Source organism: Vibrio galatheae, assembly GCF_000967545.1.
Classification (GTDB): Bacteria; Pseudomonadota; Gammaproteobacteria; order Enterobacterales; family Vibrionaceae; genus Vibrio; species Vibrio galatheae.
On sequence record NZ_JXXV01000015.1, the window covers coordinates 1 to 57,671 of the forward strand.

Annotated in this window: 53 protein-coding genes and 1 riboswitch (1 of these 54 running past the window's edge); of the genes, 34 read left to right on the plus strand and 19 right to left on the minus strand. The window is 45.7% G+C overall.

Annotated elements, in window-relative coordinates; genetic code table 11:
* Nucleotides 1-56 precede the first annotated feature (56 nt).
* Nucleotides 57-3,020, minus strand: coding sequence for a ribonuclease E (rne, locus tag TW81_RS08105; RefSeq protein WP_045955211.1), 2,964 nt, complete (start codon nt 3,018-3,020; stop codon nt 57-59).
* Between the two features lie 572 nt (nt 3,021-3,592).
* On the opposite strand from rne, the gene rluC reads away from it, so the two are divergent.
* Nucleotides 3,593-4,537: a 23S rRNA pseudouridine(955/2504/2580) synthase RluC gene (rluC, locus tag TW81_RS08110; protein WP_045955212.1), complete on the plus strand. Its 945-nt coding sequence runs from the start codon at nt 3,593-3,595 to the stop codon at nt 4,535-4,537.
* Between the two features lie 159 nt (nt 4,538-4,696).
* On the opposite strand, the gene TW81_RS08115 is transcribed toward rluC, so the two are convergent.
* A complete protein-coding gene (locus TW81_RS08115) occupies nt 4,697-5,278 on the minus strand; it encodes a Maf family protein (RefSeq protein ID WP_045955213.1) in 582 nt (193 codons plus the stop codon).
* A gap of 147 nt (nt 5,279-5,425) precedes the next feature.
* On the opposite strand from TW81_RS08115, the gene yceD reads away from it, so the two are divergent.
* From yceD to TW81_RS08190, 15 genes are all read left to right on the plus strand, one after another.
* Nucleotides 5,426-5,953, plus strand: a complete 528-nt coding sequence (gene yceD / locus TW81_RS08120) for a 23S rRNA accumulation protein YceD (RefSeq protein WP_045955214.1) — start codon at nt 5,426-5,428, stop codon at nt 5,951-5,953.
* 30 nt (nt 5,954-5,983) lie between these two features.
* Nucleotides 5,984-6,154 carry a 50S ribosomal protein L32 gene (rpmF, locus tag TW81_RS08125; RefSeq protein WP_004414666.1) on the plus strand — a complete coding sequence of 57 codons (171 nt, stop codon included), beginning with the start codon at nt 5,984-5,986 and terminating at the stop codon, nt 6,152-6,154.
* Between the two features lie 9 nt (nt 6,155-6,163).
* Complete coding sequence (plsX, locus tag TW81_RS08130; RefSeq protein ID WP_045955215.1) at nt 6,164-7,189, plus strand: phosphate acyltransferase PlsX; 1,026 nt, start codon at nt 6,164-6,166, stop codon at nt 7,187-7,189.
* 5 nt (nt 7,190-7,194) lie between these two features.
* Nucleotides 7,195-8,175 (plus strand): beta-ketoacyl-ACP synthase III, encoded by a 981-nt coding sequence (locus TW81_RS08135; protein WP_045955216.1) that lies wholly within the window; start codon nt 7,195-7,197, stop codon nt 8,173-8,175.
* 84 nt (nt 8,176-8,259) lie between these two features.
* Entirely contained in the window at nt 8,260-9,183 is a 924-nt protein-coding gene (fabD, locus tag TW81_RS08140) for an ACP S-malonyltransferase (RefSeq protein WP_045955217.1), read from the plus strand.
* Nucleotides 9,184-9,210: 27 nt separating this feature from the next.
* Nucleotides 9,211-9,945, plus strand: a complete 735-nt coding sequence (fabG, locus tag TW81_RS08145; RefSeq protein WP_045955287.1) for a 3-oxoacyl-ACP reductase FabG — start codon at nt 9,211-9,213, stop codon at nt 9,943-9,945.
* 306 nt (nt 9,946-10,251) lie between these two features.
* Nucleotides 10,252-10,485: an acyl carrier protein gene (acpP, locus tag TW81_RS08150; protein ID WP_004406112.1), complete on the plus strand. Its 234-nt coding sequence runs from the start codon at nt 10,252-10,254 to the stop codon at nt 10,483-10,485.
* A gap of 90 nt (nt 10,486-10,575) precedes the next feature.
* The gene (fabF, locus tag TW81_RS08155; RefSeq protein ID WP_045955218.1) at nt 10,576-11,817 is read left to right on the plus strand and encodes a beta-ketoacyl-ACP synthase II; all 1,242 of its coding nucleotides are present in this window, start codon (nt 10,576-10,578) and stop codon (nt 11,815-11,817) included.
* A 111-nt stretch (nt 11,818-11,928) separates the two neighbouring features.
* Nucleotides 11,929-12,732 carry an aminodeoxychorismate lyase gene (gene pabC, locus TW81_RS08160; RefSeq protein WP_045955219.1) on the plus strand — a complete coding sequence of 268 codons (804 nt, stop codon included), beginning with the start codon at nt 11,929-11,931 and terminating at the stop codon, nt 12,730-12,732.
* Complete coding sequence (mltG, locus tag TW81_RS08165; RefSeq protein ID WP_045955220.1) at nt 12,729-13,745, plus strand: endolytic transglycosylase MltG; 1,017 nt, start codon at nt 12,729-12,731, stop codon at nt 13,743-13,745. Before pabC ends, mltG begins: the two co-directional genes overlap by 4 nt.
* On the plus strand, nt 13,742-14,371 hold the full coding sequence (tmk, locus tag TW81_RS08170; protein ID WP_045955221.1) for a dTMP kinase: 630 nt from the start codon (nt 13,742-13,744) through the stop codon (nt 14,369-14,371). Before mltG ends, tmk begins: the two co-directional genes overlap by 4 nt.
* A 2-nt stretch (nt 14,372-14,373) precedes the next feature.
* Entirely contained in the window at nt 14,374-15,336 is a 963-nt protein-coding gene (locus TW81_RS08175; RefSeq protein WP_045955222.1) for a DNA polymerase III subunit delta', read from the plus strand.
* Complete coding sequence (locus TW81_RS08180) at nt 15,327-16,094, plus strand: TatD family hydrolase (RefSeq protein WP_045955223.1); 768 nt, start codon at nt 15,327-15,329, stop codon at nt 16,092-16,094. Before TW81_RS08175 ends, TW81_RS08180 begins: the two co-directional genes overlap by 10 nt.
* A gap of 443 nt (nt 16,095-16,537) precedes the next feature.
* Nucleotides 16,538-17,968, plus strand: a complete 1,431-nt coding sequence (gene ptsG / locus TW81_RS08185) for a PTS glucose transporter subunit IIBC (protein ID WP_045955224.1) — start codon at nt 16,538-16,540, stop codon at nt 17,966-17,968.
* A 170-nt stretch (nt 17,969-18,138) separates the two neighbouring features.
* Nucleotides 18,139-18,561, plus strand: coding sequence for a hypothetical protein (locus tag TW81_RS08190; RefSeq protein WP_045955288.1), 423 nt, complete (start codon nt 18,139-18,141; stop codon nt 18,559-18,561).
* Nucleotides 18,562-18,606: 45 nt separating this feature from the next.
* Here the strand turns inward: TW81_RS08190 and TW81_RS08195 are convergent, their stop codons facing one another.
* On the minus strand, nt 18,607-19,200 hold the full coding sequence (locus TW81_RS08195; protein ID WP_045955225.1) for an outer membrane beta-barrel protein: 594 nt from the start codon (nt 19,198-19,200) through the stop codon (nt 18,607-18,609).
* A 129-nt stretch (nt 19,201-19,329) separates the two neighbouring features.
* On the opposite strand from TW81_RS08195, the gene cydH reads away from it, so the two are divergent.
* On the plus strand, nt 19,330-19,422 hold the full coding sequence (gene cydH, locus TW81_RS19660) for a cytochrome bd-I oxidase subunit CydH (RefSeq protein WP_156980930.1): 93 nt from the start codon (nt 19,330-19,332) through the stop codon (nt 19,420-19,422).
* A gap of 8 nt (nt 19,423-19,430) precedes the next feature.
* Nucleotides 19,431-20,588, plus strand: a complete 1,158-nt coding sequence (locus TW81_RS08200) for a patatin-like phospholipase family protein (protein ID WP_045955226.1) — start codon at nt 19,431-19,433, stop codon at nt 20,586-20,588.
* A 35-nt stretch (nt 20,589-20,623) separates the two neighbouring features.
* Here the strand turns inward: TW81_RS08200 and pyk are convergent, their stop codons facing one another.
* A complete protein-coding gene (pyk, locus tag TW81_RS08205) occupies nt 20,624-22,066 on the minus strand; it encodes a pyruvate kinase (RefSeq protein WP_045955227.1) in 1,443 nt (480 codons plus the stop codon).
* Between the two features lie 345 nt (nt 22,067-22,411).
* On the opposite strand from pyk, the gene mlc reads away from it, so the two are divergent.
* Both mlc and TW81_RS08215 read left to right on the plus strand, forming a co-directional pair.
* On the plus strand, nt 22,412-23,629 hold the full coding sequence (mlc, locus tag TW81_RS08210) for a sugar metabolism global transcriptional regulator Mlc (protein WP_045955228.1): 1,218 nt from the start codon (nt 22,412-22,414) through the stop codon (nt 23,627-23,629).
* A 131-nt stretch (nt 23,630-23,760) separates the two neighbouring features.
* A complete protein-coding gene (locus tag TW81_RS08215; RefSeq protein ID WP_045955229.1) occupies nt 23,761-24,708 on the plus strand; it encodes a chemotaxis protein CheV in 948 nt (315 codons plus the stop codon).
* Between the two features lie 62 nt (nt 24,709-24,770).
* On the opposite strand, the gene TW81_RS08220 is transcribed toward TW81_RS08215, so the two are convergent.
* The 4 genes from TW81_RS08220 to TW81_RS08235 form a co-directional block, all read right to left on the minus strand.
* Nucleotides 24,771-27,842, minus strand: coding sequence for an error-prone DNA polymerase (locus tag TW81_RS08220; protein ID WP_045955230.1), 3,072 nt, complete (start codon nt 27,840-27,842; stop codon nt 24,771-24,773).
* A gap of 13 nt (nt 27,843-27,855) precedes the next feature.
* The gene (locus TW81_RS08225) at nt 27,856-29,256 is read right to left on the minus strand and encodes a Y-family DNA polymerase (protein ID WP_045955231.1); all 1,401 of its coding nucleotides are present in this window, start codon (nt 29,254-29,256) and stop codon (nt 27,856-27,858) included.
* 2 nt (nt 29,257-29,258) lie between these two features.
* Nucleotides 29,259-29,936, minus strand: a complete 678-nt coding sequence (gene imuA, locus TW81_RS08230; RefSeq protein ID WP_045955232.1) for a translesion DNA synthesis-associated protein ImuA — start codon at nt 29,934-29,936, stop codon at nt 29,259-29,261.
* A gap of 140 nt (nt 29,937-30,076) precedes the next feature.
* On the minus strand, nt 30,077-30,820 hold the full coding sequence (locus tag TW81_RS08235) for a YciK family oxidoreductase (RefSeq protein ID WP_045955233.1): 744 nt from the start codon (nt 30,818-30,820) through the stop codon (nt 30,077-30,079).
* An 89-nt stretch (nt 30,821-30,909) separates the two neighbouring features.
* Here TW81_RS08235 and sohB point away from each other — a divergent pair, with 89 nt between their 5' ends.
* Entirely contained in the window at nt 30,910-31,971 is a 1,062-nt protein-coding gene (gene sohB / locus TW81_RS08240; protein ID WP_045955234.1) for a protease SohB, read from the plus strand.
* A 109-nt stretch (nt 31,972-32,080) separates the two neighbouring features.
* Here the strand turns inward: sohB and TW81_RS08245 are convergent, their stop codons facing one another.
* Together TW81_RS08245 and rrtA are read right to left on the minus strand one after the other, a co-directional pair.
* Entirely contained in the window at nt 32,081-33,529 is a 1,449-nt protein-coding gene (locus tag TW81_RS08245) for a DEAD/DEAH box helicase (protein ID WP_045955235.1), read from the minus strand.
* Between the two features lie 106 nt (nt 33,530-33,635).
* Entirely contained in the window at nt 33,636-34,202 is a 567-nt protein-coding gene (gene rrtA / locus TW81_RS08250) for a rhombosortase (RefSeq protein ID WP_045955236.1), read from the minus strand.
* A 3-nt stretch (nt 34,203-34,205) separates the two neighbouring features.
* On the opposite strand from rrtA, the gene TW81_RS08255 reads away from it, so the two are divergent.
* From TW81_RS08255 to TW81_RS08265, 3 genes are all read left to right on the plus strand, one after another.
* A complete protein-coding gene (locus TW81_RS08255; RefSeq protein WP_045955237.1) occupies nt 34,206-34,814 on the plus strand; it encodes a tRNA-uridine aminocarboxypropyltransferase in 609 nt (202 codons plus the stop codon).
* Between the two features lie 92 nt (nt 34,815-34,906).
* Nucleotides 34,907-35,006: riboswitch (purine riboswitch) on the plus strand.
* A gap of 102 nt (nt 35,007-35,108) precedes the next feature.
* Entirely contained in the window at nt 35,109-36,131 is a 1,023-nt protein-coding gene (locus TW81_RS08260) for an adenosine deaminase (protein WP_045955238.1), read from the plus strand.
* Nucleotides 36,132-36,217: 86 nt separating this feature from the next.
* Nucleotides 36,218-37,594 carry an HD-GYP domain-containing protein gene (locus TW81_RS08265; protein WP_045955239.1) on the plus strand — a complete coding sequence of 459 codons (1,377 nt, stop codon included), beginning with the start codon at nt 36,218-36,220 and terminating at the stop codon, nt 37,592-37,594.
* Here the strand turns inward: TW81_RS08265 and TW81_RS08270 are convergent.
* The 3 genes from TW81_RS08270 to TW81_RS08280 are packed head-to-tail and all read right to left on the minus strand — an operon-like array spanning nt 37,591 to nt 41,575.
* Nucleotides 37,591-38,907, minus strand: coding sequence for an anti-phage deoxyguanosine triphosphatase (locus TW81_RS08270; protein WP_045955240.1), 1,317 nt, complete (start codon nt 38,905-38,907; stop codon nt 37,591-37,593). The genes TW81_RS08265 and TW81_RS08270 overlap by 4 nt on opposite strands.
* A 56-nt stretch (nt 38,908-38,963) precedes the next feature.
* A complete protein-coding gene (locus tag TW81_RS08275; protein ID WP_045955289.1) occupies nt 38,964-40,514 on the minus strand; it encodes a DHA2 family efflux MFS transporter permease subunit in 1,551 nt (516 codons plus the stop codon).
* A gap of 2 nt (nt 40,515-40,516) precedes the next feature.
* A complete protein-coding gene (locus TW81_RS08280) occupies nt 40,517-41,575 on the minus strand; it encodes an HlyD family secretion protein (protein WP_045955241.1) in 1,059 nt (352 codons plus the stop codon).
* Nucleotides 41,576-41,696: 121 nt separating this feature from the next.
* Between TW81_RS08280 and TW81_RS08285 the strand changes: the two genes are divergently transcribed.
* A complete protein-coding gene (locus tag TW81_RS08285) occupies nt 41,697-42,602 on the plus strand; it encodes a LysR family transcriptional regulator (protein WP_045955242.1) in 906 nt (301 codons plus the stop codon).
* On the opposite strand, the gene yfbR is transcribed toward TW81_RS08285, so the two are convergent.
* Together yfbR and TW81_RS08295 are read right to left on the minus strand one after the other, a co-directional pair.
* Nucleotides 42,599-43,198 carry a 5'-deoxynucleotidase gene (yfbR, locus tag TW81_RS08290; protein ID WP_045955243.1) on the minus strand — a complete coding sequence of 200 codons (600 nt, stop codon included), beginning with the start codon at nt 43,196-43,198 and terminating at the stop codon, nt 42,599-42,601. The genes TW81_RS08285 and yfbR overlap by 4 nt on opposite strands.
* A 77-nt stretch (nt 43,199-43,275) precedes the next feature.
* The gene (locus TW81_RS08295; protein WP_045955244.1) at nt 43,276-44,490 is read right to left on the minus strand and encodes a pyridoxal phosphate-dependent aminotransferase; all 1,215 of its coding nucleotides are present in this window, start codon (nt 44,488-44,490) and stop codon (nt 43,276-43,278) included.
* Nucleotides 44,491-44,710: 220 nt separating this feature from the next.
* Between TW81_RS08295 and TW81_RS08300 the strand changes: the two genes are divergently transcribed.
* The 7 genes from TW81_RS08300 to TW81_RS19420 all read left to right on the plus strand — a co-directional run bounded on the left by TW81_RS08300 (nt 44,711) and on the right by TW81_RS19420 (nt 52,201).
* Nucleotides 44,711-46,018: an isochorismate synthase gene (locus TW81_RS08300; RefSeq protein ID WP_045955245.1), complete on the plus strand. Its 1,308-nt coding sequence runs from the start codon at nt 44,711-44,713 to the stop codon at nt 46,016-46,018.
* Between the two features lie 20 nt (nt 46,019-46,038).
* Nucleotides 46,039-47,748, plus strand: a complete 1,710-nt coding sequence (menD, locus tag TW81_RS08305; RefSeq protein ID WP_045955290.1) for a 2-succinyl-5-enolpyruvyl-6-hydroxy-3-cyclohexene-1-carboxylic-acid synthase — start codon at nt 46,039-46,041, stop codon at nt 47,746-47,748.
* Entirely contained in the window at nt 47,738-48,514 is a 777-nt protein-coding gene (gene menH / locus TW81_RS08310) for a 2-succinyl-6-hydroxy-2,4-cyclohexadiene-1-carboxylate synthase (RefSeq protein WP_045955246.1), read from the plus strand. The genes menD and menH overlap by 11 nt, the downstream gene beginning before the upstream one ends.
* A 41-nt stretch (nt 48,515-48,555) precedes the next feature.
* Nucleotides 48,556-49,422, plus strand: a complete 867-nt coding sequence (gene menB, locus TW81_RS08315; protein WP_045955247.1) for a 1,4-dihydroxy-2-naphthoyl-CoA synthase — start codon at nt 48,556-48,558, stop codon at nt 49,420-49,422.
* Nucleotides 49,423-49,577: 155 nt separating this feature from the next.
* A complete protein-coding gene (menC, locus tag TW81_RS08320) occupies nt 49,578-50,567 on the plus strand; it encodes an o-succinylbenzoate synthase (RefSeq protein WP_045955248.1) in 990 nt (329 codons plus the stop codon).
* Nucleotides 50,564-51,937 (plus strand): o-succinylbenzoate--CoA ligase, encoded by a 1,374-nt coding sequence (gene menE, locus TW81_RS08325; protein ID WP_045955249.1) that lies wholly within the window; start codon nt 50,564-50,566, stop codon nt 51,935-51,937. Before menC ends, menE begins: the two co-directional genes overlap by 4 nt.
* A gap of 93 nt (nt 51,938-52,030) precedes the next feature.
* On the plus strand, nt 52,031-52,201 hold the full coding sequence (locus TW81_RS19420; RefSeq protein WP_204243993.1) for a hypothetical protein: 171 nt from the start codon (nt 52,031-52,033) through the stop codon (nt 52,199-52,201).
* Here TW81_RS19420 and TW81_RS08330 read toward each other — a convergent pair.
* From TW81_RS08330 to TW81_RS08340, 3 genes are all read right to left on the minus strand, one after another.
* A complete protein-coding gene (locus TW81_RS08330; RefSeq protein WP_045955250.1) occupies nt 52,198-53,121 on the minus strand; it encodes a YeiH family protein in 924 nt (307 codons plus the stop codon). The genes TW81_RS19420 and TW81_RS08330 overlap by 4 nt on opposite strands.
* A 127-nt stretch (nt 53,122-53,248) precedes the next feature.
* A complete protein-coding gene (locus TW81_RS08335; RefSeq protein WP_045955251.1) occupies nt 53,249-55,120 on the minus strand; it encodes an MFS transporter in 1,872 nt (623 codons plus the stop codon).
* Between the two features lie 6 nt (nt 55,121-55,126).
* A complete protein-coding gene (locus TW81_RS08340; RefSeq protein ID WP_045955252.1) occupies nt 55,127-55,717 on the minus strand; it encodes a TetR/AcrR family transcriptional regulator in 591 nt (196 codons plus the stop codon).
* Between the two features lie 194 nt (nt 55,718-55,911).
* On the opposite strand from TW81_RS08340, the gene TW81_RS08345 reads away from it, so the two are divergent.
* Together TW81_RS08345 and TW81_RS08350 are read left to right on the plus strand one after the other, a co-directional pair.
* Nucleotides 55,912-56,793 (plus strand): Tim44 domain-containing protein, encoded by an 882-nt coding sequence (locus tag TW81_RS08345; RefSeq protein ID WP_045955253.1) that lies wholly within the window; start codon nt 55,912-55,914, stop codon nt 56,791-56,793.
* 110 nt (nt 56,794-56,903) lie between these two features.
* Nucleotides 56,904-57,224 carry a DUF1244 domain-containing protein gene (locus tag TW81_RS08350; RefSeq protein ID WP_045955254.1) on the plus strand — a complete coding sequence of 107 codons (321 nt, stop codon included), beginning with the start codon at nt 56,904-56,906 and terminating at the stop codon, nt 57,222-57,224.
* Nucleotides 57,225-57,289: 65 nt separating this feature from the next.
* Here the strand turns inward: TW81_RS08350 and TW81_RS08355 are convergent, their stop codons facing one another.
* Nucleotides 57,290-57,671, minus strand: partial view of a PLP-dependent cysteine synthase family protein gene (locus tag TW81_RS08355; protein WP_045955255.1) — the final stretch only. 686 nt of this gene lie beyond the right edge of the window; 382 of the gene's 1,068 nt are visible here — the last part of the coding sequence; the start codon falls outside the window, past its right edge — the gene reads right to left on this strand; the stop codon is at nt 57,290-57,292.

Below are 57,671 nucleotides of genomic sequence, written 5' to 3' on the forward strand. Positions count from 1 at the left end.
TAACTGATCGGCATTACTCGCTAAGAGGCTGTTTTTAACTCAACATATATGACTAATTACTGAGGTTTAGTCATTGCCGCGCCTGCTTGGTTGCGAGCAACTTGGCTACCAGCGCCACGGGATTGGTAACGCTGTTCTTTAAATGGTGCAGCAATCACAGTGATTTCTTTCATCTCTGTGCAACCTGGTGCTTTAGCCATAGGTGCAAAAGCATGACCTTTAAAGTTTTGTGGAACAACAATATCTGAAGTGTCTGCTTGCGCGTCTGCTTCTGGTTGTTGAACTTCAGCAACAACCGCTTCGGCTTCTATTTGAACTGGCTGTTCAATCACCTCGGCTACCGTTTCGATAACTTCAGGTGTTTGTTCAACTTCTGGCTCAACTGATACCACTGTCTGTTCGACTTCCACTTGTGCTTCAACAGCAGGTTGTTCGCGGCGGATAATTACTTTACCCATTGCCATTTCTGGACAAGCGAAGCCGCCTAAAGTAGCAACCGTTGTCTCTACAACAGGAGTCTCAACTTTATCTGCTTTTTTCTGCTTAGGTTCTGGTTTGGTAATACCGTAGCTTGGCATTACTTTACCCATTGCCATCTCTGGAGAAGCAACCCCACCTTTGCGTAGGCGGAATGGGTTAGGGCGACGATCACGACCACGGCGACGACGTTGACCGCTAGCACGCAGGTGACGTGGCGAGCGACGATTGCGACGTTGCTTTGGCTGCTCTTCCGCATTGTCAGCTTCGGTCTCAAGTACTTTGTCTTCAACCGTTTCCGCCTTCGCTTCTACCGCAACTTGTTTGGCTTCTTCGTTGGCTTTTGCCTGTGCAGCTTGGTCTTTGACTCGCACTTGCTTAGAAAGTTTACGACGTTGGCGGCGCTCTTTCACGTTAGCGGTTTTCTCTTCCGCACGTTCTTTACGCATATCAGGTTTGTCACCTTGCTGCGCGTCAGCGGCTAGTTTTAAACCTTCTTCAGCAACTTTGCTTGCCTTAGTCTCATCGCGTTTGTTACGACGATCCTGTTTCGGCTTACGATTTTGCTGTTTACGCTCGTTTGACTTCGCTTCTGTTGTCGCTTCGTCACGTGTGTTTTTACGCTTGTTATCGCGTTTATCATCGCGGTTGTCACGGTTCTCACCACGACCTTCAGCACGATTGTCACGATTACTACGACGACGATTGTCGTTACGGCCACGACGGTTGTTGTTGCGGTTATTACGATTGCTTTCTTTACGTTCCTGAGGTTTTTGCTCTTCTTGATTCTCTTCTTTCGCTGAACCAAAGAGGAAGCTACCTAAGGCTTTAAAGAAACGACTTACAAGGCCCGGCTGAGAATCTTGTGTTTCTTCCACTTTCTTCTCTGGCGCTTTAGGCGTTGGTTTTGTCGGCGCTGGAGCAGATTGGCTTGGCGCTGCAAAGCCTTTTAGTGCAGGCTCTTCAATCTTTCTTGGCTTAGCTTCGGCTTCAACCGCGGTTTCTTTTCCTTCTGCTTCCTTCATGGCTTCTAGCTTGCTAGGTAGCAGGTAAGACAGCAGATCAAACTCTTCACCTTCACGGACACGGATAACATCGAAATGAGGTGTTTCCATATCTGAGTTAGGCACAACAGTAATCTTAACTTCTTGAATACGTTCAATGTGGTTAATTGAACGGCGCTTTTCGTTAAGTAGGTACGAAGCAATTGGCACAGGGACTACGGCCAATACTTGCGCAGTGTTGTCTTTTAGCGCTTCTTCTTCGATCAGACGAAGAACAGAAAGTGCGAGAGATTCGTTGTCACGAACAACACCAGTACCGCTACAGCGAGGACAGATGTGGTGACTCGCTTCTGCCAACGATGGACTTAGACGCTGACGAGACATTTCTAATAGGCCAAAACGAGAAATTCGACCAATTTGTACTCGAGCGCGATCCATACGAACAGAATCACGAAGACGGTTTTCAACTTCACGTTGATGACGAACAGGCGTCATATCGATGAAATCGATAACCACAAGACCACCTAGATCACGCAAGCGAAGTTGACGAGCAATCTCTTCAGCGGCTTCTAGGTTGGTATTTAAGGCGGTTTCTTCAATATCGCCACCCTTTGTCGCACGGGCAGAGTTGATATCGATAGAAGTTAGCGCTTCGGTTGGATCAATAACGATAGAACCACCAGAAGGTAGACGAACTTCGCGCTGGAACGCAGATTCAATCTGACTCTCGATCTGGTAGTGGCTAAATAGTGGAACTTCACCGTCGTATTTCTTAACACGATTGACGAAATCAGGGCGAACTAGACGGATATGCTCTAGAGCGCGTTCGTAAATTGTGTTGCTGTCGATAAGGATTTCACCAATATCACGGCGTAGATAGTCACGAATCGCGCGAACGATGACGTTACTTTCTTGGTGGATGAGGAAAGGTGCCGCATTTGAATCAGAAGCTTGTTTAATGGCTCCCCAATGATTCAGCAGTACGTTTAAATCCCACTCAAGCTCTTCTGCACTTTTACCTACACCCGCAGTACGTACGATTAGACCCATACCTTGTGGCAGTTCTAATGTGCTTAGCGCTGCTTTCAGTTGAGTGCGTTCGTCACCTTCGATACGGCGAGAAATACCGCCAGCTCGAGGGTTGTTTGGCATAAGAACAAGATAGCTACCCGCTAGAGAGATAAACGTAGTAAGAGCAGCGCCCTTGCTACCGCGTTCTTCTTTCTCTACTTGTACGATGACTTCTTGGCCTTCAGTCAGCACTTCTTTAATGCTTGGACGACCTTGGTAAGTGTAACCTTCGGGGAAGTATTCGCGGGCAATTTCTTTAAGAGGGAGGAAACCGTGTCTTTCTGCACCGTAGTCAACGAAAGCCGCTTCTAGGCTTGGTTCGATGCGAGTGATACGTCCTTTGTAGATATTTGCTTTTTTAGATTCATGTCCAGGGCTTTCGATATCCAAATCATATAAGCGCTGACCATCAACCAAAGCAACACGCAACTCTTCTTTTTGAGTTGCGTTAATTAACATTCTTTTCATTGATAAATCTCGTTGTCATTCTTTTGTTGTTCTTGTCACTGTGATCGCTTTTTCATGGCGCCAGATCCCATGGCTTAATCGGTGCAGCCTCCCGGCTGGAGGGATGCTCTGGGGCGCTTCAGTCTCACAAACTTTTCTCGTTCAGCTTGTGCGCCGCATCGGCGGCGATAAACACTCAACATGATGAGCGACGAGTAGGGTGACAAGTTTGTTAATTCCAAAAATGTCTTACGCCGTGTGCTGCACTTTGGTAAATTAACGGGCTACTCAATGTATTGCTCAAATATGAGTTGGTTTGTGTAAAATGCAACCAAATCATAAATTGCAGGTGTGAACTATAGCAGTACCCACTAAACTCAGCAATCTGCTTTATAATAAAACGCTAAAAAAGCTGATTTTATTTATCGTAAGTTTCTGTTTTGTAAGTTTTATTAAGAGTGTTTTTGAAAATTGCCATAAAACTGATGGATTTTTATTCGTAGCGGATTTTGAATCCACTCTTGTCCGGCAATTTTCCATATTGTTGCGAAGAAAATGTGAATCTGCGCAACTTAGAGTGTTAGAATAAGTCCATGAGTGAAATTAGAACAAAAGTCCAATTTGTCGATATTGACGACGATATGGCGGGGCAGCGTGTTGATAACTTCTTGCGCAACCAACTGAAAAGTATCCCTAAAAGCATGGTTTATCGTATTTTGCGTAAAGGTGAGGTGCGGGTAAACAAAAAGCGTGTCAAAGCAGAATACAAACTTCAAGCCGGTGATTTAGTCCGTATTCCTCCTGTGACTATTGAAGATAAGCCTGAAGAAGTGGCGCCAAGTACTAAGCTAAATAAAGTGGCTGAGCTAGAAAGCATGATTATCTATGAAGATGATCACATGCTCATTCTCAACAAGCCATCCGGCACAGCGGTTCACGGTGGTAGCGGACTGAAGTTTGGTGCAATAGAGGCTTTGCGCGCGCTGCGACCAGACGCTAGGTTCTTGGAGTTAGTCCATCGTATAGACCGAGACACTTCAGGCATTTTGCTTGTCGCGAAGAAGCGTTCAGCACTGCGTCACCTTCAAGCACAATTTCGAGAGAAAACGGTGCAGAAGTATTATTTTGCTTTGGTGATGGGCGAGTGGAAAGCAAGTTGCAAGAAGGTCAATGCTCCTTTACTGAAAAACGAAGTGAATAGCATAGTACGCGTCAATCCAAATGGTAAAGCGTCTGAGACACGTTTTAAGATCATCGAAAAATTTGCCAACGCAACACTTATTCAGGCCAGCCCGATTACGGGGCGAACCCATCAAATTCGTGTTCACACGCAATATACGGGCCACCCAATTGCATGGGATGACCGTTATGGTGACCGACGTTTTGATGCTTATACAGGTAAAGTCGGTTTAGACCGTTTGTTCCTTCACGCGGCTAACATCAAGTTTCAACATCCGGCTAATGATGAGTGGATGGAGATTAATGCGCCAATGGAGCCTAAGTTAGAAAAGACTTTGGCTGGATTGCGTAAGCTTTAAGCACTCCGTAATTTCAATGCTATTTTGTAGCGCCTACGAGAAGGAAATCTATCGAGATTTCCTACTCGCTAAGCGGAGTTTAAGCTCATAAGCCTCTCTAGTTTGAAGGGGCATTGATTGTTAAAGTTATCAGTCACGCTTATTGCACTTTTTATTTGCTTACAATACGTCGATGCCTTGCGTTGCCAGCATATCAATCAAATCTATTAAAGGTAGACCAACTAAGGTGTTGGGATCTTTACCTTCTAAGCGCTCAAACAGAGCAATACCTAATCCTTCGCTTTTAAAACTCCCTGCACAGTAAAAAGGCTGCTCTTTATCAACATAGTGTTCGATCTGTTTACTTGTCAGGTTTCTAAAGTGAACAGTAAAGGTATCCACTTTACTATCTGTGCTACCTGTTTGCGTATTGTGCAGCGCTAAACCAGTAAAAAACTGGATCGATCGACCGCTTTGTTTAGTGAGCTGCGCTATGGCGTTTTCACGCGTGTGGGGTTTGCCTATGATTTCGCCATTAATGACACATACCTGATCGCTGCCAATGACTAAGCTAGTTTGCGATACTTGGCAGGATTCTGCTTTACCTATTGCCAACCTTTTAACTAACGCTTGTGGCGACTCGTTTTCCAACGGTGTTTCGTCAAAATTAGGAGAGGCGGTTTTAAACTCAATCGCTAGTTTATTGAGCAGCTGTTTACGATATGGCGAAGTTGAGGCTAAAACTAGTTGGTAATCTGGCATTTTTCTTTACAATCAAAACATGAGTGGTGAGAGCTTAATTTATATTATGTGTTTGATCCTAGCTCTATTACTGATAAGGAAAAAAAGTACAACTTTTTACCCTTTTTCTTTGACTCAAAACGATTTGGAAGATAGAATTCGCGCCCTATGCAAAAGGTAAAAATACCGCGTACGATTGATCCATCACGCGCTGCCCAGAAGCGACTAGATGTTGAAGGTATTATTCAAATCAGTCTCTTTAAGCGCTTAGAGGAATCAGTCGAAGGCGTTAAACGCGACGCCCAAGTGTCACTGTCATTTGACTTAGATGAGCAGCGACTCGTTGTTATCTCTGGTAAAGCTAACATCGTAGTCGACTTAGAGTGTCAGCGCTGTAATGAGGTTTTCGCACATGAGTGCGATGTCCAATTCACTTACACACCGTATTACGGTGAGAAGACTGAAGAGGAAGCACCGGAAGAGTACGATTTGGTAGATCTGAACGAGTACGGTGAATTAGACCTAATACAGTTAGTTGAAGACGAGTTCATTCTAAACTTGCCTCAAATAGCAATGCACGAAGAAGCGGATTGTAGCGTTGATTCAGATAATATGGTGTTTGGTGAGATTCCAGAAGAAATTGTGGAAGAAAAGAAACCGAATCCATTTGACGTTTTAAAAAGCTTAAAGAAGTAATTCTTTAATACTTACATAGGAGTAGGGTCAATGGCCGTACAAAAGAGCAAGAAATCACGTTCAATGCGTGGCATGCGTCGTTCACACGATGCCCTAACTACAGCAGCACTTTCTGTAGACGCAACTTCAGGTGAAACTCACCTACGCCACAACGTAACTGCTGAAGGTTACTACCGTGGCAAAAAGGTTATCAACAAGTAAGGTTGACCTTTGCAAAATATAACCGTTGCACTTGATGCAATGGGCGGGGATTTCGGTCCTCGCGTCACAGTGCCTGCCGCCGTGCAGGCACTGTCGCATTTCCCAGAGCTAAAAGTGATCCTAATCGGTGATCAAAACGCGATCACAACTCAATTATCATTACTTGGTTATCAGCCGAATGCTCGTCTGAGTATTCAACATGCAGACCGAGTGATCTCCAACACAGAAAAACCTTCTCTCGCATTACGCAATCATCAAGGTACCTCTATGGGTACGGCGCTTGATCTTGTTGCCGACCAACAAGCAGATGCCTGTGTCAGTGGTGGAAATACTGGCGCGCTGATGGCTTTATCTCGCTTTAAGTTGAAATTGTTGCCTGGGATTGAACGTCCGGCATTGATTTCTGCTTTGCCTACTGCAGCGGGCAACAGAACTTGGATGTTGGATCTTGGCGCGAATGTTTCTAGTGACGCCGATTCTTTATTTCAGTTTGCCGTCATGGGCAGTGCACTGGTTGAGCAGTACTTGCCCAGCCCACCTCGAGTGGCGATTCTTAACATCGGTGCTGAAGAGATAAAAGGCAACGACCTCGTTAAGCGCTGCGCAGAAATGCTAGAAAATACCCGTTCAGTCAACTTTGTTGGCTATATTGAAGGTAATCAATTACTCCATGATGCCGCAGATGTAGTTGTCTGTGACGGTTTTGTGGGCAATGTTTGTTTGAAGACCTGTGAAGGCACTGCGCAACTTTTTATTGATAAACTGAAATCCAGTATGATGTCTTCATCGATAAAGGATTGGATTGCAAGAAAATTGTTTTCCGGACTATTTAATGAGCTAAAAACATTGAACCCCGACCAGTATAACGGCGCAAGTTTGCTAGGATTGCGCGGCATTGTCATAAAAAGCCACGGAAATGCTGACGTGGATGCCATCATCAATGCAGTTGGTGAGGCGCTACACGAGGTCAAAAGGCAGGTCCCAAGCCGTATTAGCGATCGTTTGGAAGCGGTATTACTCGAGAGGCATTATTAGTCTTCATGTATAGCAAAATTTTAGGTACTGGCAGCTACTTGCCATCTCAGGTGCGTTCAAACGCAGATCTAGAGAAAATGGTAGATACAAGTGATGAGTGGATTGTAACTCGTACTGGTATTAAAGAGCGTCGCATTGCAGCTGAAAATGAAACGGTTGCAGACATGGGATACCAAGCGGCAAAAAATGCTATCGAAATGGCAGGTATCGATAAAAACGATATTGATATGATTCTGGTAGCGACCACTAGTGGTTCTCACGCATTCCCTTCGGCGGCATGTCAGGTACAAGCATTACTAGGTATTAAGCATTGTCCTGCTTTCGATATGGCAGCGGCGTGTTCTGGTTTTGTTTACGCGTTATCGGTTGCTGATCAGTACATCAAAACAGGGCACTGTAAGAACATCCTCGTCATTGGTGCGGATGCGCTGTCTAAAACCTGTGATCCTAATGACCGTTCGACGATCATTCTATTTGGTGATGCTGCTGGCGCAGTGGTTGTTGGTGCCAGTGAAGAGCCAGGCATTCTATCGACTACCATCAACGCAGATGGCCGTTTCGGTGATCTACTAAGCCTTAAATTCCCTAACCGCCGCGATGAGTTGCCGGGTAGTTTTGAACACAGCGATGATATCAATAGCTGGTTGCACATGGCGGGTAATGAAGTATTTAAAGTTGCAGTGACTCAGTTGTCGCGCCTTGTTAAAGAGACGCTAAAAGAAAATGGTATGGACAAGTCTGAACTCGACTGGCTGGTTCCTCACCAAGCGAATTTACGTATTATTTCTGCGACAGCGAAGAAGCTTGCTATGTCTATGGACCAAGTGGTTGTTACACTTGACCGCCATGGCAATACATCGGCAGCAACGGTACCAACAGCACTGGACGAAGCGGTTCGCGATGGGCGTATTCAGCGTGGTCAAACGCTACTACTTGAAGCATTTGGTGGCGGTTTCACTTGGGGCTCAGCTCTGGTGAAGTTCTAATCAACAGAATTCAAAATTAAGATGCCATATATGGCATCTTTTCTTTCTTCTTTTATTTAAAGAAACGGTTTTAAGGAAAAGAAAATGAGCAAGTTTGCTATCGTATTTCCCGGTCAAGGTTCGCAAGCAGTTGGTATGCTGGCAGAACTTGGTGAACAGTATGACGTAGTTAAACAAACATTTGCTGAAGCGTCTGACGCTCTGGGCTACGACCTATGGGCACTAGTTCAAAACGGTCCTGCTGAAGATCTCAATCAAACGCATCGTACTCAGCCTGCATTGCTAGCATCTTCAGTTGCAATCTGGCGTGTATGGCAAGAGCTTGGCCTCGAGCAACCAGCTAACCTAGCAGGTCACAGTCTGGGTGAATATTCAGCACTAGTATGTGCTGGCGTTATTGATTTTAAACAAGCGATCAAACTTGTTCAGCTTCGTGGCCAACTGATGCAAGAGGCGGTACCAGCAGGCACAGGCGCAATGTACGCCATCATCGGTCTGGATGATGATGCGATTGCTAAAGCATGTGAAGAAGCGGCTCAAGGTGAAGTGGTATCACCAGTTAACTTTAACTCACCAGGTCAAGTTGTTATTGCTGGTAGCAAAGATGCGGTAGAACGTGCTGGTGCACTATGTAAAGAAGCGGGCGCTAAGCGTGCACTTCCTCTACCGGTATCAGTGCCTTCTCATTGTGCACTCATGAAGCCAGCAGCAGATAAGCTAGCGGTTGCTCTGGAAGAGATCGAATTCAACGCACCTCAGTTCCCTGTAATCAACAACGTTGATGTTGCAGCGGAAACGGATCCAGCGAAAATCAAAGATGCGCTTGTACGTCAGTTATACAGCCCAGTTCGTTGGACTGAGAGCGTGCAACTGATGAGCGAGCAAGGCGTTGAGAAATTACTAGAGCTTGGCCCTGGTAAAGTATTGACTGGCCTGACTAAACGTATTGTTAAGACGCTAAGCGGCGCTGCAGTCAATGATACTGCATCTTTAGACGCTGCTAAGTAATTAAGAACTTAAGGAATAACGAAGATGATGAACCTAGAAGGCAAGATTGCTCTAGTAACTGGTGCAAGCCGCGGTATTGGACGCGCGATCGCTGAACTTCTTGTTGAGCGCGGTGCAACAGTAATCGGTACTGCAACGTCTGAAGGTGGCGCTGCTGCTATCAGTGAGTACCTTGGTGAAAATGGTAAAGGTCTGGCACTGAATGTAACTGACGTTGAGTCTATCGAAGCAACACTTAAGACTATTAACGATGAGTTCGGTGTGATCGACATTCTAGTTAATAACGCTGGTATCACGCGCGATAACCTATTAATGCGTATGAAAGACTCAGAGTGGGATGACATCATCGACACCAACCTGACACCGATCTTCCGTATGTCGAAAGCGGTACTGCGTGGCATGATGAAGAAACGCGCTGGTCGTATTATCAACGTAGGCTCTGTTGTGGGTACTATGGGTAATGCAGGTCAGGCTAACTACGCGGCAGCGAAAGCGGGTGTAATTGGTTTCACTAAATCAATGGCGCGAGAAGTGGCTTCTCGTGGCGTAACGGTAAACACAGTTGCTCCTGGTTTTATCGAAACGGATATGACGAAAGCACTTAACGACGACCAACGTGCAGCAACACTTTCGAACGTACCAGCAGGTCGTCTAGGTGACCCACGTGAAATCGCTTCAGCGGTTGTGTTCTTGGCTTCTCCTGAAGCAGCGTACATTACTGGTGAAACTTTGCATGTAAATGGTGGTATGTACATGGTGTAAATCGCTGACCTTGCAGAATTAATGAACTTTTTCATGAATTTTCATTCAAATATCTGCTGGTGGAGTGAATTTGTACCTAATCTCACCAACTTGGCTATTTATTGTCATAAAAATAGCCTATAGTTTGGGTTTCTTGATAAGAATGTGCGCAAGATTTGTGCATGATTTAAGTCAAAAATGTATTGAATTTCGGTTAAAATCGCTAAAATTGTGGTTTGACCAGCAAGGTCCCCCTTGCAACTTTCGGCAGTTCGAATAAACTACTGAATCATCGCATTAGGCGAAATCTGTAAAGGAAAAGAAAAAATGAGCAACATCGAAGAACGCGTAAAGAAAATCATTGTTGAACAGCTAGGTGTGGACGAAGCTGAAGTTAAGAACGAAGCTTCATTCGTTGACGATCTAGGTGCTGATTCTCTAGACACTGTTGAACTAGTAATGGCTCTAGAAGAAGAATTTGACACTGAGATTCCAGACGAAGAAGCTGAGAAAATCACTACTGTTCAAGCTGCAATCGACTACGTAAACAGCGCTCAGTAATATCTCTCCCAGGCGGCCTTCTGGCCGCCTGTGTTCTTTTAAACCCTTCTATCCTTCCATAGAATCATTTCAATTCCGGAGAATAAAATCGTGTCCAAGCGTCGTGTTGTTGTCACTGGCATGGGTATGTTGTCACCGGTAGGCAACACCGTAGAATCATCTTGGAAAGCCCTGCTAGCAGGTCAAAGCGGTATTTCGAATATCGAGCACTTTGACACTGAAAATTTCTCTACTCGTTTTGCGGGCTTAGTGAAAGACTTTGACTGTACTGAATACATGTCTAAAAAAGATGCACGTAAAATGGATCTCTTTATCCAATACGGCATCGCAGCGGGTATCCAAGCTCTAGAAGACTCTGGTTTACAAATCAATGAAGAAAATGCTGCGCGCGTTGGCGTTGCCATCGGCTCTGGTATCGGCGGCCTAGATCTTATTGAAACAGGGCACACTGCTCTTGTCGAAAAAGGTCCACGCAAAGTCAGCCCATTCTTCGTTCCATCAACCATAGTTAACATGGTTGCAGGTAACTTATCTATTATGCGTGGTCTTCGCGGTCCTAACATCGCGATCTCGACGGCGTGTACTACCGGTCTTCACAATATTGGCCATGCAGCTCGTATGATTGCATATGGTGATGCAGAAGCTATGGTTGCAGGTGGTGCAGAAAAAGCATCGACGCCACTTGGTATGGCGGGCTTTGGTGCAGCGAAAGCGCTTTCTACCCGTAACGATGAGCCACAAAAAGCTTCTCGCCCTTGGGACAAAGACCGTGACGGTTTTGTGCTTGGTGACGGTGCGGGCGTGATGGTACTTGAAGAGTACGAACATGCTAAAGCTCGTGGCGCTAAAATTTACGCCGAGGTTGTTGGTTTCGGTATGTCTGGCGATGCTTACCATATGACTTCACCTAGTGAAGATGGTTCTGGCGGTGCGTTAGCGATGGAAGCTGCGATGCGTGACGCTGGTATCACAGGCACTCAAGTAGGTTACGTGAACGCTCATGGTACGTCTACGCCTGCGGGTGACGTGGCTGAAATCAAAGGTGTTAAGCGAGCCTTGGGTGAAGAAGGATCTAAGCAAGTTAAGGTTTCTTCGACTAAGTCAATGACAGGTCACCTGCTTGGCGCTGCTGGCTCGGTAGAAGCCATCATCACGGTTATGTCTCTTGTTGATCAAATCGTTCCACCGACGATTAACCTAGACAACCCTGAAGAAGGTTTAGATATCGATCTGGTACCACATACAGCAAAAGAAGTATCGATGGAGTACGCTATTTGTAACTCGTTCGGTTTCGGTGGTACTAACGGCTCTTTAGTATTCAAAAAAATCTAAAGTTACTGCTTGCTAGTGAATTTTAAACGGCTTATTGCTTTGGCATTAAGCCGTTTTGTTATTTAATGGTCAGTGAAATCACCATAATTTAAAGCTGTATAAGGATATGACATGTTCATGGTCAATGGAGTTAGATCGGACTCAATCTCGCTCACCGATCGTTCTTTTCAATATGGAGATGGCTGCTTTACCACCATGCTGACGCGTCATGGTCAAATCTCCTATTGGGATTTGCATATCCAACGAATGAATGCCTGTTTAGACGCTATTCATATTCCACGTCCCAACTGGGATACGAATAAAGTTTGGTTGACTGAAATGGCGTTAAGCGACGACAAAGCGGGATTGAAACTGCATATTAGTCGTGGCGAGGGCGGGCGTGGATATAGCCCTACTCAAGTGACCTCACCAAATGTTACCATTAGCGCCTTCCATTATCCGGCTCATTATGAACAATGGCGTCAACAAGGTGTTGAGTTGGGTATATGTCAATTACGTTTGGGTCATAATCCTCTGCTTGCAGGTCACAAACACAATAATCGTTTAGAGCAGGTTTTGTTAAAAGCGGGGCTAGAGCAACAGTCTTTTGACGACGGTATCGCGCTCGATATAGATGGTTATGTAATTGAAACGACAATGGCGAATCTGTTCTGGCGCAAAGAGGACACTTTGTTTACGCCTTTAATCGATAGAGCAGGTGTCAGTGGGGTTATGCGTCGAGTCATTTTAGAGTGGGCAAGCAAACAAAATATCGCTGTTCAAATAGGTAGGTTCAAATTGCCCGATTTGCTTGATGCTGATGAAGTGTTTATTAGCAACTCGATTCTAGGTGTCACCCCAGTACGATCCATTGAATCAAAAAGTTTTGATATTGGAATAACAACTAAACGAATTCAGGAGATGATCGACTCGTGATTAAGAAAATCACTCTCTTTTTGCTATTTGTCACAGCGTTGGCGGCAGGTGGTTATATCTATACCGCTAAGCAAGTTGACCAGTACATAAATCAACCCCTTCAACTGGACACGCCGCAAATCTTCACGATTAGTTCAGGTACGAGTTTTAATCGCGTACTGCAGAATCTAACAGAGTCAGAAATGATCAGCAGTAGCGATTTTGCGAAATTGGTGCGCCGTTTTCACCCTGAACTGACTCAGCTTCGTGCCGGTACTTATTTATTGGAAAGTGGTATTACGCTCAAAAATGCGCTAGAGCAGTTTAAACAAGGTAAAGAGCATCAGTTTGCGATTACTTTTGTTGAGGGTTCTACCTTCAATGAGTGGCGAGATATTCTGCAAAATACGCCTTATCTAGAGCATAAGCTTAGCGGTTTAAGTGAAGCTGAAATTGCACAGAAATTGGGTATTCAGAACAAAAAACTCGAAGGCTTATTTCTTGCGGAAACCTATCACTATACGTTTGGTGCGTCTGACTTTGATATTTTGCAGCGAGCAGCCGACAAGTTACAACTGGTGTTAGATGAACATTGGGCTACTCGCCAAGACAAACTGCCACTTAACTCCGCCTACGAAGCCTTAATTCTTGCTTCTATTATTGAAAAAGAAACAGCGGTGGAGTCAGAAAGGGAGCGCGTCGCGGCAGTATTTGTCAATCGACTGAATAAGCGCATGCGCTTACAAACGGATCCAACCGTTATTTATGGCATGGGCGACAAATACGATGGCAACATACGCAAGAAAGATCTGCGTACACCTACTCCGTATAACACCTATACCATTTTTGGATTGCCACCGACGCCGATTGCGATGCCTGGTGAAGCTTCAATCAAAGCTGCGCTTAACCCAGAAGATAGCAACTATCTCTATTTTGTCGCCAGTGGTAGCGGTGGACACGTCTTTTCAAAAACATTAGCCGAACACAATAGAGCTGTTCGAGCATATTTAAAACAATTAAGAAGTAACCAATGAAAAACGCCAAATTTATTGTTATTGAAGGCCTAGAAGGGGCGGGAAAAAGCTCGGCTATTAAAGCGGTTCTAGAAACGCTCAAAAGCGCAGGCGTCACAAGCATAACAAGCACTCGTGAGCCCGGGGGGACTGCGCTGGCAGAAAAACTGCGCACTTTGGTCAAACAAGAACACGAAGGTGAGCAACTGCAAGATATGACCGAACTGTTGCTGATGTATGCGGCACGGGTTCAACTGGTTGAGAATGTGATTAAACCTGCATTAGCGAGCGGAACCTGGGTCGTTGGCGACCGCCATGATATGTCTTCACAAGCCTATCAAGGTGGAGGGCGTCAGATCCCTAGCGAAACTATGTTGGCCCTAAAGCAAACCACTCTAGGTGACTTTAAGCCGGATCTAACCATCTACCTTGATATTGATCCTAAAGTCGGTTTAGAGCGAGCGCGTGGCCGAGGTGAGCTTGATCGTATTGAAAAAATGGATATGAGTTTTTTTGAACGCACTCGCGCGCGTTATTTAGAGCTAGCCAGTCAGGATGATAGCGTTGTAGTTGTTGATGCAGAGCAAAGCATAGAGCAAGTCGCCGCCGATATTTCTCATGTTATTACCCAGTGGATGAGTGCTTAGCGATGAGTGAGCTATACCCTTGGCTTTTACCTTTATGGCAAGAGTGGCAATCTAATCTGCAAGCCGATCGTTTCTCTAATGCGGCACTGTTGATAGCGCAGGAGGGAATGGGTAGCGAGCAGTTGGTTGAACACTTTAGCCGTGCGGTGATGTGCCAAAATTATCCCGCGGAAGCTTGTGGCTTTTGTCATGGTTGCCAGTTGATGGAATCCAACAGTCATCCGGATTATCACATTATTAAACCAGAGAAAGAAGGTAAGTCGATTACGGTTGAGCAAATTCGTCAATGCAATCGAATTGCTCAAGAGTCTTCTCAGCTGTCTGGAATGCGTTTATTTGTTATCGAACCAGCCGAAGCGATGAATGAATCAGCGGCAAACGCGCTGTTAAAAACGTTGGAAGAACCGTCGGCAACATGTCTGTTTTTGCTAGTGACTCATCGTGCTAGTGCACTATTGCCGACCATTACCAGCCGTTGCCAACAATGGTCTTTGAGTACTCCGGAGACTCAGGTAATCACTCAGTGGTTAAGTAAAGCAGCACAAAAAAATGTGCCAGAGTACGCCGCTCACCTTAACAATAACGCGCCTCTAGCAACGTTGGATTTTATCAACCAAGATAAAGTGAGCCAGTACCTAGCCATTGAATCTCAGTTAATTGCTCATTGCCAGAATCAAGCAGATGTGACTAAGCTTGCTAAAGAGTTAGCGTCGCACCCGGCAGAGTCTCTACATTGGTTATGGTATCTGTTGACTGACGCACAGAAAGTACATTTTGGCCTCACTCAGCCATTTTTTACACCTGGTGCTGCCAAGCTCGCCAAGGTTATGGAGTACCGCAAGCTATATAGTCAGACACAAGCATTGGCCAAGCTGGTGGAGCAGTTCAGGCTTCATTCGGGACTCAATGCAGAGTTGCTTATTCTTGACTGGCTTTTCAACTTTAATGGGGAAACATGTTCGTAGATTCTCACTGTCATTTAGACAAACTCGATTATCAGGACCTTCACCAAGGAATAGATGACGTGGTGGCGAAAGCGAAAGCCGCTAACGTTAATCAGCTTCTTTCCGTTGGTGTTACTCTCGACTCATTTGCCAATATGTTGGAAATGATTGAGCCTTTCGACAATATTTATGCCTCTTGTGGTGTTCATCCTTTGGATGTTGAAAGTGACTTTGCTTTAGACCGCTTACATGAGTATGCCGCCCATCCGCGCGTGGTCGCTGTGGGTGAAACCGGACTCGACTATCATTACCAACCTGAAACGGCGGAGTTGCAGAAGCTGCGTTTTGAGCAGCAGGTCGAATTGGCAGTTAAGCTCAATAAGCCGCTCATAATACACACTAGGAACGCACGACAAGATACGCTAGACATATTGAAAGCAGGCAATGCTGAAAAGTGTGGCGGTGTTATTCACTGCTTTACCGAAGATCTGACGTTTGCCGAGGCGGCGATGGAGTTGGGTTTTTATATCTCCATTTCAGGAATTGTGACTTTTAAACAAGCGACTGAATTGAAACAAGTGGTCAAGGCGCTGCCATTAGAAAGATTGCTGATTGAAACCGATTCTCCCTACCTAGCACCTGTTCCTCATCGTGGTAAACAGAACCAACCTGCCTATGTGGTGGAGGTTGCCGCTTACATTGCACAGCTAAAAGGCTGCTCTTTAGGCGAAGTTGGAGAAAAGACCAGCGAAAACTTTAGAAATCTTTTTTTGAGATGAAAAAAGAGTTTTGAATAAAAAAGGAGCGTTTGCTCCTTTTTTTTGTAACTCAAATCACATGCAAGCTGTTTTTTCGCCTTGTTTACTAAAAATGTTGAACTTGAGAGCTTAATTTTTTGTTACGTAAATTTGTTACATAAAATAACAACTGCCTTTATTTTATTTACTCATCAAAATTAATACATTTAAATAAAATCATCAATAAATACATGGTGTTACGATGTTGAAAAGCATTTCATTTTCGAGTCTTGATTGTGATCTAGATATTAGTTTGAAACTAAATTCCGTAACTTGCTAGAAAGATTGATCACCGACAATATATATTTAGAGGCAGAAAATATAGTGACATATGTGGTTACATTTTTTCAGGGTGCTAACATTTAAGGCTACGGGGGTGTGCCGTTAGAACCCAATAATTCTTATAACTTTTCAGGAGCATAAACATGTTTAAGAACCTTTTTGCAAACCTGCAAAAAGTAGGTAAGTCTCTGATGCTACCAGTATCAGTACTTCCTGTTGCGGGTATCCTACTTGGTGTCGGTGCTGCCGACCTCGGCTTCATTCCAGAAATCGTTTCGAATCTAATGGAACAAGCGGGTGGTTCAGTATTTGGTCAAATGGCTCTGCTATTTGCGGTAGGTGTAGCACTTGGCTTTACTAACAATGACGGTGTAGCAGGTCTTGCTGCTATCGTTGGTTACGGCATTATGACTGCAACACTAACAGTTATGGCTGGCATCATGGGTGTTGAGAAAATCGATACTGGTGTACTAGGTGGTATCCTAGTAGGTGGTGTGGCTGCTTGGGCCTTTAACCGTTTCTTCAAAATTCAACTTCCAGAATACCTTGGCTTCTTTGCTGGTAAACGTGCGGTGCCAATTATTACTGGTTTTGCCGCTATCGGTCTTGGTATCGTGCTTTCTATCGTTTGGCCACCAATTGGTAACGGTATTGCGGCGTTCTCTCACTGGGCTGCTGACCAAAACCCACAAGTTGCGTTTGGTATCTACGGTATCGTTGAGCGTTCTCTAATCCCATTCGGTCTACACCACGTTTGGAACGTACCATTCTTCTTCGAAGCGGGTTCTTGTGTTAACGCTGCAGGCGAAACTCAAAACGGCGTTCTAACATGTTACCTAGTTGCTGATGAAGCGTCTCGTGCTGCGGGTAATGGCTTCGGTCAGCTAGCGGGTGGTTACATGTTCAAGATGTTCGGTCTACCAGCTGCTGCTATCGCTATCGCTCACTCTGCTAAGCCAGAAAACCGCGTTAAAGTGATGGGTATCATGGCATCTGCTGCACTGACTTCATTCCTAACAGGTATCACTGAGCCAATCGAATTCTCATTCCTATTCGTTGCTCCTGTACTTTACGCCATTCACGCTCTACTAGCTGGTTCTGCGTTCTTCCTAACAAATACGTTAGGTATTGTACACGGTACTTCTTTCTCGCACGGCCTAATCGACTTTACAGTCCTATCTGGTAATGCGCAAAACATGGTACTTATGGTTGGCCTTGGCCTTGTATACGCAGTGGTTTACTACGTAGTATTCCGTGCAGTAATCAAAGCAATGGATCTTAAGACTCCAGGTCGTGAAGACGAAACTGAGCAAGTTGCAGCAGCGTCTGGTTCAGACATGGCTGGTGAGCTAGTTGCAGCGTTCGGCGGAAAAGCAAACATCACAGGTCTAGATGCATGTATTACTCGTCTACGTGTAGCAGTAGCTGATACAGCAGAAGTTGACCAAGATAAACTGAAACAACTGGGCGCGGCTGGTGTCGTAGTTGTAGCAGGTGGTGTACAGGCTATCTTCGGTACTAAGTCTGACAACCTAAAAACAGAAATGGATGAGTGGATCCGTAACCACGGTTAATTCCCACTAACTCATCTAGATTGATAAAGGAGGCTTTGGCCTCCTTTTTTTGATCAAGCTTTTTACCTGCTTGGCTTTTCTTTGTCTTTCACTTCACCTTTCTCTGACATCTTTGCCTGCCAAGTCTGGAAAATTTTAACTGGTTTTAATATCTATGGTATGGACAGATGATGAACAAGTATGGATTCTCCACAATCGTTGCTGGCTTGGTGACGGCAACGAGTGCAACGGCATTCGCAGCAGAGAGTAAATCGACTGACCTAGCAGTAGGTTTGGCGGTTGATCAGCAACTTAGCGCGGTTTTTGAGCTTGATAATCAGTACCGCTTTATTGTTGGTAATGACGGAGGTGCGTTTGACTATATTCTTAAACGTGGCTCGTTTGACACCAATACACCGGTGACTTGGTATGTTGGAGCGGGTGCTTGGACAGAATGGGAAGGGAAGGAATTTGGTGCCCGAGTACCGCTAGGAATCAACTGGGACATGAGTAAAGGTTGGAATATGTACGGCCAAGTTCACCCTGAACTCAATTTGTACAGTGGACCTGAACTGCAGATTGGCGCTGCGTTAGGGGTGAAATACTCATTCTAAGTGTTTTGTTCTCCTCTGCGAGCAGATATACAGCGGAGAACAAAGTTAAAATCTAAATGTAAGCCCCAAGTTAAGCGAAAATTGATTCATCCAATCCGTTTTGAACCTAATCACACAAGAGTTATTTTGTTGTGCAGGCAAGGAGCAGGCACCACTGGTTTCGTTGTCGACTACTGTACCTAGCCAGCGTAGCTGAGAGTTGAATGCGATAGTGTCGCTGAGCGGGTATTCGAACCCACTAAAAATGCTGGCTGAAAATCCTGACGCTTGACCAACCCAATCTGCATCTATGTAAGACCCTCCAACACCCAACCCCAAATAGGAAGTGAGTTGCTTGGTCACTGGGTAGTAGACACTGCTCTGGAAATGCAGATAGTGGATTGATACGTTTGAATTGACTCGTTCAACCTCTGTAGTTTGTGTGGCGTAGAATAGGCCGAGTCGGCCATTATCAATGTTAGCTTCAATACTCAGCGCAAAACTTTCGGCTCCATTGACGCTCAGTTCATTACTATCCTGATCCTCGACACTGCCCCCAAAGGTGTATCCGACCCAAGGTGAGAATAAAATTTCCGTTCTTGCAGCGGCGCTAGTCATAGAAAGCGCTATGCTTAAAAATAACAGAGTGAGTGTTTTCATTTCGTTCTCCCAATGTGTGGGTTTAGACTAATTGTGACGCTAACGTCATAATTCCGCACTAAAAATAGGTATTAATTGAAGATACCTCACAGTGATGTTATTACTTTGTTACACAATAAGGAGGTGTCTATGGAACACAATCTAAAACATGCCTTAGTGATAACAGTGATCGTCTTTACTGTTCTACTTGCTTTTGGCATTACTGCTATTGCTACTACATAGCTTAATCAATGAAAAATTGCGGTGTTATTACCAACGCTGCTGTACAGCTTGATTCTCAAAGACTGAAAATGTACACCGGCGGTAAAAATGCATTGGTTGCTCAAGGTGGCGGCCAAAGAGGAATTTTTACTGCTGGCGTATTAGACGCCTTCCTTTTATCTAATTTCGATCCCTTTCATGAATTTTATGGTACATCTGCAGGTGCCCTGAATCTGTGCGCGTTTCTATGTCGCCAGCGCGGCATCGGCCGTTCATTTATTCTTGACCTAACAACAGATCCACAATTTTTCCAATTGTTTCGCTACATTCGACGTCAGCAGTTTTTAGGTTTAGATTGGGCGCTGGACAAAATCAGTGACTACCCTTACCGACTTGATATTGATATGGGCAGAAAAGTACTGGCAGACAGGCAAGCCTATGCTGCTGTTACCGACACTGGTCATTTGCGTGATCATTACTTGCCTATGCTGCAAGAGGACTGGAAAAAAGTCCTGATTGCCACTTGTGCGATTCCCCGTTTATACAATCAACCTGTCCGTTTCCCCCATGGCGAATATGTCGACGGTGGAGTGTCGGCATCGATTCCTGTTCAGGAGGCCTGGCGACGTGAAGCACGCTGCATCGCCGTGATTCGTACCGAAGGGAATGACTTAGCAACTGGCACGGTGGAGATCAATCAGGAGCAGCCAGTGACTTGGTTCAGGGATTCATTCAATCTTATCCAAGAACAGTGGCAGGAAAAACTCGGGCAATGGAAACAAGATTGGAGTGCATTTTTTAATTATCAAATGCAAAGGGCAGTGCAGCAGAAGGGCGGTAAGACTGAATCTTTAAATGGCGGCCGCTGGTTGTTTGGTGCGGATGAGGTGTACCGTTTGAGCCATTTGCTGGGGGATAAATTTGATTCTAGTCTTGCGGATATGCTGATGGTTCACTACCAAACCTATTCTTTGACACAAGATTTCTTAAATTCGCCCCCTGATGATTGTTATATCATCCAAATTCGTCCCGAAATGCCACTGAAATCGACCTCCTTGATGAGTGATAAACAAGATCTTATACACGATTATCAGTTAGGGTTAGATGCTGGATATCGTTTTGTCGAACTGTTCTCTCAATGCGCTTCTCCTCCGGTCTCTGTCACTAATGAATGCTATCAATCATAAAGGGAGCAGTTTTGCTCCCTTGTCATATTCATTTGCTAGGCCGCGAGAATACGCATGCAATTGGTTGAGCCGATAATGTCCATTACATCACCTTGGGTGATGATGACCAAATCCCCTTCAGTTAGCAATCCTCTTTGTTTTAATGTCGCGACGGCCGCTTGTGCCGTGGCTAAGCCAGTTTCAGATTTATCGTTGAAATAAACCGGGAAAACACCGCGATAAAGCGCCGATAGGTTTAGCGTACTTTCATTGCGCGACAAGGCAAAAATCGGCAACCCAGAGCTGAGGCGTGACATCATTAGCGCAGTACGACCTGATTCCGTGAGAGTGATAATGCCTTTTACTCCGCGCATATGGTTGGCGGCAAACATGGTCGACATAGCAATGGTTTCTTCCCCAGACTCAAACACCGAGTCCATGCGATAGCCAGAACGATTGATCGCGGCCATTTTCTCGGCGCCTATACACACTTCAGCCATAGAACGTACTGTTTCAACCGGGTATTTACCAGCGGCCGTTTCACCCGAGAGCATGACCGCATCCGTGCCGTCGAGTACCGCATTCGCGACATCCATTACTTCAGCGCGTGTCGGCATTGGGTTTTCGATCATCGACTCCATCATTTGGGTCGCGGTTATCACGGTTCGGTTTAATGCACGTGCACGGCGAATCAGTTGCTTTTGCACACCAACCAGTTCTGGGTCGCCAATTTCAACACCGAGGTCGCCACGCGCAACCATGACCGCATCAGAGGCGAGAATGATGTCGTCAATGCTTTCTTCCGTTTCGACTGTCTCGGCACGTTCCACTTTAGCCACCAAACGTGTTTGTAGGCCTGCGTCTGTCGCAAGTCGGCGCGCGTATTTCATATCTTCGCCATTACGAGGGAATGATACAGCGAGATAGTCGACGTTGATTTCAGCGGCAAGTTTAATGTCGTTCTTGTCTTTTTCAGTCAATGCTTCGGCAGATAAACCACCGCCTTTTTTGTTGATGCCCTTGTTGTTGGAAAGAGGCCCGCCAATAATCACTTTAGTGCGAACCTGGCTATCGTTGACACTGATGACTTGCAGTTGCACTCGGCCATCGTCGAGTAGCAAAATATCACCAGTAGAGACATCATTCGGCAATGCCTTGTAGTCAAGACCAACCGCATCTTTATCCCCTTGACCAGCAGGTAATTGGTTATCTAACGTAAAAATATCATCAACGTTGAGCTGAACCTTCCCTTCTTTAAAGGTGGATACGCGGATTTTTGGCCCTTGTAAATCACCCAAAATCGCGATATGAGTCCCTAATTTGGCAGCAATATTACGTACCCGTGTTGCACGTTCTCTGTGATCGTCGGCGCTACCATGAGAGAAGTTCATTCTTACTACATTGACACCAGCTTCGATGATGGCCTCAAGTATGCCGGGTTTATCTGTAGAAGGTCCAAGAGTCGAGACGATTTTTGTTCTTCTTTGATTTGTAGCCATTCGGAGCTCCTTGATTAGTGTTGCTGCGATACAAATTTCAATGCGGCAGCTATGTTTCTGTTTCCATTGTCAATTTCATCAAGCTAACCATAAGTATATACAGGCATTATTTCTGCGCTGTAAATTCCTCTGACATTCTTGTTCCCAAGGTGGAAAAGGTGATGAACAACATATTTTTTTATGAAAAAAAATACGAATGGGTTGATGAGGAAACGTTCGCTATTTGATTAGGTACACAAACAAACATCTTTATACGTGACACTTGTCACGGCGATTTACCAAAGCTCTTCACAATTACTTCGCAAAGTAAAAAAATTACCAGGTTATTGATATTCGGAGCACTCCATGTACATGGCTCAACCTGGCCATATTGATCATATCAAGCAGGTCAATGCTGGCCGTGTATATAAACTCATTGATCAAAAAGGCCCAATTTCTCGCATCGATCTTTCGAAGCAAAGTGAACTTGCACCAGCAAGTATCACTAAAATCACTCGAGAGCTTATTGAAGCGCATCTTATTCATGAAACTACGGTTCAGGAAGCGACCAGTCGTGGACGTCCTGCTGTTGGTTTGCAAGTGAATAACGAAGGTTGGCAGTTTTTGTCTATGCGTCTGGGGCGTGGGTATCTGACAATTGCACTCCACGAATTGGGTGGTGATGTTCTAATCGACACAAAAATCGATATTCACGAAGTCGATCAGGATGATGTCCTTGCCCGCCTACTGCATGAAATTGATGAGTTTTTCCAAACCTATTCAGAGCAGCTTGATCGTGTGACCAGTATTGCGATAACGCTCCCCGGCTTAGTTAACTCAGAGACGGGGGTGGTGCTGCAAATGCCACACTACAATGTAGAGAACCTCCCACTAGGCTCTGAGATTTACAAAGCGACCGGGCTTCCTGTGTTTATCGCTAACGATACTCGAGCTTGGGCATTGGCGGAGCGTTTGTTTGGACACTCTCAAGAGAATGAAAACTCTGTGCTTATCTCCATTCACCACGGTTTAGGCGCAGGGATCATTCTTGATGGTCGCGTTTTGCAAGGTCGCCACGGTAACATTGGTGAATTAGGCCATATTCAGATCGATCCAAATGGTAAGCGTTGCCATTGTGGTAATCGTGGTTGTTTAGAAACCGTTGCCAGTTCTCAAGCAATTCGCAATGAAGTGGCTGAACGTATTGCTCAAGGTGAAACCTCTTCCCTAGTGGAAATAGAAGAAATCAGTGTCGAAGACATCTGTGAAGCGGCGGCTAATGGCGATCCTTTAGCGGTTGATGTGATCGAAAAACTAGGGCGCTATTTAGGTTCAGCCATCGCGATTGTCATTAATCTCTTTAACCCGGAGAAGATTTTGATTGGTGGTGTGATCAATCAGGCCAAAGAAGTGCTTTACCCAGCCGTTCAGACTTGTATTGAAGAGCAATGCTTGCCTGTTTACCATCAAGACTTGGAACTCGTCGAATCGCGTTTTTACAAGCAAGCGACCATGCCCGGTGCAGCGTTAGTTAAACAGGCACTGTATGATGGCTTGTTATTGATGAAGGTGATCGAAGGATAGTGTTTTCTGAGTAGTCGCTCTACTTTATCTTTCGCGTAAACCCATATAATCTTGAGTGATGTATGGGTTTATTTTTGTCTTAGTCTTTCTTTAGACTACTTTTGTTATATACACATTGTTTGGGAAGCAGTATGTCCGGAGTATTAAATACCGTCGATCAACGCACTAACCTTGTTGGTGAAAACCGCTTGGAGCTGTTGCTGTTCAGTTTGAATAGCCGACAGGTCTTTGCCATCAATGTGTTTAAAGTTCGTGAAGTGATTAAAGTTCCCCCTTTGACTAAGATGCCAGGCTCGCACTATCACATTACTGGTGTCGCCTCATTACGTGGGCTGTCTGTCCCAGTGATAGACCTTAGAGCTGCGATTGGTTTTCCACCGTCTCGGCTTGAGAACCCGGAAGAAAACCTCATCATCACCGAATATAACCGCACGGTGCAGGGTTTTCTTGTCGGTCAGGTACGCAATATCGTCAATACCGCATGGACGGAAATTCAGCCACCACCAAAAACCGCAGGCCGCTCCAATTACCTTACGGCTATCACGCAAATTAAAGATGGTGAAGGAACGGAAATTGTTGAAATCATTGATGTAGAGAAAGTGTTAGCGCAAATTATCGACTACGACATTTCGATCTCTGAAGGTATATTAGATCACGATTTAGTCAATGAAATGGTCGGACGTAATGTCTTGATTGTTGATGACTCTTCGACAGCACGTTCACAAGTTAAAGGGACATTGTCGCAACTTGGACTGAATATTATCGAGTGCCGAGATGGTCTTGAAGCCTTAAATCTGCTCAAGTCATGGTGTGATGAAGGTAAGAATGTGGTCGAAGATTTACTGCTGATGATCACTGATGCAGAAATGCCCGAGATGGATGGGTATAAGTTAACCCATGAAGTGCGATCCGATCCGCGCATGAAGGATTTATTTATTACGCTTAATACCTCATTGAGCGGTAGCTTTAACGAAGCCATGGTCGAGAAAGTGGGCTGTGATCGCTTTATTTCAAAGTTCCAGCCTGATCTGTTAGTCGAAGTGGCGCAAGATAGATTGAGAGAAGTGTTGTCTAAATGATAACGCGAAAGCAATATTGTTAGTTAAAGATAGAAGGGGAGCTGATATGAGCTCCCTTTTTGTTAGTGGAAATCGCGTGACTTACTGCGCAGCCCTTGTAGTTTATCGGTCATATCGATAAGTCGACCAGCAATCACATGATGTACTTCGCCTTCTTTTTCTAAAATCCCCTTCACTTGCAAGATGTTGGCGGTGAGATACGCTTCTTTTTGCTCACGCACGGTGGCTTTCCATACCACGACATTGATGTTGCCGGTATCGTCTTCAAGAGTGAAAAACGTCACCCCAGCCGCAGTCCCTGGCGCTTGCTTGCCTGTGACAACGCCTGTCACTGTGACGAGAGATTGATGCTCCTTGTCAGTTAAATCCTTCATTCGAGTAAAGCGGCCTAGTTCACCAGCGTTATCCAGTAAGGTTATCGGATGGGCGGCAAGGGATAATCCGGTCGCTGCATAATCCTCCACTAGGGTTTGGCTCGCGCTGGGCGCACCAATGACTTTGCTGTCAGACTCTTCGAGATCATGAAATAAAGGCAATTCAGACAGAGAATCCATCATCGCCCAACGAGTCTGGTAGCGATTGTGGCTAAAAGTATGCATTGCATCGGCAGAAGCGAGCAGTTCAACGTCGCGCTTCGATAAGCCGATATGTTTGATTTGCCCAGGGTGAGTAAATTGACCTTTGTCTCGGGCATGCAGGAGTTGTTTGGCACTTTGTTGGCTGAACCCTTTCACTTGCCTTAAACCGAGCCGAATGGCGAGCTTACCGTGGCAGTTAATGACTTGGTGATCATAAGCCGATGCATTAATGCACACTGGCAAAATAGTAACCTGATGACGCCGAGCATCTTGGACAAGTTGAGAAGCGCTGTAGAAGCCCATTGGTAGACTATTGAGTAGCGAGGTGTAAAATGCTTCAGGGTAATGGCACTTCAACCAAGCAGAACAATAGGCCAGTACAGCAAAAGAGGCTGAGTGACTCTCTGGAAAGCCGTATTCACCAAAACCTAGTATTTGGTCAAAAATACGTTCGGCAAATTCGACTTGATAGCCACGGCTGACCATTCCTTCAATCAGTTTGGTTTTGAATTTGATTAAATCGCCACTTTTTTTCCATGCCGCCATAGCTCGGCGTAGTTGATCGGCTTCACCACCACTAAAACCCGCTGCGACCATGGCAATTTTGATCACTTGCTCTTGGAAAATAGGAACACCAAGGGTGCGCTCTAAAACGCTGCGGACTTCTTCTGAAGGGTAGTCGACCTCCTCTTCACCGTTTCTTCGTTTAAGAAACGGATGCACCATATCGCCCTGAATTGGACCTGGGCGAACAATGGCGATTTGAATCACCAAGTCATAGTAAGTGGCGGGTTTTAGACGTGGCAGCATACTCATCTGAGCACGAGACTCGATCTGGAAAACGCCCACGGTATCGGCTCGTTGAATCATCTGGTATACCTGCTCATCATCTTGGCGACGAGTAATCTCAGCGATGGTTAGCGTTTGGTTATGTAAGCCTTCTATAAGGTCAAAGCATTTACGAATAGCAGTGAGCATACCCAACGCCAAGACATCGACTTTAAGCAGCTTAAGAGATTCAAGATCGTCTTTATCCCACTGAATCACAGTACGATCGGGCATTGCCGCGTTTTCAACTGGAACCAGCTCATACAAAGGGCCCGCCGCAATGACGAAACCGCCGACATGTTGTGATAGATGACGTGGAAAACCGAGAATTTCATTAACCAAATGGATGAACTGCTCCCCTTTAAGGGAGTCTGGTTGCAAGCCAAGTTCGACAATCTGCGCTTGCCAGCCCATTGCCCGATCACGGCGATTGACGTTTTTAATAAAGTAATCGAGCTGACTCTCTTCAATACCTAGCGCCTTACCGACATCGCGCACGGCACTTTTAAAGCGATAGGAGATCACCGTCGCAGCCAAAGCCGTACGCTCGCGGCCATATTTCTGATAAATATATTGGATGACTTCTTCGCGCCTTTCATGCTCGAAATCGACATCGATATCGGGTGGTTCATCTCGCTCTGCACTAATAAAGCGCTCGAACAGAACGGCAATTTGTCTTGGATCAACCGAGGTGATTTCAAGACAGTAACAGACGACAGAATTTGCCGCAGAGCCTCGTCCTTGATAAAGAATGCGTTTGCGTTTGGCGAACATCACGATGTCGTGAATGGTCAGAAAATAAAACGGGTAGTTAAGTTCATCAATCAGCGCGAGCTCTTTGTCGATTGTGGTTTGAATATCGGCAGGTACGCCCTCTGGAAAGCGGCGCTTCTTCCCATGCTCAACCAAAGCGGTGAGGTAACTCATTGGCGTATAACCATCGGGAACTAACTCGCTTGGGTACTCGTATTCTAGACAACCTAAGTTAAATTCACAGCGCTTAGCAATGTTGACGCTCTCTTGCATCCACTCAGGTTTAAATAGTTTGGCTAGCTTTTCTTGGCTGCGTAAGCTCCTTTCTGTATTGGTAAGTAAGTGCTCACCTAGTTGATTGACGCTACATCCGTGTTTGATGGCTGTCAGAGTATGCTGTAAAGGCAAGCGGGTAGCGGTATGCATCAGCACGCCGCCGCAAGCCGTAATAGGCAATTGTATTTCTTGAGCAAGTCGCTCACAGTGCTCAAGATATTGTTTATCATCAGACTTGAGGTGACGCTGCAGGCCAAGCCATAAACGCTGCCTGTGATGTTGAGCAAGCCAAGTTCCCCATTTTTTATCACTGGATTGGTGGCTAGGTAGCCAGAGAATCAAGCACTGTTTTACCGACATCAAATCCCACTCAGAGAGTTGATAGACGCCTTTTTCTGATCGCCTCCTCGCATTGGTAATAATACGACAAAGCTCTGCATACGCAGCACGGTTTGGGCACAGCAGTACCACCTGACATTCTTGGTTGAGCCACAGCATGCTACCGACGATGAGTTTGACATTCAGTTGATGTTTTTTGCTCGCACTGTAAGCACGGACTACGCCTGCAACCGAGCATTCATCGGTGATGGACAAAGAGTGATAGCGAAGAAAGTCCGCTTGTAGCATCAGCTCTTCGGCATGTGAAGCCCCGTTTAGAAAAGAGAAATTGGTTTGGCAAAATAGCTCAGCGTAAGACATGCTGCTTCCCGTATTAGCAAAATAGCCCGTGGACAAACCATTGCTGGTCTTGATTACGAAATAGCCATAGCCAACGACCCTGATCACTGCGAGCGATGAAGTAGTCGCGGGTCATCTCATCGCCATCCCACCAGCCCGTCACAAAACGTTCAGGGCCCTGTATGATGGAGACTTTCTCTTGCAAAGGTTCTGGCGTTGGTAGCACGATATTGGGCCGTAATCGCTGACTTGCTTCTATCATCGACATAGGGAGCGTCGGGTCACACAGCAAGGTGGCTTTGTCTGGACGTGGATCACGACTGTGGGCAACTTTACGCACTTTGCTTTTGCCTAATTTTGCTTGCAGTAGACCAATTAGATCCAACTCGGTCTGTGCGCCTTGAAAGCCTCTAAATAGATCGGCGCTGGTGGACTCTAGCTCTCCACTGCGGATTAAACGTAGAGTCAGCCCTTGCACCGGCGCGTTGAGCTGCAAAGCCTCCATCGTTAACTGACACAGTGTCATCCAGCGCACGGCTAGGTAGTCGCCACTGGCGGAATAAAAACGGACCGATGCATCCTCTTGGTCTCTTTGTTGTAAAACTAGCTCCAGTTCGTAGCCGACTTGATTACGTAGAGTCAGAAACCACTCAAGCTTAGTCAGTAGTTTAATCAGCGGTTTCTCTAGCCACTGAATGTTTTCAATATCAAACAACAACTCTTGGTAGCTTTCGAATTGCTCTGGTGGATGGTAGAAATCGATGGGGTGTTTGAATTGCCCCATTAATTTTCCGACGTAGTTGACCAAGTCGATATCAAAACGACGAGCAAGCTCTGTGATTGGTATTTCAAGCAACTCTTTAAGTGTATCAATGCCAACCCGTTGTAACTTCTCGACCATCTTGCTATCGAGTTCAGTCGCCGCCAAAGGAAAAGGCTCTATCACCTTGAGATGCGGTTCTTTCTCTAAGGTGAGCAGCGCAGCATTGGCCTTGGATAAAGCCATGGCGGAGAAAGGTGAAAAGCCGCTCGAATAATAGTAATTGAGCTGGAGTTGCGCGAGGTGCTTTGTGACACGCTGCCAGTATGCGTCTAATCCGCCGTATAAAGACAACATATTGGTGACTTTGAGCAAGATACCTTGAGGAGGAAACAAACAGATATCTGAGGTCACCATGTACAGCCATTGAGCGATGTTATGTAAGGTTGTGTGCTCGACTTTCTTATCATAAGGGTGAATTTGCAGCTGGTGGCACATAGTACTGGCGCTGCCAAGGCCCATACCCACTTGCACACCTTGCTCGCGGGCCATGTCATTACACTGAACAATCTTAAATCGCTTCGATTCAACGATCGCCAATGGTAGTGATGCCTGCTCAGAAAAAAGAGCATCAAGCTGCAGGGTGGGAAAATGCAAGTAGAGCCAGCTTTGCATCACTAACCCTGCTGACGGATTGGGAATGGAATAACCACAGGTGACTGAGGCTGCAAGGTTAAACTTGGCCAAGTTGCACTCATATCAATCACAAAGCTGCCTTGAGGCCATCCGCCTTTACGTTTGGTGATGGTGATCTCGACGCCTAACACATGTGGAAGCAGCGTCATACTTAAACTGACCGGCAGTGAGAACAAACTTTTTCTGGCCGTTTTAAACAGAAAGTGCAGGCAGCTACCATGTTCGCTTGCCACTTGTAAGCGTCTTGCTTGGTGTACTTCTAATTCTGGATGCCAGAGCAGAACGTTACTGCAGGCACCGCTACGCAAGCATTGTTCGGTCGCCCAGAGCGCTTGTTTGTCATTTTGTGGATAGATTAGGAGTACTTTATTGTTATTTAAACCTTCATTGCTGAGCTGCTCTGCACACAGGTAACCCGGCGGTTGGATGAAAACAGACAACCGCTCTTGAGTGGTGTTTTTAAGGTGTGGCAGCAGGAGACGCAGTTCGCCAATACTCGACGCGCCTTGCAGTTCGACAACCCCGTGTTTAGGAAAGCCACCCTCAAGCTTTTGATCCAAAAGATCATAGCCTGTTGGGTAGTAGTCAGCGTTATCGGGTGTTTGAGACCCAGACCAAAGCCACTGTTTTTGTTTAAGATGTTCGATTAATTCATACATAATAAAATACCTGTATATATGTACAGTATAATTAATTATCTATGATCGGCAAGAGGCACAAGGAGCGAATGGATAAAAAAACGCCCTGTGTCTTTATTGAAAAAACACAAGGCGTTGAATTTTATTTGGAAAGCGAGAATCTATTTTTTTGGTTGAGCGTCAATACACTCACCGTTGACGGCCTTACCTTCTGGCGCCATCAAGTAAAGGTAGAGTGGCATAATATCCAGAGGTGTCTTGAGCAAATCAGAATCTTCGGCAGGGTAGGCTTTAGCACGCATGCCCGTTCGTGTTGCTCCTGGGTTGATGGCATTAACACGGATAGTGCTCTCGCTTAGCTCATCAGCAAGAATCTGCATCATGCCTTCAGTGGCAAACTTAGATATGGCATAAGTTCCCCAAAATGCGCGGCCACTATGACCAACGGTTGATGAGGTAAAAATAATACGTGCATCTGGTGATTTATGCAGCAAAGGCAGCAGTGCTTGTGTCATCAAGAACTGAGCTTTAACGTTGACCTGCATGATATCGTCATAAGTGTCTTCACCGATCTGATCAAATGGGCTAATCACACCGAGTAGACTTGCGTTGTGTAGCACACCATCTAAACGACCAAATTGCCCTTCAATGGTATCGACCATGTCGAGGTAGTTTTGCTTCGTCGCGCCTTTCATATCTAGAGGGATAATCGCTGGCTGAGGATAACCCGCCGCTTCAATCTCGTCGTATGTCTGCTCGAGTTTTTTCACAGTACGACCAAGTAAAATCACCGTTGCGCCGTGCTCTGCGTAAGAAAGAGCAGCTTGCTTACCAATACCAGCACCAGCGCCAGTAACGAGTATGACTTTACCTTTCAAGGCATCTGAAGAAACAGCATATTCCACGATGTGTGTCCTTATTGTAATGATTTACTTTATGATTCCGTAAGATGGTGGTTACAATACACTAATTCGCACATGAGAGGATAATCACATTGGAATTTTTGTTGGACTATGGGCTGTTTTTAGCCAAGATTGTGACTGTTGTGGTCGCGATTGTTGCGATTTTAGTGATTGCCAAAGCGGTTGGCGGTAAAAGCGGTAGCGCGAAAGGTGAATTGGAAATTACTAACCTTACTGAGCAGCACAAAAATACGGTTGATCAGCTAGAGCATCACCTGCATGACGAAGCGTTTATTAAAGCGCGTGATAAAGCAGAAAAGAAACAAGAGAAAGAGAAAAATAAATCACGTGATAAAGAGATCAAGAAAGCGTCGAAAGAGGGTGATCTTGATAGCAAACGTGAGCCTCATTTATTTGTTCTTGACTTTAAAGGCAGCATTGATGCGAAAGAAGTGGCGTCACTACGTGAAGAAGTGACAGCGATTCTAGCGGTGGCCCGTGAAGGCGATGAAGTGCTGCTGCGATTAGAGTCAGGCGGTGGTATGGTGCATGGTTATGGTCTGGCATCTTCACAGCTTGATCGCATTAAAGCGGCCAATCTGCCACTGACTATCGCGGTTGATAAAGTCGCGGCAAGTGGCGGCTACATGATGGCATGTATCGCCGATAAGATTGTCTCTGCGCCATTTGCCATTGTTGGCTCAATTGGTGTGATTGCCCAGCTACCTAACTTCAATAAAGTGCTGAAAAAATACGATATTGAATATGAACAGCTGACTGCAGGAGAATACAAACGTACCTTGACTATGTTTGGTGAAAACACCGACAAAGCGCGCGAAAAGTTCAAGCAAGAGCTCGAAGAAACGCATGGCCTGTTTAAAGATTTCATTCGCGAGCGTCGCCCTGAATTAGAACTGGAAAAAGTTGCGACAGGTGAGCATTGGTTTGGCACACAAGCACATGCGCTAGGTTTGGTTGATGAGATTAAGACCTCTGACGATCTGGTTGTGGAAGCGTGTAAAGAGAAAACCGTATTGGCGATTCACTACGTTGAGAAAAAGAAACTGACGTCAAAACTTGCTGGCTTAGCCGGTGAGGCGGCCGACAACGTGTTAATGAAACTGATTGACCGTGGCCAGCGCCCAATTGTCTAAGTAACAACAGACTTGTTGAATAAAAGCGCCTATCAACTCAGGCGCTTTTTTCGTTGAATGCCCAATAAAAAACGCTCCTGATTCCGGAGCGTTTTTTGAAGTTTAAATCTTATTGAGCTTTAGCTTGGCCGCTTGGTCTGCGATTCGTTGGCTTACGGCGTTGTTGGCCGTTTCCACTATTGCTGGCGTTGTTGCTCTTTGGCTTCGCATTTGATGGGGTACGTTTAGATTGACCACTGTTTCCACGGTTTTCACCACTCGCCTTGTTGTGACCAAAATGACGTTTGTTCTTGCTTGCTGGCTTATTGCCACGCGCATTGTCACCTGAGCGCTGACCATCTTGATGCTCGGCTTTTGGCTTCTTCGGTTTCTTAGGTTTTTTCGGCTTAATTGGTCGAGTATCGAGCTTGGACTCAGGCAGTTCATTGACCGGCTTAAAACCGTCAAGCTCTAACCTTGGTAACACTTGTTGGATCAAACGCTCAATACCAAACAGCTCAGCCGCTTCGTCTGCTTCGACTAACGAATATGCTTTGCCTACTTCGCCAGCTCGGCCTGTACGACCAATTCTGTGCACATAGTCTTCGGCAACATTTGGTAGTTCAAAGTTCACCACTTGCGGCAGTTGAGGGATATCAATACCACGTGCGGCAATATCGGTAGCGACAAGCACACGAACATCGCCAGATTTAAAATCAGCTAAAGCGCGCGTACGAGCACCTTGGCTTTTATTGCCATGAATTGGGGCCGCTGTGATGCCTTCTTTGTTAAGGAACAAAGCTAAGCGGTTAGCGCCATGTTTGGTACGACAGAAAACGAGTGTCTGTTTCCAGTCACCGTCTTGAATCATCTTGACCAGCATTGGCGCTTTTTTACGTTTATCGGCTGGATAAATGCTTTGTTCTATGGTCACCGCGGTGGAGTTCTCTGGGTTAACAGACACTTCGACAGGGTCATTGACTAACCCTTTCGCTAGTTCACGAATTTCAGGTGAGAAAGTAGCAGAGAACAATAAGTTTTGGCGTTTCGCTGGCAGTAAGTTGAGAATTTTTCGAATGTCACGGATAAAGCCCATATCCAGCATGCGGTCAGCTTCGTCGAGCACCAGTACTTCAAGTTGATCGAACTTCAGCGCATTTTGTTGGTAAAGATCTAATAAGCGCCCAGGCGTGGCGACTAACACATCACATCCTTTACGCAGTTTCATCATCTGTGGGTTTACTTTCACCCCACCAAAAACCACCTGTGAGGTAAGGCGTTGATAGCGACTGTATTTGAAGACGTTTTCTTGAACTTGGGCTGCCAGTTCACGAGTTGGCGTTAATACCAAGGCGCGAATGTGATTGCCTTTTACTCGCTGACCATTATCTAACAGCTCTAGAATCGGCAATGTAAAGCCTGCAGTTTTACCTGTACCTGTCTGCGCTGCCGCCATGACATCTTTTCCTGCTAGTACCGCGGGAATGGCTTGCTCCTGAATTGGAGACGGTTTGTCATAGCCTTGGTCTTCAATGGCTTTGAGGATTGGAGCAGAAAGGCCTAAAGAGGTAAAACCCATATATTATTCTCTGTAATTGATTGGTCATCGTACTTTGCCTAAACAAACAGCATCAGCACGAAAAGGGGCGATATTCTGAGTCCTTTAGCAGGGAACATCAACCAAATTATGACTCTGAATGAGAAAGTAAGCCTTTTTTTCTCAATAAAAGTTGAGTTAAAGCCAAGATAAATCCAGCTAAAGCGCCAAAAAGGTGGGACTCAACCGCAACACGGGCATTGATGAGTTCGCTGGTGGATACGGCGGCGCCCATCGTCATCTCCCAGACAACCTTTGCCAATACCCCAATGACTAATAGCCAACTACTCTTTCTGCCATCGAAAACTTCTTGTAGGGCAAAATAAGCAAATAAACCGTGCAGAGCACCAGAGAGGCCAACATAGCCATTCATGGTGGTGAGGAAATTAAGCACACCAACCGCAAGGCTTGCAAAGCACAGGCATAAGATAAGAGACTTAGGCGAAGGCTTGAAGATAAAGCTAATCACCCATAATCCAGCAAGGTTCATGACTAAGTGAGCAAAGTTGGTATGAGTGAAATTTCCTGCTAGGATCCGCCACCATTGGCCTTGCACAATCAAAGTGCGTTGCCAGTTTACTTGCGAGGCGAAAGGCTCGAATTGAAGGCCTAGACAAACTAAGCTGATAGCGATTAACAGAAATAATAAGCGCACATTATGTCCCGATACTGTTCTCAATGTGGAAAATCACTCAAAGCGTGTATTTGTGAGTGGATACAAAGCCTAACATCGAATGTTGAGTTGGTCATTCTACAGCATCACAGCGAAACAAACAGACCGATGGGCACGGCGCGAATCTTAAACTTATCGCTCAACAACAGTCATTGCTTTACCGGAGAGGATTTTTCCGCACATCCGCAGTTAAATCAACTGCTCGAAGACGAAAGCTATCACCATTTTGTGCTCTACCCTGGCCAAGGCTCGTTGAGTCACACTGAGGTGGCAAACAAGCTTGCAGAAGAGCGAAAAGTCAGGGTGATCCTGCTTGATGGCACATGGAAGAAAGCCTATAAAATGTGGCAGCTTTCGACCAATTTGCACGCGCTCCCTCTTATCCATTTGCCGGATGACTTGCAGGGAAACTACCGCATCCGTAAAGCGCCAAGTGACAACAGCCTTTCAACGGTCGAAGCGGGTTACCACATTCTCTCTTTACTTGAACCGGAGAGAGATTTCTCAGCCTTAATTGATGCATTTAACCACATGATTGAATTCCAGATTCAACAAATGCCACCGGGTGTGTTTGATAAGAATTACCGTACATAAACACGGCAAAGTTCGATTTAGCAACTAAACTTAGTCCAAGTGCGATGTTGTCAATCAGTACTTTAACCAAGTACAATGCCGCGCAATCGTTTAGCTTCTGCTAGGTGATGCTTCGTATAATCCCGTTGATAAGGTGCGGGAGTCTCTACCTGAAACCGAGAATTTCAGATTACGAAGAGTTAAGTGCACGGCGCTTTTCTCTTTGTATGCCTATAATTCCCCAGAGAAAAGTGCTTGTTTACCCTTCAACTATCTAGGATATCGAACTCAATCGATATGAGTGGAGAGACAAGTATGGACCAACCCCGTTTTATTCAACGATTACCTAAAATCGAACTGCACTTGCACATCGAAGGCACCTTAGAGCCAGAAATGATGTTTGAATTGGCGCAGCGCAACCAAATCGCGCTCCCTTATACTACGCCAGAAGAAGTCAAAGCCGCCTATCAATTTACTAATCTGCAATCATTTTTAGATATCTATTACCAAGCAGCTAATGTCCTTATCCATGAGCAAGATTTTTACGACCTTACATGGGCATACCTGTTACGTTGTCAGCAAGATAATGTTGTCCACAGTGAAATCTTTTTTGACCCACAAACGCATACCGCGCGAGGTATAGACTTTGATACCGTGATTAATGGTATCTACCGAGCGTTAAAAGACGGCCGTGAGCAACTAGCTATCAGCAGCCAAATTATTATGTGTTTCTTGCGTCATCTCGATGAAGAAAGTGCATTTTCCACGTTAGAGCAAGCGCTTAAACATAAAAATAAGATCATTGCTGTCGGGCTAGATTCATCTGAACTCGGACATCCGCCAGAAAAGTTTGCCCGAGTCTTTCAAAAAGCGTTAGAAGAGGGCTTTCTCACTGTGGCTCACGCAGGCGAAGAAGGGCCAGTCAGCAATATCTACGACAGTTTGGAGCTGCTAAAAGTCAGCCGTATTGATCACGGGGTACGCTGTGCCGATGATGAGCAACTGGTCAACGCTTTAGCAAAAAGCCAGATGCCACTTACGGTGTGTCCACTTTCAAACACTAAGCTCAAAGTGTTTGAAACCATGAGAGAGCACAATATTGTTGATCTGCTCCAGCGCGGGTTATGTGTCACGATTAACTCCGACGATCCCGCTTACTTTGGCGGGTATATGACGGATAATTTTGTTGCGGTAGCGGATAGCCTTATTGTCAGTAATCAAGATCTAGCGCAATTTAGCCGCAACGCGATTAATGCGAGTTTTATTAGTGACAGTGAAAAACAGCGTCTACACAGATATTTAGAAAGCTTTCTTGTTGGTGAGGCATCATTTAGCTAGCATGTATAGATAAGCGTAGATTTCTTAGATTGGGTGGTCGTAGGTAACAATGACCACCTCTCTTTTGTGCTCAAAAAGGAACATGAATGCAGCCACATATCGACCAGACAATTCCTCTGTCTGAGTTAATGCTTTCACTCACCACCGCATTAGACATGACGGAAGGGCAGCCGCCAGAACACTGTATTCGTTGCTGCTGGATTGGTATGCATATTGGTGAAAAAATGCAGTTAAGTGACGAGCAGCTTTACGATCTGTTTTTTACCTTGTTACTTAAAGATGCTGGTTGCAGTAGCAATGCCGCTCGTATCTGTGAGTTGTATATGACCGATGACCGAGCCTTTAAACGCAACTATAAAACTGTTGGCACCAGCTTATCCAGCGCGATCAATTTTGTCGTTAAAAATACCGGAATTGGTCAAAGCTGGGTAACGCGTATCTCCACGACGATTGATATTCTTAAAAATGGTTCTGACTACGCTCAAGAGTTGATTGAAACCCGCTGTACGCGTGGTGCCGAAGTGGCGCGAGAGTTAAGGTTTAATGAAGCCGTTGCACAAGGGGTGCACAGTCTCGATGAACATTGGGATGGTACGGGAAGACCCGAGCAACTCAAGCAGCAACAAATCCCACTCTTTTCTCGCATTGCGTTACTCGCTCAAGTTGTGGACGTGTTTCAGTTTGAGCACGACTTAATGACGGCCATCGTCGAAGTGCAAGCTCGACGTGGCACTTGGTTTGATCCCCAATTGGTCGATATTTTTACGGATGTCGCGCACAATCCTGAGTTTGTCAAAGGGCTGACGAGGTCGGATATTTCTCAACGCGTCATGCAGTTGGCTCCTGCAAATGCGAGCGTATTCATCGACGAAGAGTACCTAGATTGTATTGTCAGCGCGTTTGGTAAAATCGTCGATTCAAAAAGTCCTTATACCGCAGGTCATAGTGAGCGCGTAGCGGTTTACACCGATTTGATCGCCCAAGAGCTAGGTATTGAACATAACGAAAGACAATGGCTAAAGCGCGCAGCTTTACTGCATGATCTTGGTAAACTTGGCGTGAGCAATACTATTTTAGATAAACCGGGTAAGCTCGATGACGAAGAGTGGGAGGCGGTGAAATCCCATGCCGCGTTAACTGAACAGATCCTCAACCATCTTAAGCCGTTTAAAGAAATGGCTTGGATGGCAGGTGCGCACCATGAAAAACTCGATGGTACTGGTTATCCAAAGCAGCTAAGTGGCGATCAAATTCCACTTGCCACTCGGATCATCACCACTGCCGATATCTTTGATGCAATTACGGCCGAGAGACCATATCGTGGTGCTGTGCCTGTACCCAAAACATTGCAGATCATGGAAGAAAATTTACATAACGCAATCGATGAGCGCTGCTTTAACGCACTTAAATTGGCGATCAAAAAATTGCCCAGCCACTACTTTGCTGAGCAACTGCCTAACTAATGCGACGAGAAAAGTTGTTGATGAAGCCGCTGGGCATGGCCGTCTGTCATTGATGAAATATAGTCGGTGATAACACGAAATCCAGCGCTGTCGTCATCACGTTCGAGCCATTTTTGTTTAACGTTGATTGGCAGCAATCGTTCAGGGTCAGCACTGAGCGCTTCAAAGATATCCATGATGATCTGCTGACCTTTGTATTCCACCACTTGAACGTGGGGAACCTGAATAACATAGTCGCTGACGAAGTGTTTTAAAATATGCAGTGCTTTGTCCATCGTTGGCTCTAACACTGCATTAAAGGCAAGTAACTCACAGCTAAATGGTGCATCGACAGGCTTAATTGAAATGCTGGTCAGCAGCGCGTTGACCATGCCACCAATGGCGTCTTTACGTTGATAATGGGTACCAGAAAATAGCATCTCGGTGATAGAGGCAATATGTTTCTCAAACCAAGGGTCGCCACATTCTGATAATAGGCTGGATGCCCCTTCAATCCATTGATGGCGATTGACCATGCCAAGTACAATGGCATCTTCAAGATCATGTACGCCATAGGCGATGTCATCGGCAAGCTCCATAATCGAGCAATCAATTGACTTATAACGAGTCTTACGATGCTTTGTATCACTGAGGTTTTCATCACGCATTTGGCTGAATTGCCATTTATCTTGTGCAGATAAAGGGGCCACAACCCAGTCAAATAAGGCTTTATCACAGTCGTAAAGCCCTTTGGCGGGTGACCAGTCTTTGGCTCTTAATCTACGTTGATGAGAAACACTTTGCGGCACTTTCTCGGCACGTGTTTGGCTAATCATCGCTGGGTATTTGATCAAGCCAAGTAGGGTTCTACGCGCGAGGTTCATACCAAATTGTTCAGTATAGGGTTCAAGCTTAGTCACGATACGAAAGGTTTGTGCATTGCCCTCAAAGCCGCCATGATCACGCATCATATAATTGAGCGCGACTTCCCCACCATGACCATAGGGTGGGTGACCAATATCGTGAGCGAGGCATAAAGAGTCGATCAAACTGTCGCTGGGCAGTAGGTCTTTAAACTCGGGCTGTTTCTTTTTAATTTGAGCGACAATGCCAGTTCCCAACTGTGCGGCTTCAAGGGAGTGAGTTAGGCGCGTGCGATGAAAATCGTCGAAGCTATTGCCATGAACTTGGGTTTTTGCCTGTAAACGTCGAAAAGCCGCAGAATGAAGGATGCGAGCACGGTCTCTTTGATAAGGACTGCGGTGATCATCGCGACGAATCTTATGTTCATCATCGTGGCGTTCATGCCATAAATCGCTGATTTTAAACGTCATAGGCTACATCCTCATGTTTTATCTAACCGTACACGCATACTCAAATGACTGCAAGGTTAGTCGCGCATTGTTAGGATAAGCACCGCAGCGAGAGCCAGAAAGCCCGTCATCATGATAAACACATCGTTATAAGCCATAATCGCCGCGTCTCTTTGCATGGTAGCGACTAAACTCGCTTGAGCTTGTTGCAATGCTGTTGCGGCATCGCTACCGGATTGAATAAAGTAGCTTTGCTGCAGCTGGAGTGTCTGCCAACCTAATTGACTTACCGTTGGCAGCGATTCCTTAATATAAGCGAGATGTTCACGGGCCTTGTTATCAAGCAAGGTGGCAATAACCGCGATACTGAATGCACCGCCTAAGTTACGCATTACGTTAGTCAGGGTAGAGGCATCTGGCGTATCGTGTTTGGCAATATTTTTCAATGCCACCAAAGAGAGTGGAACCATAATAAATGGGCTACCAATGGCTCTGAGCAACATAGACAAGATCAATTGCTGGCCGCCAAAATCCACTGTCATATGAGTATTGACGTAACAACTCAAACCAAACATCGCAAAGCCAAACGTGACAAGGTATTTCGGTTTAATGATTTGTGTCAGCTTAGGTACTAGCGGGAAAATCAAAAGTTGCGGAAAGCCCATCCACATTAACACTTCACCGATTTCCATCGCATTGTACTGTTGTATTTGAGTCAAATATAAAGGCAGTACATAGATCGAACCGAGTAGTGCCATCCCAAGAATGAGGTAGGCGAAACAAGACATGGCGAATTGCCCGTCTCTCAGTAAGCGCAAATTAACCAATGGCTTTTTGTGCTGTAATTCATTAATGATGAAGTAAATGAGACTGACTGCAGAGATGATGCTCAGCGTGATGATAAAGCTGGAACTGAACCATTCTTCGCGGTTGCCTTCTTCCAAGACCACTTCCAAACAGCCTAATCCCAAGGCCATAGTGGCAATACCAAACCAGTCAGCTTTTTTGAGCGATGCTAATTCTAACGGTTCGTCATCTAAACCATAGCGGATCATGGCAATCACCAAGAAAGCGGGTGGAATATTGATATAGAAGATGTAATGCCAAGACAAGTTTTCAGTTAGCCACCCGCCGAAAGTTGGACCAATTGAAGGCGCAAAGGTGGCGGTAACGCCAAAAAGTGCCATACCAACTGCTCGTTTGTTTAATGGTAGCAACTGCACCACCAAAGAAAACGCGAGAGGAATTAACGCACCGCCGCTAAAACCTTGCATAGCGCGAAACACGATCATAGAAGTCATATTCCACGACAACGAACACAGCAGTGATGAGAGGGTAAAGATTGCAGTTGTCCAAGTGAGATAGCGGCGTTTACCCAAGGCTTTTGATAGCCAGCCACTCAACGGGATAGCAATCATTTCAGCGACTAGGTAGGAGGTGGAGATCCACGAACTCTCATCAAGTGTCGCTGACAGCGCGCCTTGGATATCTTTTAACGAAGAGTTAGTGATCTGGATGTCGAGGATCGCCATGAAAGCGCCGATTAGACCGCCAAATAGCGCGATCCAGTTTCGAGTAGGGACGGCTTGCTGTTCGTTGTCGGCGCTAAGCGCTTGTGTATGCGCCATCATCAGCCTCGCGTATCAATCGTGGCGGTAACAGATAGCCCTGGTAACAAACGACCTGTGAGCGATTTCTGATCTGGGATAACAATTTTTACTGGTACGCGCTGGACGATTTTAGTGAAGTTACCGGTTGCATTCTCTGGCGGTAAAAGTGCGAATTTCGCTCCTGTCGCTGGAGAGAAACTGTCAACAACCCCCTCAAGTGGTTGCCCAGGGAAAGCATCAAGTTCTACTTTGACCTTCTGCCCTTTATGAATGCCACTTAATTGCGTCTCTTTAAAGTTGGCTTCAATCCACACGGCTTTGTTTGGCACTAAGCTCATCAATGGCGCACCAGCTTGGACTAAAAGACCGTCGCGGACACTACGCTTACCAATAATGCCGTCTGCAGGCGCGTAAACTTTGGTGTAATCCAAATTCAGTTGGGCTTGCGTTACGCCAGTTTGGGCCTCCGTCACAGACGCACGAGCCTGTTCAATTTCGCTCGCGATGACATTGAGCTGTTCATGGGCTGCGGCTAAGTTTGCTTGTGCTTCATCAAGTTCTGCCAAGGTGACTTTCTGCTGGGCGAGCATGCTATCGACTTCATCTTGAGAGGCGTAGTTACGTTTGAGCAGGCTTCGAGAGCGCGCTACTTGTTGAACCGCGCGATCATATTCGGCTTGGGCTGAATCCACTTGACTCTCTGCTTGGTGTATTTGGCTGCGCTGTAATTTTAGCTGGGCATTTAAGTTGTTCTCACTGGCTTTTGTCACAACAAGATGTGCTTTAGCCTGATCGAGTGCCGCTTGGAAATCGCGATCGTCAATTTGCACCAAAAGGTCGCCTTGTTTTACCGCTTGGTTGTCTGTGATGTAAGAGTGAACGATGTAGCCAGATACTTTGGGGCTGATACTTGTGATGTCACCTTGTAAGTAGGCATTGTCAGTTGACTCGAAATACTGACCGTATGTGAGCCAGTAACTACCGCCAAGCAAGCCGAGTGACAACATGATAGCACTGGCTACCAAAGGGGCTTTTCTACGTTTACGAGGTTTGGTTACGGCATTATGGTTTTCGGCCATTGTTGTTCTCATCTTGGAAATAAGGGTGTAACAAATTGTAAGGAAATTGGATTGGTTGATAAGATAGGAAAAAATGAAAACACTGTTGCAAAAATTGCTCTAATTGAATGAGGGTTATGAGATGGACTTGAATGCGATAAACGTATTCGCACAAGTGGTTGAGTGTGGCAGTTTTACTCATGCCGCCGAGGCGCTGAACATGACTAAGTCAACGGTAAGTCGTAAATTGGCCGAGCTAGAACAGCATCTTGGTGTGAGATTGGTCACGCGCTCAACGCGAAGTTTGTTATTAACACCAGAAGGAGAACGATTTTATCAATCAAGCCAACAGATGTTAGAGCTCATCAATCAGGCGGAGCTGGAAGTGAGCGCTAACCAAGACTTGGTCAAAGGGCCGCTTAACGTGGTTTTTCCCGTTGAGCTGGGTCAGCAGGTGTTAAGCAAATACATACATCAATTTCTATTGGAATATCCCCACGTCAGTTTGAATTTAGAGCTGACCAATCGTGAAGTCGATATTATTGGTGAGGGGATAGATCTCTATGCGCAAATAGGGGAACTGGCCGACTCCAATCTGGTTTCTAGATACTTAATTTCGTCAAAACGAGTCATGGTTGCGAGCCCAGAATATCTAGAAAAATTTGGTCAGGTCAATAGCCACTTAGATCTAAAAGAGCCACACCAACTTGTTGAGGTCTTTAACAAGGGAGCGCGTTTGCCTAAGTGGCAGTTAGGGTTGGAAAAGGACTTTTCTTACCAGATAGATTTACCTTACCAATTACGAGTGAACACAGTCACCTCGTGTCTCAACGCCTGTATCGACGGTCTAGGGATTGCGGTGCTGCCAGAGTTTATTTGTGTAGAGCACTTTACCACTGGCAAGTTAGAGCGCCTTCTCCCTGAGTATACGATGCCTGAGGTGAGCGTTAGCTTAGTCTATGCCGACAGACAACTGATGCCGAAGCGTAAAAAGGCATTCATCGATTACCTACTGGAAGCCTTTCACACTGAGCATTCTCAAGCCTAGCTAATCTCATCAAGTGACAATTCGAAGCTTGGCGCAAAGGTGGTGAGAAAGTATTCCATCTCGGGTGTGTGGCGTTCTTTCAATGTGACATCCAGACGTTTTTTGGCTAACGCATATTCATGGTTACCTGCACTAAGCTCTTCAAGACACTTCAAGTAGGCACAAATGGTATCGGCTTGTTTGACGATCGCGGCGTCTTGTGAGTGTGCCGATTGAGACACTAAAAAAGGGGCAAAGTCATCGCGGAATTCTTCTGGCAGCATCGTCAATAGCTTTTGCTCCGCAGCCGCTTCAATCTTTTTGTACTCTTTTGCTATCTCAGGATTGTAGTATTTAACCGGCGTGGGTAAATCGCCAGTCAGCACTTCACTGGTATCATGGTACATACCTAAGATGGCAATGCGATCCGGATTAAGGTCTCCGCCAAATTTTTTGTTCTTAATCACCGCCAGTGCGTGTGCAACAAAGGCAACCTGTAGGCTATGCTCAGATATGTTTTCCGAAGAGATAGAGCGCATCAAAGGCCAACGCTGGATGAGTTTCATGCGAGCAAGGTGGGCAAAAAAATGGCTTTCCTTTGGATTAGTATTTGGCATGCTGATACTCCTTAGCGTTAAAACAAAAGGGTACTCATAGAGTACCCTTTAAGCATATGAAAAATAGCGTCTAATTACTACTGACTGTAGGTCGATAAGAAACGTTCGAAGCGACCGATTGCCATTTCCAAATCTTCTACGTGTGGTAAGGTCACAATGCGGAAATGGTCCGGCTTCGGCCAGTTAAACCCGGTACCTTGTACCAGCAGGACCTTTTCTTGAATCAAGAAATCAAGCACCATTTTTTGGTCATCTTTAATTTTGTACATCTTGGTATCGATTTTTGGAAACAGATACATGGCTCCCTTGGGTTTAACACATGACACCCCAGGGATTTGATTAATCAATTCAAAGGCGCGGTCACGTTGTTCCAGTAAGCGTCCACCAGGCAGGATCAGTTCGTTGATACTCTGGTAACCACCCAGCGCGGTTTGAATCGCGTGCTGCATGGGTACGTTGGCGCATAGACGCATTGATGACAGCATATCAAGACCATTAATATAGCCTTGCGCTTGATGTTTAGGTCCAGTCAAGAACATCCAACCACCACGGAAACCACACACGCGGTACGCTTTGGAAAGACCATTAAAGGTCACAACTAAGACATCTTCGGTTAAAGTCGCTACCGAGGTATGCGTAGCACCATCGTAAAGTACCTTGTCATAAATCTCGTCAGCAAAGATGATCAGTTTGTGCTGGCGCGCGATTTCGATCACTTCGAGCAAAAAGTCGCGACTGTAGACAGCACCCGTCGGATTGTTTGGGTTAATCAAGACAATCCCGCGAGTTTTCGGCGTGATTTTCTTTTTAATGTCGTCGAGATCTGGGTACCAATCGGCTTCTTCATCGCAAAGGTAGTGAACGGCTTTACCGCCGGAAAGGGCTACTGACGCCGTCCAAAGTGGGTAGTCAGGTGCAGGAACAAGCATTTCATCGCCATTGTTTAGCAGAGCTTGCATTGACATAACGATCAACTCAGAAGCGCCATTGCCGACGTAGACATCTTCAACGTCAAGCGAGCGAATACCTTTACGCTGGTAATGCTGCACCACCGCTTTACGCGCAGAATAAATACCTTTTGAGTCACAGTAACCCTGAGAAGTCGGCAAATTACGGATAACGTCAACCAGAATTTCATCAGGGGCGTCGAAACCAAAAGGGGCGGGGTTACCGATATTAAGTTTCAGTATTTTATGTCCCTCTTCTTCCATGCGTTTAGCATGTTTAAGTACAGGACCCCTAATGTCATAGCAGACATTGTCGAGTTTTGACGACATCCCGATATTTTGCATTAAATAGAACCTAAAAGTAATTGAATTTCTTTATTAAAGTACCTTAAAAATAACTTCTTTAGAATAAAAATCTGAATGATTGTGAACAATTAAACCTTTGTAGCACGTTCGTTATCACAGGAATTTGCAAAATATTGGTTTCAACCTTGATTTGAATAGGGTCTATAAATAGAGTAGCGAGTTAGAATGAAATAATAATCCCCATGCATACGAGGCTGATTTGTCATACTTTCATCAAGCCGTCGCTGAATTGATCGAACGTGTAAAGGAAGCACAAGACGGCGTTCACCGTCTGGTTCAAGTACTTGAAGAAAAACCTGATTTTGCCTTTATAGATTGGTTAGAAGCACAACCGCTATACCCAAAGTTCTACTGGCAATCACGCGATACCCGCGAAGAAGTGGTGGCGCTAGGGCAACTGCATACTTTTGTTGAGCCCGCGCCTGCCTATACCATTCTTGGTGAAGATCAACGCATATGGGGAGGCCGTTCGTTTGATGGACAAACCGATAAGAATCGCCGTTGCATGGCCTCTTTTTTCTTTTTGCCCCAAATTGAATTGATTCGTTTTGACCAGCATTGGTCTTTGGCGGTGAATCTCAATACAGAAAAGCACCGTACGCTGGCAAGCCTGTACAAATTGCAGTACGAAGTGAAAGCCTTGCTGCCCGTCTCCTCACACATCGACACAATCCAGCATACGCCAGAGAAAGCGCAGTGGTCACAGCTAGTTGATAAAGTGCTGAGCGGAATTGACAATCAACAGTTCAAAAAGGTCGTATTAGCGCGCAAAACAGAGGTACATCTTGATCGCCCACTGTGCGCATCGCAATTATTGAAAGCCAGCTATGAGCAAAATCATCACAGTTTTCATTTTCTATTTTCATTAGATAAAAAGCACAGTTTTGTCGGTTCAACACCTGAGCGACTGTATGCGCGCCAAGGGCAAGAACTCTATACCGAGGCACTGGCGGGAACGATTGGACGCGGCAGTAATGCCAGCCATGATATGGAACTGGCAAATTGGCTCTCAAACGATGCTAAAAACCTGAATGAAAACCAGTATGTGGTTGATGACATTATTGATCGACTTACAGATTACTCTGAGCAGATTGAAGTCGAGTCCGAGGCCAGGTTAGTTCGCTTACGCAAAGTCCAGCATCTGAAACGCAGTATTCATGCTCATCTGCACAAAGGTGTTAACGGTGTGCAATTACTTGGTGCCTTGCAACCTACGGCAGCAGTGGCCGGTTTACCTCGTGAAGCTTCTATGGAATTCATTCAGGAAAATGAACCGTTTGTACGCGGTTGGTATGCAGGCTCAATGGGCTTTATCAGTTTGCAGCGCGCCGAATTTTGTGTCGCCATTCGCAGCGCTTTAGTGCTTGAAGACCAGGTGCAGCTTTTTGCTGGTGCGGGAATCGTTCCGGGTTCTGTTGCTGAACATGAATGGCAAGAATTAGATAAGAAGATGGCAACGTTATTGTCTTTAATTTCAGATAATCCGCCGCTTGGAGTGGCGTCATAGTGAGTGATAGTCAAAATACGATGAATCAAGCGGTCATCAATAGAATCTGGTGTCAGACTATTTTCGAAGAGCTGTCGCGTTTTGGTGTAAGTGACGTTTGTATAGCGCCGGGTTCGCGCTCGACACCACTGACATTAGAAGCAGACGCACATCCAAGTCTGGCATTGCATACCCATTTTGATGAGCGTGGTCTGGGGTTTCTTGCGTTAGGTTTAGCCAAAGCCAGTCATAGACCCGTTGCGGTGGTGGTGACGTCAGGCACAGCGGTGGCGAATTTACTACCCGCAATTGCTGAGTCTAAGCTCACCGGAGAGAAACTGGTGATCCTGACAGCCGATAGGCCATTAGAGCTGGTCGGTTGCGGCGCCAATCAAGCCATTAATCAAGTGGGCATCTTTTCATCACATGTTAGCCAAACGCTGGAGTTGCCGAGCCCGTCGTTAACCACACCATTAAAATGGCTGTTGACTTCGATTGATCAAGTCATGTTCGGACAAGCGCAGTCGGGAAGTGCCATTCATATCAATTGCCCGTTCCCTGAACCGTTGTATAGCACGCAAGACAAAGCCATCTATCAAGATTATCTCGATAGCGTTGCGCGCTGGTGGGGCAGCAATTCTACTTATACGCATCAGCTTGTTAGCGCAGTAACGCCACAGATAAATCTCCACAACTTTGCAGACAAACAAGGTGTGATTATTCTCGGTAGTGTTACGTTAGGCGAGGCAATGCTAGCTAAGCAAGTCGCTGAGCAATTAGGCTGGCCAATACTTTGCGATCCGCAGTCTGGTGTGAGCTCAGCGTGGGCGCACTATGATATGTGGTTACAAAAATCAGCTAATTCAGCCTTACTAAATCAATGCCAATTGGTGCTGCAAATTGGTTCGCGAATTGTCTCTAAACAATTGAATCAGTGGCTGATTGAACAGATAGAACAACGCGGTAGTGAGTACCATTATCTATCACCGAACTCGGCGAGAAATAACCAAGCGCATTTGATGCAAACCCATCATGTGACCGATATCGGGTCTTGGTTGCAAGCATTCTCAAACCAATTATCACCACTGACCAAGACTCAGTTTGGTTGGGCAGACAAACTGATGGAGCTCTCCCATCAAGTTGCCTGTTTGGCAGGGTTACATCTCAATACCGATACTTTGCTCGATGAAATGGATCTTGCGCTCACTCTTAATACTCACCCAAAGAAAACGCAGCTTTTTCTCGGCAACAGTCTGTTTGTGCGCCTAGTAGATATGTTTAGCCGACTAAAGGGCTACGAGGTATTTAGCAATCGTGGTGCATCAGGGATCGATGGCTTAATTGCCACTGCCGCTGGTGTTGTGCGCGCGAATAAAACGCCTACGGTTATCTACATTGGGGATACATCGCTGCTTTATGATATTAACTCACTGGCTTTGCTTTCTAACCAAGTTACCCCGACGGTGGTGGTGGTGACGAACAATGATGGTGGTGCTATTTTTGATTTGCTACCCGTACCAGAGCAGCAGAAGCAAGCCCTGTATCAAATGCCACATGGCTACCAATTTGAGTTCGCCGCCAAACAGTTCAAGTTGGATTATTGCAAACCGGAGACGTTGGGCGATTACTCTCAGCGCGTGAATGCTCATCTTGAATCCGGTAAAGGCACGCTAATTGTTGAAGTACAGACGCCACCTCAGCAAGCCACAACGCAAATCAAAGAATTTGTGCGACAAGTCCATGCTTTATAGTCTGCGCCATTTACACCACGATCAAACTCAGCCAGTCATCGTATTTCTACATGGCTTGCTAGGCTCAAGCGACGATTGGAAACAGGCTCAGTCTTATCTTTCTGACTACTCTGGCATCTTGATTGATTTACCAGGTCATGGATTGAGCGCCTTAGAGTCTTGCACTGATATCAGACACTGCTGCAATCAAATATCTGACACGATTCTTACCCATGTGGCACCTCATCAGCCTATCGTATTGCTTGGTTATTCTCTGGGTGGTCGTATGGCTATGTCTGGCGTCGCGAACGGTTACTTTTCGTCGCTGAACATTCAGTTATTGATTATCGAAGGCGGTAACTTTGGTCTCAAACAGGCGAGTGACAAGCAGTGCAGGCTTGAGAATGATCGCCAGTGGGCCGATCGTTTTCGTCACGAGTCGATTGCACAGGTTTTGAACGACTGGTATCAGCAAGCGGTATTTAGTTCGCTAAATCATGAGCAAAGACAAAAACTGATCGCTAAACGCAGTGCTAATCTTGGCCCAGCGATAGCGAATATGCTCGAAGCCACTTCGCTGGCGAAACAAGATTATATCCTTGATGCTCTCAAACAATCGGGCGTCAAAACGCATTATATCTGTGGCGAAAAAGACAATAAGTTTAGTCAGTTGGCCAAACGAAGCGGTTTGTCTTTTAGCCAGGTTGCAGGGGCTGGGCATAATGTTCATCTTGAACAGCCACAAGCTTTTGCAAGTATTGTTAAAACTCAACTGAACTCGCTGTAATTAGCGCGCTGAGTTGATAGCTAAACCAATTAGGAATCACCATGGCAAAAACAGTCGGTATCTCAGAAGAAGAACTATATGCTCCAGTAAACTGGAATGACTGCAGCGGTGAATATGAAGATATTCAGTACCATAAATCACAAGATGGCATTGCGAAAATCACCATTGCCCGCCCTCAAGTACACAACGCCTTTCGCCCTAAAACAGTCAAAGAGATGATTAACGCGCTAGCTGATGCGCGCTACGATGAAGGGGTAGGTGTAATTATTCTTACCGGCTTAGGGGAAAAGGCATTCTGCTCTGGTGGTGACCAAAAAATCCGTGGTGACTATGGCGGCTATCAGGATGACTCTGGTACTCATCATTTGAATGTGCTTGATTTCCAGCGCCAAATTCGCACATGTCCTAAGCCAGTCATTGCTGCTGTCTCAGGATGGGCAGTTGGTGGTGGTCATGTACTACATATGATGTGTGACTTAACCATCGCGGCGGAAAATGCTCAGTTTGGTCAAACAGGCCCTAAAGTCGGTTCGTTTGATGGTGGTTGGGGCGCCTCCTATATGGCGCGAATTGTCGGTCAGAAAAAAGCGCGTGAGATTTGGTTCTTATGCCGTTTCTATGATGCACAAGAAGCGTTAGATATGGGGCTTGTTAACACAGTAGTACCAGTAGAAGATCTAGAAAAAGAGACCGTGCGTTGGTGCCGTGAAACGCTGCAGCATAGCCCAATGGCACTGCGCTGCTTGAAAGCGGCGCTAAATGCTGATTGTGACGGTCAAGCGGGACTTCAAGAGCTAGCTGGTAATGCCACGATGATGTTCTACATGACAGAAGAAGGTCAGGAAGGACGTAACGCCTTTAATGAGAAGCGTCGTCCTGACTTTAATAAGTTTCCACGCAATCCTTGATTTGTTGTTTATATCGTCGCATCAACCTCAATGATCAAGTTGAAGATAAGATACTCATGTCAGTGTCTTGCTTTGGTTGTTGAGGTTATTGCGTATAAATGGGTGGGATACCCAATTCAAGCTACATTTATATCAACAAAGAAAGGGATATTGCTATGAGATCAGCCAAACTGTATCGCTATGAGTTGCCGATGGACAGTGGCGTGATACTGCGTGAACAAAGGCTTACGCAAAGGGAAGGCTTTGTCGTTGAGATCAATCTTGATGGCGAAATCGGACGTGGAGAGATTGCGCCTTTACCGGGATTTAGTATCGAGAGCATGGATGAGGTTTATTCTCAACTGGTCGAGCAACTCGATTTGTGGCAACACGGAAAAGCATTTGAGCTAAATGACCTCTATCCGTCGGTGGCATTTGGCCTTTCGATGGCTGAATTGGAATTGAATAAGCAGTTACCTGCTGAGGGATGCTTTCAAGCTGCACCGCTCTGCTCGGGTGACCCCGATGAATTATTACCCAAGCTCAACGCGATGAAGGGTGAAAAAGTGGCCAAGATTAAAGTTGGTCTCTATGAACCGATTCGTGATGGCATGCTGGTAAGCCTATTTTTGGAGTCGATTCCAGATTTAACCCTGCGCTTAGATGCCAATCGGGCTTGGAGCGCTGAAAAAGCGCAGCAGTTCGCGAATAAAGTTGCCCCTTCATTGCGTGGTCGTATTTCATTTATTGAAGAGCCTTGTCAGTCTCCAGGAGACAGCTTCTCTTTTGCTATTAATACTGGGATTGCTATCGCTTGGGATGAGACGCTTCAGCATGCTATTCGCAAAGATGACTTCAACCTGCGAGATTTAAATGGCGCCAAAGCGATTGTGGTTAAACCGACCCTAATAGGCTCCGTTGAGCGCTGCATTGAGCTGATTGAAAAAGCCAAATCGTTGGGCATAAAAGCGGTGATTAGCTCTAGCATTGAGTCGAGCTTAGGTTTGACGCAACTTGCGAGGTTAGCTCACTGGCTCTTGCCGCAAGAGGTACCAGGACTAGATACAGTTGGATTGTTTGCTCAGCAGCTAGAAGCTCCGTGGCCGGGGTGCGAATTGCCAATTGCGCCTCTAGTAGACCAACAACTGATCTGGCAGTCTCAATGAGTGGCTTATCTATTTTACGTCAATGGGCTCAGTCGAGCCCATCTTTCTATGCACTGCATACCCCAACAAATAGCTATACATGGTCACAACTCGAACAGCTTGTGGGTCGAGTCGCGCACTCGCTTGCCGAGCAAGGTATTCGCAACGGCAGTCTATTGACTTGCGTGGGCAAAAACAGCCCCGAGAAAGTACTTATTTTCCTTGCTTGTAGAGAGCTTGGCGCTATCTGTGCAATCACTATGCCGCAGACAGAAGTCGAGTTTAAACAAAAGCTGACGACGTTATATTCCCACCCAAACGAGGCTAAAGTTTGGCTCTCTGATGGCACAGAACATCTTAGTCACTACCAAAATATTGACTTCAATCTGTCTGACTCTACCTTTAAACCCGAATTGGGTTGTTATCAGCACGACGCGCTAGCAACGATAGTCTTTACCTCGGGATCTACCGGAAAACCAAAAGCGGTTGCTCATACCTCACGGCAACATTTCGCATCGGCAGAAGGTTTACTGGAGCGATTTCAATTCAAGCCAGGTGATACTTGGCTACTGAGTTTGCCGCTTTACCATGTGTCTGGGCTGGCGATACTGTTTCGTTGGCTGTTTAGCGGAGCCACTCTCAAGGTAGGACTGGGGGACTTGGCTGATGATATTCAAGGGGTAACACACGCCTCCTTAGTTGCGACCCAGCTTAAGCGGCTCGTTGATGGCCAGGTGAATCTATCTTTGACGCATGTGTTGTTAGGTGGCAGTCATGTGGCCTTAGAGCTCAGCCAGCAAGCTGAGGCGTTAGGTATAGAAACTTGGCTTGGCTACGGAATGACGGAAGCCGCATCCACGGTAACAGCCAAACGCATCGACGGACAATACAGCGCCGGAGAATTGTTGCCTAAACGCGAACTTCGTCTCGAAGGGCAGAGTATTTATATTGCTGGTGAGACACTTGCTGCGGGTTATTTTGAGCAAGGAAAATTGCTACCACTTACAGAGCAAGGCTGGTTCGAAACGAAAGATCTGGGTGAGATGGTTGGGCGCGAACTTAAAATTCTCGGCCGGTCAGATAATCTATTTATCTCCGGGGGAGAAAACATCCATTGTGAAGAAATTGAACAGGTGCTCAATGCCATGCCCTTTATCGAACAGTCAATCGTGGTGCCGATTGAAGACAGTGAATTTGGTTATCGTCCAGTCGCTGTGTTGGTTTGCGATGGAGCGATTGATGAGCAGAAAATTGCTCAGGGGTTAACTCACATCCTAACTAAAATGAAATGGCCGATTGCCTATTATTCTATGCCGCCAGAGCTACTCCAAGGAGGTATAAAGGTATCGAGGCAAAAAGTGAAAAAGTGGTTAGAGAGCCAACTTAGTTAAATTAGCAATTTCATAGTCCAAATATGAATTTAGTTTTCTTATAACCCTAACTCATAATATCTCAAGATATTCATCTCTTAGGGTATAAGAATAATGAGAGTGGTACTCGTTGTCGCGGTGATTGTGCAGATTATCGTTGCAATTCAAAGCGAAGGCTTGGTTAGGTCACTAGCTGAACTGTCGGCATTTTTGTTGGTACTTGCCATTGTGTTTCAATTCAAAAGCAGCAAAACAAGCAATCCAGATAAAATCAAAGACCTTTAGGCCAATGTTAACCAGGCTAAAGAAGTAGTCGACACCAGTAACCACAATGTTATGCCAAACATTAGTGGTTTAGGCCCCGCGGATTTCAACTTGTCGACCGAAATCCCACATCCAATCAAGAATAAGCACACCACTAAGGCGCGTTTAGCAAGGTCGAAAATACCTTGATAGAGAGCGCTAAATTGCGGCAAAAAGTCACTGGTCGCGATCGCTGCACAGTAAAACAAGATGAAGTAAGGAACGGTAATTTTTTTCGACTCATTGCGAAATAACACCGCGCTAAAAAGCGCCACTGGGATGATCCATAGTGCACGCGCCAGCTTAAGCGTGGTGGCTGTGGTTAACGCTTGTTCGCCATAAGCAGATGCCGCGCCAACAACAGAAGAAGTGTCATGAATAGCAATGGCCGCCCAAGTGCCAAACGTGTGCTGATCGAGATTGAGCGCGTGTCCGATAACAGGAAAAACGAACAACGCGACAGAGTTGAGCACAAAGACGGTTGCCAGTGCGAGGCCAATTTGCTCATCGTTGGCCTTAATTGCTGGTGAGACTGCGGCGATAGCACTGCCGCCACAGATAGCGGTGCCAGAAGAAATCAAATACCCTGTTTCTCTGTTTAAGCCGATTGCTTTTGCAACCCACCAACCAATGACTAGCGTACCCAAAATGGTGGCGATGATTAAACCTAACCCATCGGCGGTTACCGCCAACGCTTGTTCAAATTGAATCCCAAAACCCAATCCGACAATAGAATAAGCTAAAAGTTTTTTTGTGACCTTAGCGAGATTAAATTCATTCGGGACGAGTCCAAGTGAGGCCAACAAAAATCCAATGACTAAGGCTGTTGGTGAATTAATCAAAGGCGTTAAGCAGATGGCCAGCGCTAGCCAAAAGGAGAGTTGCTTGTTTATACGATTCATTTAATCAGGATATGGACTGAGCTAAGTATTGATAGACGAGTCATTGTAACTAAGTTGACACGATAAATAGAGCTGAATGAATTGAACAAGCGTTAAGGAAAATTTAACGCTTGTTCAATTGGGATAATTACCGCCAGTCACCTCTTAATTCTGCGACCTTGTCGTGCATGACTGTAGTCGAGGCATGATTCGGGGCAACGGGCTCTCCTGCTTCAATCTCAATTTTGGACCAAAAGCGAGTAGGTAACCCTCTACATGCCGTGCCCTTATAACGGCTAAAGTAACTGCCCCATAACCCTTTTAACGCAATCGGGATCACCGGGACGGAGCTACGTTTTAAGATAATATCCATACCACGCATAAACTGATTGATTTCCCCATCCGCAGTAAGATGACCTTCAGGGAAAATACAAACAATATGCCCTTGCGCCAATGCCTGTTCGACTTGATTGAATGCGCTAACAATCGAGCGGCGATTGGTGGCCGAGATAGGGATGACTCCCGCCCTTTGTAAGAAGCGTCGAAGTGGCGGAAGGTTGGCATAATCTTCTTCCATAACAAAACGAATCAGTCTTGGACACACAGCGCTCAGCAACAGGGCATCCATGTAACTAACATGATTACACACCAACAAGGCGCCGCCCTTCTCAGGTAGGTGATGTAAATTTTTGTGTTTGACACGATACATGGTATGGGTAACGACCCAGGTTAAAAATCGCACTACGAAGATGGGAACTTGCATAAACAGGTAACCCGTCACAAGTAGATTCAACACAGCCAGCAGTAAGAACAACTGCAGAATCGACATGCCGATGACAGAGAGGCAGACAATCCCGAGTACAGCACTCCCGACCATGAACAGCGAGTTGTAGATGTTGAGTGCAGCAATGACTTGGGCACGCTCGGTCACTTTTGCTCTTTGCTGCATTAAGGCATAGAGCGGCACGATGAAGATGCCCCCAGAGCTGCCAAGCAATAGCAGAGAGATAAACACTGGCCAGAGTGGCTTATGGATCAGAAACTCTGAAAAGCTGACGAATTCAGGCAACTGTTCAGGAACTGAAGTTGCCATTAAGATACCAAAAACAGTGATGCCTAAGCTGCCTATCGGAACAATACCGACTTCGATACGATGGTTAGATAGCTTATCGCATGCCAGTGAACCCAGTGCGATCCCAACCGAAAATAACGCCAGTAAGAACGAAACGGCACTTTCGCTGCCATTTAAATGGAGATGGGTAAAATTAGGAAACTGCGTCAAATACGCTGAGCCTAAAAACCAAAACCAGCTAATTGCCATCAAGGAGCGGAAAATGGTTTTGTCTGCTTTAGCGATGGCGATAGTTTGCTTGGTTTGCTGGATTGGACGCCACTTGAATTTAAGGTCTGGGGCGCTAGCTGGGGCTTCTGGTATTGAGCGACTGGAGAGGTAACCAAGTATGGCAAATACAATGACGCAGAGCGCAGCAACATATTTAGCGTTCTCAGCAGAAGCGATCACGCCAGCGCCAAGTGTCCCGAGTAAAATAGCGAGGAACGTACCAGTCTCCACCAAAGCATTGCCAGGAACTAACTCTTCTTGCTTGAGGTGTTGGGGTAGTAATGCGTATTTTACCGGCCCAAAGAATGCCGACTGTGTTCCCATAAGAAATAACAGCAGCAGTAGAATCGCATAGCTTTCGGTAATAAAACCGATGGCACCGAGGCACATGATGCCAATCTCAGCCAGTTTTACTTTACGAATAAACCATGATTTTTCGTACTTATCGGCAAGGACACCAGCTGAGGCCGAGAACAGGAAAAAAGGAAGGATGAACAGCCCCGCCGCTAAGTTAATAAACAGGTTACTTGAAATAGGTAGTACGCCAGCGCCAGCAAAAGCAACAAACAGTAACAACACATTCTTAAATATATTGTCGTTAAATGCGCCGAAAAACTGGGTAACAAAGTAGGGTAAAAAGCGTCGTTGTCCTAAAAGAGAGGTTTGGTTGTTCGCCATTAATATCTACCAGTTGCTTAAGTAGTTAGAGAGTAGATTCTCTATCAGGACTTTTCCATCAATAGGCTCGGCGGTAAAAAATTTGTCGTCAACACTAAGTAGAGTTATGCCGTGCACGCCCGCCCATAGCACACGACTAGCAGTGAGAACTTCAGCCTTACTGCGCTGCGGTGCCAAAACCTGAAGAAGTTGTTCGAGCATTGCTGTCATTGAATCAATTCGCTCTTCTTGCCATTTGGGTAATTTGTCGCCATTCATATTGTGCTCGAAGATCAATTGCCAGCGATAAGGGTGACGCTGAGCAAAATCATGGTAACAATACGCCAATTCATAGAGAGACGATTTGGCATCTTTACTTTGTGCAACCACAGATTTTGCTTCACCGGACAGTTCGTCGAGAGTTTGTGCGATGGCGTGGAGTAACAGCAGATTATAGCTACCAAAAACATTAACCAACGTACTAGGGACATAGCCGATCATGGACGCTATTTTACGTAAGCTCAGGTCATGGTAACTGTTGCTCGCTAAAAACTCTTTTACGGTACTGAGTGTGATCGCAATTAGCTGTTCGCGTGTGTGGTCGTTTCTTCGGGCCATGTTGGGTTAATTCAAAATGAACAATGTTCAATATTCTAATTAGCCTCTACCTCTATCGTCAACCAAAGCCGGGGCAATTTGCAATATTCTGATACATGTATTCACGACGTTTTGGTTGATTATAGAGCCGCTACGGTTAGTATAGTTTGATAACAATAAGTTTATAATCTTGATTGGAACCTCAAAGGAACAATATGAAACGACTCTTTTCCCTTGTTGCTTTGCTGATGGTCTCTGTAGCGATTACGCCAATTGCCGAAGCTAAAAAGTTTGGTGGTGGTAAATCGTTCGGCAAAAGCTTTAAAACAGCGCCTGCACCAAAACAGCAACAACAAAACACCAACACTATTGGTAAAGACCAAACGAGCAAAACACAGAGCTCAAGCAAGAAAGGCCTAATGGGCGGATTGCTTGGCGGCTTACTGGCTGGTGGTTTATTAGCGGCTTTCTTCGGTGGCGCATTTGAAGGCATCCAATTTATGGATATCCTGATCATGGGCTTGATTGCATTTGTTATCTTTAAATTGATGCGCGGCATGCTTGGGGCGAAGCAAGGTAGTATGAATCAGAATCGCCAACAGCCAGCTTTTGGTGGTTCAGCTCCTAAGTTTGAACAGCCCAATGTTCATAACTTTGAGCAACCACAAGGTAATGGTGCACAAGCGGGCGGTTTTGGTTTTGGTGCGCAGACAGACGTTCCTCATAACTATCCACCGGGTTTTGACCAAGCGGCTTTTGTTAACGGTTCTCGTGAGCATTACCGTATTCTGCAAGGGGCTTGGAACCACAATCAGTTGGAGACGATCGAAGAATACGTGTCACCAAGTTTGTACCAAGATTTAAAAGCGGAACGCGACAAACTTTCAGGTGAACAGCATACTGACGTTATGTATGTAGATGCTGAGATTGTACGTGCCGATTACGACGCATCAAAAGCTCAATTGAGCCTGCAATTTAGTGGGCGTTACCGCGACGCTGTTGAAGGTATTGAAGAAGACATTACGGATATCTGGCACTTAGAACGCGACCTTACTGCGCCAAATGCGCCTTGGTTGATTGTCGGTATTCAAGCATAAATTTTGTAGTCAAAAACGATTCAACGCCTGAGCTTTGCTCGGGCGTTTTTGTATTGAGTGTTGAACTGTTACACTCCCATGACAAAAACAACGATGAGAAGGTAAGTAAAGTGGCTGAATTTAAATATAAAAACCTAACCCAAGCCGAGCAGGACAAATTGGATGCAGCGGTATTTCGCCGTTTGTTGACACATCTTGATGACAACAAAGATGTACAAAATATTGATTTAATGATCTTGGCGGGCTTTTGCCGCAACTGCTTTAGTAAATGGTACAACGCAGAAGCACAAGCACAGGGCTTGGAGTTAGATATTGATGATGCTCGTGAGCGTGTATACGGTATGACCTACGATGAGTGGAAGCAAAACCACCAACCGAAAGCAACGCCGGAACAATTGGCCGCTTTTGAAGCTCGCCAAAATAAAAAATAGCTCCTCTTTATGCATTAAGCCGCCACTGCGGGCGTGGCGGCTTAGTTTTATTTATTGGTCTTAAACTAATTGATTTGACCTGTCGCTTCGAATTCTTCAAGTTTGGCGGCGAATGGCTGTAAGTCACCGATGTTTTCGCTCACCCACTGCGCATTGTAATAGGTGTCTAAGTAGCGATCGCCACTGTCACAGAGTAAGGTGACTATTGAACCTTTTTCGCCGCGCGCTTTCATTTCACTGGCCAATTGCAGTACACCATAAAGATTGGTGCCAGTAGAGGCTCCGACTTTACGGCCAAGAATTTTTTCTAGCCAATGAGCGGTCGCGACGGATGCCGCATCTGGTATTGTGCGCATCTCATCGACGACGCCAGGAATAAAACTAGGTTCAACACGTGGGCGTCCAATACCTTCAATTTTGCTTCCGCTATCGATTGTGAGTTGCTTG

Excerpts from the sequence above, each read along its gene's own strand:
- rne (WP_045955211.1), bottom strand. The coding sequence starts at position 3,020 with ATGAAAAGAATGTTAATTAACGCAACTCAAAAAGAAGAGTTGCGTGTT.
- rluC (WP_045955212.1), top strand. The coding sequence starts at position 3,593 with ATGAGTGAAATTAGAACAAAAGTCCAATTTGTCGATATTGACGACGAT.
- TW81_RS08115 (WP_045955213.1), bottom strand. The coding sequence starts at position 5,278 with ATGCCAGATTACCAACTAGTTTTAGCCTCAACTTCGCCATATCGTAAA.
- yceD (WP_045955214.1), top strand. The coding sequence starts at position 5,426 with ATGCAAAAGGTAAAAATACCGCGTACGATTGATCCATCACGCGCTGCC.
- rpmF (WP_004414666.1), top strand. The coding sequence starts at position 5,984 with ATGGCCGTACAAAAGAGCAAGAAATCACGTTCAATGCGTGGCATGCGT.
- TW81_RS08135 (WP_045955216.1), top strand. The coding sequence starts at position 7,195 with ATGTATAGCAAAATTTTAGGTACTGGCAGCTACTTGCCATCTCAGGTG.
- fabD (WP_045955217.1), top strand. The coding sequence starts at position 8,260 with ATGAGCAAGTTTGCTATCGTATTTCCCGGTCAAGGTTCGCAAGCAGTT.
- fabG (WP_045955287.1), top strand. The coding sequence starts at position 9,211 with ATGAACCTAGAAGGCAAGATTGCTCTAGTAACTGGTGCAAGCCGCGGT.
- acpP (WP_004406112.1), top strand. The coding sequence starts at position 10,252 with ATGAGCAACATCGAAGAACGCGTAAAGAAAATCATTGTTGAACAGCTA.
- pabC (WP_045955219.1), top strand. The coding sequence starts at position 11,929 with ATGTTCATGGTCAATGGAGTTAGATCGGACTCAATCTCGCTCACCGAT.
- tmk (WP_045955221.1), top strand. The coding sequence starts at position 13,742 with ATGAAAAACGCCAAATTTATTGTTATTGAAGGCCTAGAAGGGGCGGGA.
- TW81_RS08175 (WP_045955222.1), top strand. The coding sequence starts at position 14,374 with ATGAGTGAGCTATACCCTTGGCTTTTACCTTTATGGCAAGAGTGGCAA.
- TW81_RS08180 (WP_045955223.1), top strand. The coding sequence starts at position 15,327 with ATGTTCGTAGATTCTCACTGTCATTTAGACAAACTCGATTATCAGGAC.
- ptsG (WP_045955224.1), top strand. The coding sequence starts at position 16,538 with ATGTTTAAGAACCTTTTTGCAAACCTGCAAAAAGTAGGTAAGTCTCTG.
- TW81_RS08190 (WP_045955288.1), top strand. The coding sequence starts at position 18,139 with ATGAACAAGTATGGATTCTCCACAATCGTTGCTGGCTTGGTGACGGCA.
- TW81_RS08195 (WP_045955225.1), bottom strand. The coding sequence starts at position 19,200 with ATGAAAACACTCACTCTGTTATTTTTAAGCATAGCGCTTTCTATGACT.
- cydH (WP_156980930.1), top strand. The coding sequence starts at position 19,330 with ATGGAACACAATCTAAAACATGCCTTAGTGATAACAGTGATCGTCTTT.
- TW81_RS08200 (WP_045955226.1), top strand. The coding sequence starts at position 19,431 with ATGAAAAATTGCGGTGTTATTACCAACGCTGCTGTACAGCTTGATTCT.
- pyk (WP_045955227.1), bottom strand. The coding sequence starts at position 22,066 with ATGGCTACAAATCAAAGAAGAACAAAAATCGTCTCGACTCTTGGACCT.
- mlc (WP_045955228.1), top strand. The coding sequence starts at position 22,412 with ATGTACATGGCTCAACCTGGCCATATTGATCATATCAAGCAGGTCAAT.
- TW81_RS08215 (WP_045955229.1), top strand. The coding sequence starts at position 23,761 with ATGTCCGGAGTATTAAATACCGTCGATCAACGCACTAACCTTGTTGGT.
- TW81_RS08220 (WP_045955230.1), bottom strand. The coding sequence starts at position 27,842 with ATGTCTTACGCTGAGCTATTTTGCCAAACCAATTTCTCTTTTCTAAAC.
- TW81_RS08225 (WP_045955231.1), bottom strand. The coding sequence starts at position 29,256 with ATGCAAAGCTGGCTCTACTTGCATTTTCCCACCCTGCAGCTTGATGCT.
- imuA (WP_045955232.1), bottom strand. The coding sequence starts at position 29,936 with ATGTATGAATTAATCGAACATCTTAAACAAAAACAGTGGCTTTGGTCT.
- TW81_RS08245 (WP_045955235.1), bottom strand. The coding sequence starts at position 33,529 with ATGGGTTTTACCTCTTTAGGCCTTTCTGCTCCAATCCTCAAAGCCATT.
- TW81_RS08255 (WP_045955237.1), top strand. The coding sequence starts at position 34,206 with ATGTCCCGATACTGTTCTCAATGTGGAAAATCACTCAAAGCGTGTATT.
- TW81_RS08260 (WP_045955238.1), top strand. The coding sequence starts at position 35,109 with ATGGACCAACCCCGTTTTATTCAACGATTACCTAAAATCGAACTGCAC.
- TW81_RS08265 (WP_045955239.1), top strand. The coding sequence starts at position 36,218 with ATGCAGCCACATATCGACCAGACAATTCCTCTGTCTGAGTTAATGCTT.
- TW81_RS08270 (WP_045955240.1), bottom strand. The coding sequence starts at position 38,907 with ATGACGTTTAAAATCAGCGATTTATGGCATGAACGCCACGATGATGAA.
- TW81_RS08275 (WP_045955289.1), bottom strand. The coding sequence starts at position 40,514 with ATGGCGCATACACAAGCGCTTAGCGCCGACAACGAACAGCAAGCCGTC.
- TW81_RS08280 (WP_045955241.1), bottom strand. The coding sequence starts at position 41,575 with ATGGCCGAAAACCATAATGCCGTAACCAAACCTCGTAAACGTAGAAAA.
- TW81_RS08285 (WP_045955242.1), top strand. The coding sequence starts at position 41,697 with ATGGACTTGAATGCGATAAACGTATTCGCACAAGTGGTTGAGTGTGGC.
- yfbR (WP_045955243.1), bottom strand. The coding sequence starts at position 43,198 with ATGCCAAATACTAATCCAAAGGAAAGCCATTTTTTTGCCCACCTTGCT.
- TW81_RS08295 (WP_045955244.1), bottom strand. The coding sequence starts at position 44,490 with ATGCAAAATATCGGGATGTCGTCAAAACTCGACAATGTCTGCTATGAC.
- menD (WP_045955290.1), top strand. The coding sequence starts at position 46,039 with ATGAATCAAGCGGTCATCAATAGAATCTGGTGTCAGACTATTTTCGAA.
- menH (WP_045955246.1), top strand. The coding sequence starts at position 47,738 with ATGCTTTATAGTCTGCGCCATTTACACCACGATCAAACTCAGCCAGTC.
- menB (WP_045955247.1), top strand. The coding sequence starts at position 48,556 with ATGGCAAAAACAGTCGGTATCTCAGAAGAAGAACTATATGCTCCAGTA.
- menC (WP_045955248.1), top strand. The coding sequence starts at position 49,578 with ATGAGATCAGCCAAACTGTATCGCTATGAGTTGCCGATGGACAGTGGC.
- menE (WP_045955249.1), top strand. The coding sequence starts at position 50,564 with ATGAGTGGCTTATCTATTTTACGTCAATGGGCTCAGTCGAGCCCATCT.
- TW81_RS19420 (WP_204243993.1), top strand. The coding sequence starts at position 52,031 with ATGAGAGTGGTACTCGTTGTCGCGGTGATTGTGCAGATTATCGTTGCA.
- TW81_RS08330 (WP_045955250.1), bottom strand. The coding sequence starts at position 53,121 with ATGAATCGTATAAACAAGCAACTCTCCTTTTGGCTAGCGCTGGCCATC.
- TW81_RS08335 (WP_045955251.1), bottom strand. The coding sequence starts at position 55,120 with ATGGCGAACAACCAAACCTCTCTTTTAGGACAACGACGCTTTTTACCC.
- TW81_RS08340 (WP_045955252.1), bottom strand. The coding sequence starts at position 55,717 with ATGGCCCGAAGAAACGACCACACACGCGAACAGCTAATTGCGATCACA.
- TW81_RS08345 (WP_045955253.1), top strand. The coding sequence starts at position 55,912 with ATGAAACGACTCTTTTCCCTTGTTGCTTTGCTGATGGTCTCTGTAGCG.